This is a genomic window from Paraburkholderia sp. RL18-085-BIA-A, from assembly GCF_046027075.1.
In the GTDB taxonomy this organism is placed as follows: Bacteria; Pseudomonadota; Gammaproteobacteria; order Burkholderiales; family Burkholderiaceae; genus Paraburkholderia.
Genome location: NZ_JARESU010000071.1, coordinates 1 through 44,635, shown reverse-complemented (window position 1 = coordinate 44,635; position 44,635 = coordinate 1). Strand labels below are relative to the sequence as shown.

General features: G+C 59.8%; 40 protein-coding genes and 9 pseudogenes. 22 read left to right on the top strand and 27 right to left on the bottom strand.

Translation table 11 applies throughout. The features are described from left to right. The first annotated feature begins 909 nt into the window (after positions 1 to 909). From P0D89_RS33475 to P0D89_RS33455, 5 genes are all read left to right on the top strand, one after another. Positions 910 to 3,105 carry a TonB-dependent receptor gene (locus tag P0D89_RS33475; protein WP_408377759.1) on the top strand — a complete coding sequence of 732 codons (2,196 nt, stop codon included), beginning with the start codon at positions 910 to 912 and terminating at the stop codon, positions 3,103 to 3,105. 183 nt (positions 3,106 to 3,288) lie between these two features. Then, positions 3,289 to 4,050, top strand: coding sequence for a tonB-system energizer ExbB (exbB, locus tag P0D89_RS33470; RefSeq protein ID WP_408364744.1), 762 nt, complete (start codon positions 3,289 to 3,291; stop codon positions 4,048 to 4,050). Between the two features lies 1 nt (position 4,051). After that, positions 4,052 to 4,480: a TonB system transport protein ExbD gene (exbD, locus tag P0D89_RS33465; RefSeq protein ID WP_408364742.1), complete on the top strand. Its 429-nt coding sequence runs from the start codon at positions 4,052 to 4,054 to the stop codon at positions 4,478 to 4,480. Between the two features lie 428 nt (positions 4,481 to 4,908). Then, positions 4,909 to 5,190, top strand: coding sequence for an energy transducer TonB family protein (locus P0D89_RS33460; RefSeq protein WP_408364740.1), 282 nt, complete (start codon positions 4,909 to 4,911; stop codon positions 5,188 to 5,190). Positions 5,191 to 5,327: 137 nt separating this feature from the next. Further along, entirely contained in the window at positions 5,328 to 5,534 is a 207-nt protein-coding gene (locus tag P0D89_RS33455; protein WP_408364738.1) for a DUF6494 family protein, read from the top strand. A 660-nt stretch (positions 5,535 to 6,194) separates the two neighbouring features. Here P0D89_RS33455 and P0D89_RS33450 read toward each other — a convergent pair. Both P0D89_RS33450 and P0D89_RS33445 read right to left on the bottom strand, forming a co-directional pair. Further along, positions 6,195 to 7,445 (bottom strand): MFS transporter, encoded by a 1,251-nt coding sequence (locus P0D89_RS33450; protein ID WP_408364736.1) that lies wholly within the window; start codon positions 7,443 to 7,445, stop codon positions 6,195 to 6,197. A 10-nt stretch (positions 7,446 to 7,455) separates the two neighbouring features. Then, a complete protein-coding gene (locus P0D89_RS33445; protein ID WP_408364734.1) occupies positions 7,456 to 8,028 on the bottom strand; it encodes a hydrolase in 573 nt (190 codons plus the stop codon). A gap of 82 nt (positions 8,029 to 8,110) precedes the next feature. Here P0D89_RS33445 and P0D89_RS33440 point away from each other — a divergent pair, with 82 nt between their 5' ends. After that, on the top strand, positions 8,111 to 8,764 hold the full coding sequence (locus P0D89_RS33440) for a TetR/AcrR family transcriptional regulator (protein ID WP_408364732.1): 654 nt from the start codon (positions 8,111 to 8,113) through the stop codon (positions 8,762 to 8,764). A gap of 195 nt (positions 8,765 to 8,959) precedes the next feature. Here the strand turns inward: P0D89_RS33440 and P0D89_RS33435 are convergent, their stop codons facing one another. Next, positions 8,960 to 9,409, bottom strand: a complete 450-nt coding sequence (locus tag P0D89_RS33435) for a hypothetical protein (RefSeq protein ID WP_408364730.1) — start codon at positions 9,407 to 9,409, stop codon at positions 8,960 to 8,962. A gap of 539 nt (positions 9,410 to 9,948) precedes the next feature. Here P0D89_RS33435 and P0D89_RS33430 point away from each other — a divergent pair. Continuing rightward, positions 9,949 to 10,335 (top strand): annotated as a pseudogene (locus P0D89_RS33430) (transposase); the annotation flags it as partial. Positions 10,336 to 10,403: 68 nt separating this feature from the next. Here P0D89_RS33430 and P0D89_RS33425 read toward each other — a convergent pair. The 4 genes from P0D89_RS33425 to P0D89_RS33410 form a co-directional block, all read right to left on the bottom strand. Beyond that, on the bottom strand, positions 10,404 to 10,964 hold the full coding sequence (locus P0D89_RS33425; protein ID WP_408364728.1) for a DsrE family protein: 561 nt from the start codon (positions 10,962 to 10,964) through the stop codon (positions 10,404 to 10,406). Between the two features lie 211 nt (positions 10,965 to 11,175). Then, positions 11,176 to 11,982 (bottom strand): sulfite exporter TauE/SafE family protein, encoded by an 807-nt coding sequence (locus P0D89_RS33420; protein ID WP_408364726.1) that lies wholly within the window; start codon positions 11,980 to 11,982, stop codon positions 11,176 to 11,178. Between the two features lie 32 nt (positions 11,983 to 12,014). Next, positions 12,015 to 13,682 (bottom strand): bifunctional protein tyrosine phosphatase family protein/NAD(P)/FAD-dependent oxidoreductase, encoded by a 1,668-nt coding sequence (locus tag P0D89_RS33415; RefSeq protein WP_408364724.1) that lies wholly within the window; start codon positions 13,680 to 13,682, stop codon positions 12,015 to 12,017. Positions 13,683 to 13,722: 40 nt separating this feature from the next. Further along, positions 13,723 to 14,589, bottom strand: coding sequence for an MBL fold metallo-hydrolase (locus tag P0D89_RS33410; RefSeq protein WP_408364722.1), 867 nt, complete (start codon positions 14,587 to 14,589; stop codon positions 13,723 to 13,725). Between the two features lie 387 nt (positions 14,590 to 14,976). Here P0D89_RS33410 and P0D89_RS33405 point away from each other — a divergent pair, with 387 nt between their 5' ends. Then, positions 14,977 to 16,275, top strand: a complete 1,299-nt coding sequence (locus tag P0D89_RS33405) for a sigma-54 interaction domain-containing protein (RefSeq protein ID WP_408364720.1) — start codon at positions 14,977 to 14,979, stop codon at positions 16,273 to 16,275. Between the two features lie 756 nt (positions 16,276 to 17,031). Here the strand turns inward: P0D89_RS33405 and P0D89_RS33400 are convergent. The 3 genes from P0D89_RS33400 to P0D89_RS33390 all read right to left on the bottom strand — a co-directional run bounded on the left by P0D89_RS33400 (position 17,032) and on the right by P0D89_RS33390 (position 20,604). After that, positions 17,032 to 19,107 carry an ATP-binding response regulator gene (locus P0D89_RS33400; protein WP_408364718.1) on the bottom strand — a complete coding sequence of 692 codons (2,076 nt, stop codon included), beginning with the start codon at positions 19,105 to 19,107 and terminating at the stop codon, positions 17,032 to 17,034. A 171-nt stretch (positions 19,108 to 19,278) separates the two neighbouring features. Then, positions 19,279 to 19,935: an iron-containing redox enzyme family protein gene (locus P0D89_RS33395; protein ID WP_408364716.1), complete on the bottom strand. Its 657-nt coding sequence runs from the start codon at positions 19,933 to 19,935 to the stop codon at positions 19,279 to 19,281. Between the two features lie 465 nt (positions 19,936 to 20,400). Then, positions 20,401 to 20,604, bottom strand: a complete 204-nt coding sequence (locus P0D89_RS33390; RefSeq protein WP_408364714.1) for a hypothetical protein — start codon at positions 20,602 to 20,604, stop codon at positions 20,401 to 20,403. Positions 20,605 to 21,177: 573 nt separating this feature from the next. Between P0D89_RS33390 and P0D89_RS33385 the strand changes: the two are divergent. The 4 genes and pseudogenes from P0D89_RS33385 to P0D89_RS33370 all read left to right on the top strand — a co-directional run. Next, a pseudogene (locus tag P0D89_RS33385) lies at positions 21,178 to 21,402 on the top strand (IS110 family RNA-guided transposase); the annotation flags it as partial. A 412-nt stretch (positions 21,403 to 21,814) separates the two neighbouring features. After that, positions 21,815 to 22,234, top strand: a pseudogene (locus P0D89_RS33380) (IS6 family transposase); the annotation flags it as partial. A gap of 58 nt (positions 22,235 to 22,292) precedes the next feature. Further along, a pseudogene (locus P0D89_RS33375) lies at positions 22,293 to 22,970 on the top strand (SDR family NAD(P)-dependent oxidoreductase); the annotation flags it as partial. Positions 22,971 to 23,040: 70 nt separating this feature from the next. Further along, the gene (locus P0D89_RS33370; protein WP_408364712.1) at positions 23,041 to 23,889 is read left to right on the top strand and encodes an SDR family oxidoreductase; all 849 of its coding nucleotides are present in this window, start codon (positions 23,041 to 23,043) and stop codon (positions 23,887 to 23,889) included. Between the two features lie 391 nt (positions 23,890 to 24,280). On the opposite strand, the pseudogene tssB reads toward P0D89_RS33370, so the two are convergent. The 6 genes and pseudogenes from tssB to P0D89_RS33340 form a co-directional block, all read right to left on the bottom strand. After that, a pseudogene (gene tssB / locus P0D89_RS33365) lies at positions 24,281 to 24,658 on the bottom strand (type VI secretion system contractile sheath small subunit); the annotation flags it as partial. A gap of 81 nt (positions 24,659 to 24,739) precedes the next feature. Continuing rightward, positions 24,740 to 24,829, bottom strand: coding sequence for a hypothetical protein (locus P0D89_RS33360; RefSeq protein WP_408364750.1), 90 nt, complete (start codon positions 24,827 to 24,829; stop codon positions 24,740 to 24,742). A 137-nt stretch (positions 24,830 to 24,966) separates the two neighbouring features. Continuing rightward, positions 24,967 to 25,410 (bottom strand): annotated as a pseudogene (locus tag P0D89_RS33355) (SDR family oxidoreductase); the annotation flags it as partial. 308 nt (positions 25,411 to 25,718) lie between these two features. Further along, positions 25,719 to 26,519, bottom strand: a complete 801-nt coding sequence (locus P0D89_RS33350; RefSeq protein WP_408364710.1) for a molybdopterin-dependent oxidoreductase — start codon at positions 26,517 to 26,519, stop codon at positions 25,719 to 25,721. Between the two features lie 2 nt (positions 26,520 to 26,521). Continuing rightward, complete coding sequence (locus tag P0D89_RS33345; RefSeq protein ID WP_408364708.1) at positions 26,522 to 27,115, bottom strand: cytochrome b/b6 domain-containing protein; 594 nt, start codon at positions 27,113 to 27,115, stop codon at positions 26,522 to 26,524. Between the two features lie 237 nt (positions 27,116 to 27,352). Beyond that, positions 27,353 to 27,476, bottom strand: a pseudogene (locus P0D89_RS33340) (AraC family transcriptional regulator); the annotation flags it as partial. 299 nt (positions 27,477 to 27,775) lie between these two features. Between P0D89_RS33340 and P0D89_RS33335 the strand changes: the two are divergent. The 3 genes from P0D89_RS33335 (at position 27,776) to P0D89_RS33325 (ending at position 29,644) form a co-directional block, all read left to right on the top strand. Further along, complete coding sequence (locus P0D89_RS33335; protein WP_408364706.1) at positions 27,776 to 28,162, top strand: aldehyde dehydrogenase family protein; 387 nt, start codon at positions 27,776 to 27,778, stop codon at positions 28,160 to 28,162. Between the two features lie 112 nt (positions 28,163 to 28,274). Next, positions 28,275 to 28,850, top strand: coding sequence for a DUF308 domain-containing protein (locus P0D89_RS33330; protein ID WP_408364704.1), 576 nt, complete (start codon positions 28,275 to 28,277; stop codon positions 28,848 to 28,850). A gap of 209 nt (positions 28,851 to 29,059) precedes the next feature. After that, entirely contained in the window at positions 29,060 to 29,644 is a 585-nt protein-coding gene (locus tag P0D89_RS33325) for a chorismate mutase (protein WP_408364702.1), read from the top strand. Positions 29,645 to 29,747: 103 nt separating this feature from the next. Here P0D89_RS33325 and P0D89_RS33320 read toward each other — a convergent pair whose 3' ends face one another. Continuing rightward, positions 29,748 to 30,092, bottom strand: coding sequence for a hypothetical protein (locus P0D89_RS33320; RefSeq protein ID WP_408364700.1), 345 nt, complete (start codon positions 30,090 to 30,092; stop codon positions 29,748 to 29,750). A gap of 63 nt (positions 30,093 to 30,155) precedes the next feature. On the opposite strand from P0D89_RS33320, the gene P0D89_RS33315 reads away from it, so the two are divergent. From P0D89_RS33315 to P0D89_RS33305, 3 genes are read left to right on the top strand one after another with little or no spacing between them, the layout of a single operon-like run. Further along, positions 30,156 to 30,719, top strand: coding sequence for an RNA polymerase sigma factor (locus P0D89_RS33315; protein WP_408364698.1), 564 nt, complete (start codon positions 30,156 to 30,158; stop codon positions 30,717 to 30,719). Positions 30,720 to 30,758: 39 nt separating this feature from the next. Next, positions 30,759 to 31,001 carry a hypothetical protein gene (locus P0D89_RS33310; RefSeq protein ID WP_408364696.1) on the top strand — a complete coding sequence of 81 codons (243 nt, stop codon included), beginning with the start codon at positions 30,759 to 30,761 and terminating at the stop codon, positions 30,999 to 31,001. 38 nt (positions 31,002 to 31,039) lie between these two features. Continuing rightward, positions 31,040 to 32,512, top strand: coding sequence for an HD domain-containing phosphohydrolase (locus P0D89_RS33305; protein ID WP_408364694.1), 1,473 nt, complete (start codon positions 31,040 to 31,042; stop codon positions 32,510 to 32,512). A gap of 19 nt (positions 32,513 to 32,531) precedes the next feature. Here P0D89_RS33305 and P0D89_RS33300 read toward each other — a convergent pair whose 3' ends face one another. The 4 genes from P0D89_RS33300 to P0D89_RS33285 all read right to left on the bottom strand — a co-directional run bounded on the left by P0D89_RS33300 (position 32,532) and on the right by P0D89_RS33285 (position 36,106). Further along, positions 32,532 to 32,873, bottom strand: coding sequence for a cupin domain-containing protein (locus tag P0D89_RS33300; protein ID WP_408364692.1), 342 nt, complete (start codon positions 32,871 to 32,873; stop codon positions 32,532 to 32,534). 110 nt (positions 32,874 to 32,983) lie between these two features. After that, positions 32,984 to 33,259, bottom strand: a complete 276-nt coding sequence (locus P0D89_RS33295; RefSeq protein WP_408364690.1) for a DUF308 domain-containing protein — start codon at positions 33,257 to 33,259, stop codon at positions 32,984 to 32,986. Positions 33,260 to 33,449: 190 nt separating this feature from the next. Continuing rightward, positions 33,450 to 33,602 carry a hypothetical protein gene (locus P0D89_RS33290; RefSeq protein WP_408364688.1) on the bottom strand — a complete coding sequence of 51 codons (153 nt, stop codon included), beginning with the start codon at positions 33,600 to 33,602 and terminating at the stop codon, positions 33,450 to 33,452. Positions 33,603 to 33,805: 203 nt separating this feature from the next. After that, entirely contained in the window at positions 33,806 to 36,106 is a 2,301-nt protein-coding gene (locus tag P0D89_RS33285; protein ID WP_408364686.1) for an NADP-dependent malic enzyme, read from the bottom strand. 136 nt (positions 36,107 to 36,242) lie between these two features. Here P0D89_RS33285 and P0D89_RS33280 point away from each other — a divergent pair, with 136 nt between their 5' ends. Further along, complete coding sequence (locus P0D89_RS33280) at positions 36,243 to 37,214, top strand: LysR family transcriptional regulator (RefSeq protein ID WP_408364684.1); 972 nt, start codon at positions 36,243 to 36,245, stop codon at positions 37,212 to 37,214. Positions 37,215 to 37,302: 88 nt separating this feature from the next. Here P0D89_RS33280 and P0D89_RS33275 read toward each other — a convergent pair. Beyond that, positions 37,303 to 37,539: pseudogene (locus P0D89_RS33275) on the bottom strand (transposase); the annotation flags it as partial. A 240-nt stretch (positions 37,540 to 37,779) separates the two neighbouring features. On the opposite strand from P0D89_RS33275, the gene P0D89_RS33270 reads away from it, so the two are divergent. Then, a complete protein-coding gene (locus P0D89_RS33270; protein ID WP_408364682.1) occupies positions 37,780 to 38,028 on the top strand; it encodes a hypothetical protein in 249 nt (82 codons plus the stop codon). A 156-nt stretch (positions 38,029 to 38,184) separates the two neighbouring features. On the opposite strand, the gene P0D89_RS33265 is transcribed toward P0D89_RS33270, so the two are convergent. Continuing rightward, positions 38,185 to 38,853, bottom strand: coding sequence for a GntR family transcriptional regulator (locus P0D89_RS33265; protein ID WP_408180539.1), 669 nt, complete (start codon positions 38,851 to 38,853; stop codon positions 38,185 to 38,187). A 16-nt stretch (positions 38,854 to 38,869) separates the two neighbouring features. Beyond that, the gene (locus P0D89_RS33260) at positions 38,870 to 39,871 is read right to left on the bottom strand and encodes an asparaginase (RefSeq protein WP_408364680.1); all 1,002 of its coding nucleotides are present in this window, start codon (positions 39,869 to 39,871) and stop codon (positions 38,870 to 38,872) included. Between the two features lie 175 nt (positions 39,872 to 40,046). Between P0D89_RS33260 and P0D89_RS33255 the strand changes: the two genes are divergently transcribed. Further along, positions 40,047 to 41,396, top strand: a complete 1,350-nt coding sequence (locus P0D89_RS33255; RefSeq protein WP_408364678.1) for an MFS transporter — start codon at positions 40,047 to 40,049, stop codon at positions 41,394 to 41,396. A gap of 301 nt (positions 41,397 to 41,697) precedes the next feature. Continuing rightward, positions 41,698 to 43,419 (top strand): carboxylesterase/lipase family protein, encoded by a 1,722-nt coding sequence (locus P0D89_RS33250; RefSeq protein ID WP_408364676.1) that lies wholly within the window; start codon positions 41,698 to 41,700, stop codon positions 43,417 to 43,419. 113 nt (positions 43,420 to 43,532) lie between these two features. Here P0D89_RS33250 and P0D89_RS33245 read toward each other — a convergent pair. The 3 genes and pseudogenes from P0D89_RS33245 to P0D89_RS33235 form a co-directional block, all read right to left on the bottom strand. Next, a pseudogene (locus tag P0D89_RS33245) lies at positions 43,533 to 43,761 on the bottom strand (hypothetical protein); the annotation flags it as partial. A 363-nt stretch (positions 43,762 to 44,124) separates the two neighbouring features. Next, positions 44,125 to 44,436 (bottom strand): hypothetical protein, encoded by a 312-nt coding sequence (locus tag P0D89_RS33240; RefSeq protein ID WP_408364674.1) that lies wholly within the window; start codon positions 44,434 to 44,436, stop codon positions 44,125 to 44,127. Then, positions 44,414 to 44,635 (bottom strand): DDE-type integrase/transposase/recombinase (locus tag P0D89_RS33235; RefSeq protein ID WP_408377757.1); only part of this gene is annotated, 222 nt, incomplete at its 5' end. The genes P0D89_RS33235 and P0D89_RS33240, both read right to left, overlap by 23 nt.

Genomic DNA, 44,635 nt, shown 5'->3' with positions numbered 1-44,635 from the left:
GCCGGCCAACTACGGCCGCTCGACCGCGCTCTCAGCCGGACATTCGAACGTCGGTTTCGCCTTGGTAACGGACCTTCTCCCCGACGCGCATACCCGTGCGTCCTCGGCCTTACCGGCCAGACAACGGGCGTTGAGAGCGAATGGTCAACGACCACGAGCGGACGGTCTGTTAGCAGGATCCGCTGGCCCAGCATCAAGCCTGATCGGCCGCACGCCGCGCTGGCAAATATCGCCACGTCGTCCTCGACACCTCGATCCCGCGCCATCTATCTGATGGTCTTTGCTCGATCGTGATATCAAGAATCAGTCGCAGCAAGCGTGATCGCGACAAATTGCCGCGTGCACATGCGTGTTGCTGCCATGACGCTTCCGCCGGCGCCCAGCCGTGCTGCGGGCCGAATGCCAACGCTCCACTTGCCGCGCTGCGGCGCGAGCGTCAGCCGCTGCGAAGGCACTCCGGATACCTTCCCTGAAAGAGCGCATCGGGCGTCGCCATGTTGAACACCCGCGCTTCGTCGCGCGTCCATTCAGGCGTCGCACGAACATTGCGCGGCCGTAGCGAACTCACGCGAAGCACCTATGCAACGGCCTGGAACGCACGAGCGGCAAGGCAACGCCTCGCTATATATGCTGATATATTGCGATTGCAGTGAATCGCGCGAAGATCTCTTTTCAACTCGATATCAAACCGCCATTACCCTTTCAACTCACATGATGTCGATTTCGTAAATCGATCTGGCAGGCCGCGACGGCCATCCGACGAACGCATTACTCAAGTGCCCTGAACTCCCATCAGCGGCACCGACGGTGCTCGTCTGGCGGAATGGCCGAAGTACGACGCCCGCGGCATTTAAGCGGGAATATCACGCGCCAGTCGATTTCGAAGTATGAAAGACGTTATTCCTGTTTATGAAATTCAATTGCCTGTTTCTAGCCTCTCTCACGCTGTTTTCCAGGGTCGTGCCCGTCTACGCGCAGCAGGCCCCCACGACGCCGGTCGCACCGATACAGTTGCCCGCGGTGACGGTCACCGCGCCGGAGCTCGGCGGCTATGCGGCAACGCCCGTCTACGGCACGACGCACGCCTATTTCGGCCCGCTCGGCAACCAGTCTATTAAGGACACGCCGTTTTCCATGACGGTGATTCCCGAAGACATGATGGTCAATGCGGGGGTCACAGGGGTGAACCAGGCGCTCCGCTACCTGCCGTCGGTCGAGGTTCGCGACCAGCAGGGCGATGAGGTGTCGCGTCCGCAGTCGCGCGGTTTCCAGGGCGGCATCTTTCAGAATACGCGGCTCGACGGGATGAACATCATCGGCACGACCGCGATACCCACTGAAAACTTGTCCGGAATCGAGGTGCTCAATGGCCTCGGGAGTTCGCTGTACGGTCCGGAAACGGCTGCCGGCGTATTCAACTACATCCTGAAGCGCCCGACCGACACGCCGCTCTATCGTTTCACTGAAAGCTACGATTCGAAAGGCTTGTGGACCGAGGCGGCTGACATTAGCGGCCGGGTCGGACCGGACGGAATCAGCCCGGACGGCGCGATCGGCTACCGTTTCAACCTCGTGCACGGCGAGGGCGAAGACTATACGACGGACAGCAACGTGAACCGCACGCTGATCTCCGGTGACTTCGATTTTCACATCGATCCGAAGACCGTCGTCGAACTGGACCTGAGCCACTACGAGACCGACACCACCGGCCTGCCCGGCGGCATCATCTATGGTTCCAAGGGCACGAGCACCATGCTGCCGGCCGCGGTCAACCCGGACACGCCCGGCTTGGGCCAACCCTTCGCCGGCTCAGACCTCACAACCGACACTGCGGCGTTGAAGCTCAAGCACCAGTTTAACGACAACTGGAGCGGCGAAGTGGGCGGGCTCTATCAGAACGCCATTCGCGGTCTCTATGGCATTGAGGATGAGATGACCAACAATACCGGGGAGTACACTGCCGTCCAAAACTGGTCCGCGGTTCCGCACTTCACGATCGCCAGCTGGACGGCCTCCCTAAACGGTCATTTCAATGTTCTCGGCATGAAGAATGACCTCTCGATCGGCGCTAATGGTTTCTCAGCTGGAGAGGATTCCTATCGGAACCCGAATGCCTTCCTGGTGACACTTGGTACGTCAAATCTGGCGAATCCCACTGTATTCGGAGCGCCGGCCACCCCGAACGCGGGCGGGGAATACGAGTCCGCTACCATCTCGCAGGATTCGCTGATCGTCGGCGATACGCTGCACTTCAACAGCAAGTGGGCGTTGCAGGGCGTGCTCTCGGCATCGTTCATCAACGCGAAGAGCTTCGGTACGACTGGCCAGACGACAAATTCGGATGAGGACAACGGAGCATTAAGCCCGACCGTCTCGCTGATCTACAAGCCTACGTCGGCCGTGACCACGTACGCGACCTTCTCCAACAGCGTCGAGGAAGGCGATCAGGCGCCGGCGGGCACCGCGAACGTAAACCAGTTCATGGCGCCGTATCATGACCGCGAGTACGAGGCTGGCGTGAAATACGCGCCGACCGACTCGTTGCTCGTCACCGCCGACGGCTTCGACATGACGCGACCGCTCGCGGAGACCAATGCAACGGCGAACGTCTTCGGGGTGGTCGGCACGCAGCGCAACATCGGCGCAGAATTGTTCGTGCAGGGCGAAATACTGCCGTCGCTCAGTGTGCTCGGCGGCCTCACCTATGTCGACGCGCAACTGATCGATTCCGCCAGCTCGTCGGGGAACGGCGGGCGCGTCGTCGGTGTGCCCGCGTTCAAGGGCGACCTTGCGCTCGACTACCATCCAGGTTTCGCGGAAGGTTTTGCGTTCACAGGTGCCGTGCACTACGAGAGCAGTCGGGCGGCGAGCGACACGAACCTCTCGTACGCGCCGTCCTACGTGACGCTCGACCTCGGCGTGCGCTACTCCACCGCGCTCCTGTTCAGGCATCACGTGACTGCGCGGCTGCAGCTGCTCAACGTGACGAACCGCTACTACTATGTGTCGATCGCGGATGGCAATGACGTCGGCGTCGCGGGGTCGAACACGGCGTTTCTCGGGGCGCCCCGAACACTCATGGGCAGCGTGGAACTGGATTTTTGACGGAACTGGCAATCACACAAACATCGTCGGCGGGACGGAAGCGCCAACAGCCCGCCCAGGTTGTCGGCGCTTCCGTCCCGCGGTTTTGAGCAATCGAAGGGACAAGCAATGCAGATTCGGTTCGAACGTTGGATGATAGTTGGTGCACGCATGCAGGCGTGCGCGGCCACGCTGCTGGTGGGCATGCCGGCTATCGCGCGCGCCGCAGCCGCTACGCCCGTGGCTGCTGCTCCGGCAGCGCTTGCCGGTAGCCTGCTGCCCACGGATTTCTCGCTGAGCTCAATGGTCAGCAATTCGGACATTGTCGTGCAGGTGGTTCTGGCCGGGCTGATGGTCGCGTCGATCGTCACCTGGACGATCCTGCTCGCAAAGGGATTCAGCTTTCTGGTAGCGCAGCGGTGCGTGAAACAGGCGGTGGCCGATGCGGAGAATGAACGGACGCTGGCCAGTCTGCAGACGCGGCTGACGGGTGAAACGACCGACCACGTCCTGCTTGCAATGGTCACCGCTGCGGCCAGGGAAATGCAACTTTCGGCCGGGCAGGATGCGGGCGGCATCAACGAGCGGGTCGCGTCGCGGCTGCATCGGCTCGAAGCATCAGCGGGGCGAAAAATGGCGCGGGGCATCGGACCGCTAGCAACGATCGGGGCGACGGCGCCGTTCGTCGGGCTGTTCGGCACCGTGTGGGGCATCATGAACAGCTTCATCAGTATTTCCCAGGCGCACGCTACCAACCTTGCCGTGGTGGCGCCTGGTATTGCGGAAGCGCTTTTGGCTACAGCCACTGGCCTGGTGGTGGCGATCCCCTCTGTGGTGATCTACAACGTCTTTGCTCGCGGCATCGGCGGTTATCGAGCGACGCTGGCGGACTTGTCGGCGGCGATGCTGCGACTGGTGTCGCGCGAACTGGACCAGCGGCATGGCATAAGCGCGGTGGTCGAATAAGATGGCGATAAATCTCGAAGGCGACCAAAGTGACGATCTTGCCGAAACGCACGAGATAAATGTCACACCGTTCATCGACGTGATGCTGGTGCTGTTAATCATTTTCATGGTTGCTGCTCCGCTGGCGACGGTGGATATCCCCGTGAACTTGCCGAGCGCATCGGCACAAGCGCTGCCTGCGCCAGACAAACCGATTTTCCTGACATTGAAGGGCGACCGTACGCTCACGCTCGGCGATGCCCCGGTGACGCTGGGCAATTTACGGGCGGCACTGGATACAGCAAGCGGCGGTGACAGGAGCAAGCGCGTGTTCGTGCGCGGCGATAAGGTTGTGCCGTATGAGGCGGTGATGCAGACACTGGATGCGTTGCGCAGCGCTGGCTATCTTGAGGTTGCACTGGTCGGCCTGGCGGCCCCGACCAAACCATGAGCGCAACGTCGCTGCAAACGTCAGGCGGCGGTGTTCGGCGCAGCGGCTTCTGGCTGCGCTGGACGATCAGCCTGGGGCTGGTGCTTGTGGTGGAGGGCAGTGCCATATTGCTACTGTACCGCCCGGTGCAAGCCACCCACCCTGCGCAACCACAGGTGATCATGATGGATCTCGGGGCGCAGCCAGGGCCACCTCCTGCTCCTGCTCCTGCTCCGCGCGTCCCCCCGGCGCCCATGGCACAGCCGCGACGGTTGGCGTCCAAGGCGCCTGCAGCACAGCGACCGGCTATCCCGGACGTTCCGCCGTCGGTATCGCGGCCCGAGTTACCTCTACCCCACCCTCCGCAGAGCCCTCCGGCCGCTATCGCACAGCCTGTGCGGCCAGTACCTCAAACCTCGCCTTCCGCTCCGCCAACCGGGCAGGTCTTGATGACATGGCAGGGCCGGCTCATCGCACATCTGGCCCGTTACCAGCGGTTTCCTGCGCAAGCGCAGCGTCGCGGCGAGCAGGGCGACGTGATGATGAATGTCACGCTAAGCCGCACCGGCCAGGTGCTGTCGATGGCAATCGCAACCACCTCCGGTCACGCAGACCTGGATGCGGAAGCGCAGGCGTGGATCACGCGTGCCGAACCACTGCCGGCCTTTCCACCCGAGATCACTGTTCAGCAGATGGAACTGCTGATCCCGCTGCGCTTCACCTTGCAGTAATGCAGGCTAGTCGGTCCTGCTCTCGCTCGTTGACCCCCGGAGTGCCGATGACGACAACCACGCCCGGTTAGGATAGACTGCCCGCGGGAAGGCCGACGAACCTTGATTTCAGATTTCCTGTAAGGGGGAGGTGCCCAATGAACGACGACGTGCTCAACCTGAGCATTCGCACGCTGTTAAAGACGGTTGGCATCCATGCGCAGCGCGCGATTGAACAGGCCGTTACCAAGGCCCTTGCCGACGGCACCATTGCCGGCACGGAATCATTTCCAGCGAAAATAACGTTGGACGTTGCTGGGCTTAAGTTGAACGTTGAGTTTTCTGGGGAAGTCAAGCTTCAGTAACTTCGGCTGACACCTTGCGGACGCACCCGCGACAATGAAGTTTTGCTTAACCGGCCGGCACAAGTCGGCCACCTCTCCTTCGTGGTTTTGAGTCAGCCTCGATACCTCAATAGGACGCGCCATCAACGATGACTGCTTCACAGTCCGTCGAACTCCACGCTAAGCTAGTGCATATGCAATATCAATGGCCACTCCCGCCGGATACTCATAGAGGTCTCGATGGGAAAACCATAAGAGGCTGACGCGAGCTAATTGAGGGCGTCGCCCTTGCGTCAATTCCGGAAGCCGACTTTCGTAAGGTTGACCAAACGTGTCGCTCGAATGACTGTTCTGGCCGACGGGACGACGGCCACCGATACAGACCAAGCGGCCGTACACTTGAAAGCTGCCGTTGAGCTCACGTCGGGCCGAAGGGCCGAAGTGGGTCGTCAAGAGCTCTTCACTTTCACAGAATGATGCTTAAGCGGCCGCATCGGCAGGTAGGCGCTCCGCCCGCTGCCGTTCACACCGCGGCGATTCGCGGAATCGTGCGATCGAATATCGTGGCGACAAACAGGCAGGCGCTCAACACACTCATAACGATGGCCAAGCTGTGCAGGCCGTGATCGCTCGCAGTTTTGCCATATAAGGCGCCAAGGAGGCTGGTCGCCGCGATTGCACCTAGATTCCAGCGGTGCGCTGGAGTCCCGCTGCAGTGCCGATCTCGTCGGCCGGCGCCTGCAGATAGACGGCGGCCTGGGTGGCTGTGGAAAACATGCCCTGCGGCACACCGAAGCACACAACCGCGGCAGCGATGATCCATGCGGACTTGTTGCTGTCGATAAAAAACAGGCAGATGCATCCGGCCAGCGCTGCGCCAATGCTGACGATAAACGGCCCTCGAATGCCTTTTGTGCGCCCGCCTGTCACAGAGGAGACGGCGGCGAGCAGCGACATCGGCATGGTGATCAGGCCCGCTTGGCTAGTGGAAAAGCCGGCGCCGCTTTCGAGCCACTGAGCGAATCCGTAGAGGATGCAATACACGATCATCAGGACCGCCCCTGCGCGCAGATAGGTTACCGTCAACGGTCGGTTGCGGGCCAACATCCGCACATCGATAAACGGCTGCTTGCGTCGCGCCGAGTGAAGCACGAGTGCTACACCGAGAACGGCGGCGATAGGCAGCATGCTCCAGACTGGGCGGTCGAGATTCATCAGGAAAATCATCAGGCCGAGCAAGAAGCCGGTGAACAGCAGGATGCCCACCACGTCGAGCTCTGCCATCAGACGCGCAAAGCTGCCGTCGCGCGGCTGATCCTTTGGCACCCACAAAAGAACCAGCAGCGCAGCGAGCAGCGCGAGCGGCGTGTTCACGGCAAAGATCGAGTGCCAGCCGAAAGCGCCTGTCAGTACGCCACCCAGCAAGGGTCCGATGGCCAGGGTGGAGACCCCCGCCAGCGAGAGAACGCTCATGGCGACGCGTGGCGGCGCCGCACCGAGCCGATCTGCCTGGACGCGGAAGATGCGCATGGCCGACGGATAGGCGCCGGCGGTGCCGATTCCCAGTGCCACCCGCACCGCGATCAAGACGCCGAGCGTGGGAGCAAACCGGCCGACCAGCGCGGATATCGCGACGATGAAGAGGGAGATCAGGTAAATCCGGCGTGGGCCGAATAGATCCGCCAGTCGCCCCATGGTCGGCTGGGCCACGGCGCTTGCCAGGTAGAGCCCGGCAATAAGCCATCCAGCCTCCGCGACGCTTGCATGGAAGTCGGTCGCAATTGGCACCAGCGCGGTAGAGATCATGGTCGAATTGATCGGATTCAGTACGGCGCCGAGCGCTAGCGGCGCGACGAAACGGAAGCCGAAACCCGCATGTTGTTCGTTCGGGCGACCGGGATCGCCACCGGTTGTCGGCGGATTGCTTTGCATTTTGCGTGGCTCAGTTCTTCAGATCGATGTCATCGGACTTCACCACGCGTGCGAGTAGCGGAAAGATGTTGTCGACTGCAAACGCGTGCATGTCATGAGACAGCCCCGTGGTCGCATCTTCGGCGATCACGACGTCGTAGCCATGCTCGTAGGCCTGGCGCGCGGTGGATTCGACGCCCATATTGGTGGCGATGCCAGCGAGCACCACCGTTTTGACGTTCCGGCGCCGCAACTGCACATCGAGATCGGTGCCGTAGAACGCGCCCCATTGATGTTTCGTCACGAGAATGTCGGACGCGTGAGCGAGTTTTTCGACGAGCTGGCTGAAGTTCGCTGGAAAGCCCCCTTCCGGACGCGCAAAAGGCCGGTCCACTGGCTGTTTCAGCACATCACCGAAGTCCTCCGCGAAGGCGACGTTGACCAGTACGACCGGTGCCCCGGCAGTCCGGAAACGCGCTGCTAGCCGGCCACCGGTTACCGCCACCTTAGCGCCGGGGCGGGGTGCCAGAGCGGGCATCGACACGATGCCTTGCTGGAGATCGACGAGAATGAGTGCTGTTGCAGTCGCGGGAAGAGCGAGCATGATGGGAGCCTTGCGGTGGATTCGAGGAGGTAGCTGACGCCCAAGCATAACTCTATTTGAGTATTTGCTCAAATAGAGTTATGTGGCCGAGGGCCGCCGCAACTGGCAAACTGACGGCATGTCTCCGACTCCCGCCAAAACTAAAGCTCTATCTGCTGCTCCGCGGCCCAATCGTCAACGGCCGGCGCTTGCGCCGCGGCGTGGTGTCGGCCGTGAGCGCGTCGCCACGTTGATGGCCGCTGCGTCGAAGGTCATTCAGGAGCGTGGTTTTGATGCCGCAACCATGGCCGAGATAGCGGCGCGCGCGGACACAAAAATCGGTTCGCTCTATCGTTTCTTTCCGAACAAGGAAGTGCTGGCCGATGCACTGATGCAGCGCTACAGCGAGTTGCGTGATGCCCAATGCGACGAAATCGATGCCCGTGCCCGCGTGGTGTCGATAGACGAGTTGGCCGATTTGCTGGTCGACTCCATTGCGGAGATCCACGACGAGACCAAGGCGCTCGTCGCTTTGCTGGATGCCCGTTCGGAATGGTCGGGCAAGCGACTCGAGTATCGCGAGAAGACGCTCAAGCGGATTGTTGGCACGCTGCGGCTCAGGGCGCCGACGTTGCCGGGAGAGACCGCCAAAGACATGGCGGTGGTATTGCTCAACAACATGAAGACGATGGTGGCGATGACGCTCGACAAGTCGCGGCTCCGACCAGCCCGGGTGGCCCCGCCGAGTTGCGTCTAATGAACCGGCTATATCTCGCCAGCAAGCTCGCTGGCCACGAACTGCCCGCGGCTCAAGCCGGGGCGCCACCATCAGGTGGTGCTTCCGAGTAGCATGTGTGACTCAGGCGGCGCCCCGACACCAGGCCGGCGGCGCCGCTTTTTATGTCCCCGGCCTTCCGGCTACGGCGTTGCAAGGCGCGCTTACGTGAACAATTCAGCGTGGGCGCGGCGCATGCGGCATTTCATCTGGATGGAATTTCGTCCGGAATGCCGCTCGGGATGCCGGTGTCTCGTGCTGCATACCATCGACGCTGCCGTCGCGCTCGCAGATCCATGCAAACGCCCATTGCTGGGCAACTTCGATCGCCTCATCCTCCGTGTCGAAATAGGAAAGATCACGCTCGATGTGCATTTCACCATCAACGTCATCGTCAGCCGAAACGCGAACCAGTCGCGCGTGCGCAAAGAATTTCCCAAGGGAGAAGTCGGGCGTCGCGTCGATGATCCACCCGCGGTACCCGCATTGCATGATTACCTCCGATATCAAAGCTAATCGGGATTCGAAAAGGCAAAGCATGGGGTCGTCGGTCGTAATCGCTAAACCTCCTTCCCCGGTCAAAAGCTCGCGGGCTTCCGCGCTCGCGGTAGTTGGGTAGACATTCACCCTGGACTGCCGATTCAGTTATAGACCTTCGGCGACCCGGCAGTGATTCCAACTTGCGATAACAGCAATGAAAATGCCCATTCAAAACAGACTGCCGAATCGAGCGTTCCGAGGGCTCCTTCCCTCCCTGCAGTGGACATTCGAGCCTAGCTTGCGGAAGGCCGAACTGGGGCCAGGAAGCGTCGTTCGCCTGCATCGTCATTTGGACATTCGGGCGTCCCCTCCGCCCCTGGCAAACGGCCGTTCGATTGACGATGATGCAAGTTGCATCATCGGCCATAACGGTCGTTTGCTCCCCCGCTGCCAGGACGACCTAACAACTACGTATTCCAGCAGCGTGCTGGAAGTCGAGCTGACCGTCGTCAAGGGACGCTATGGTGTGCGTAGCCCTCAGCAGCGCGCAAGCGGCTCGGAACGCGTCAGCGCCGCAGTGGACGGGAGAGTTGTATCGTCTCTGCCTGACGATGTTTTCTGGAAATGATTTTAGACTCGGCGGCCTCAAATCTGAAGTCCAATACCGTTTCGTATAAGGTGTTGCGATGCACGAAAGAACTCAGTACCAGTAACTCCAACCTGAAGAGCGCCTCATTATTGCAAGCCTGCATCTACAGGGTTCGAGTATCCGGGCCATGGCCCGGATACTCGGGCGCTCGCCGGGCACCGTTAGCCGTGAACTGACGCGAAACAGCTCTCCTGCAGGTTACGCATCGATGCCGGCTGAAGCGCTCAGCGCCGCACGCCGCAGTGCGGGCCACCGCCCCACAAAGCTTTGCCTGCAAAGCGTCTGCTGGCATATCGTTCTCACCCTGCTCGAGTGGAAATTGTCACCCCAGCAGATATCGGGCACAGTGAAGCGTTATCCGACTGACCCGACCCAGCAGGTTTCGCACGAAACCCTTCGACGCAGGATTCGCGGGGAGTCCAGGATGTTGGATTCAGGGAACAGCGACATCGAACGATGTGCTGCCCCCGGTGCATCCCGCGCGGTGTGTGGTTAGAGTGGCATTAGCGCATAACCTGCCTGCTGCAGGGTTGTCACGGTAGTCAGTGCGGACAATGACAGCGTCACTCTGGGGTCAATCCAGTCATATTCGAAGTGGTGCTCCGCCATCGCCTGGCCACACACCGCGATCGTGATGCCGTCCTTCCTGAGTTCCGCAATCAACGGCATATTGGGGTTGGGCACTCCGAACTGTGCACGGTAGTGCGCGTCGTCGAGCACCAGCGATGTGGCCGAGCCAGAAGCAACCGCGACGAACTTAAGCCTGCTCAACGGCACGCCCGACGCCACGTAGAGATTCACCGCGCGCGCCACGTGATCAAGCGCTGGACTCACCTCATTGGGGTTCTTGGCCCCCTGCGTCAACGAGAAGACCACCTTGTAGGTGTGACCCGGTTGTGGCTTGAAAGCACCGTTCGGAAGAAAGTGCATCTTGCCGTAGTCGTGAACGGTCGGCGTCGTCCAGAAGTCGGGTGAATCCATCGTGCCTGCATGGACGGACAATGAAGCGGCAGCGAGCGCTGCGGTAGCTACGAAAGTTTTGACTTTGTACATGGTTGATTGCGATTTCACTACGGGTGCAAAAGAGTTGGAATCAGGGGTGGTAAAGCCCCCGTGCGACGCGCCTGAGTAAGCCCGAATCGAAGCGCAGACCGGCGAGGATGGCCGTACGCTATCGAACCCGCTTATCTTCGGCTCTCAATTGATTTAACTGGATTGAGCGCATTCGTCTATGCCGGTTGCGCCAAAATGTGGCCAACGAGAGTCATCCGCCTAGCCCGGCCTTCACCATCATCCCGAGCGCCACGCAGATCAAGACCCCCGCGAAGCCCACCTGCACGTGCTGCGCGGAGAGACGATGCGAGAGCAGCCGCCCGGTCACCATGCCGGCGGCCGTCGCCACGCTGAACCACAGCGTCAGGTCGAGCGGCAACGGCGCGCCGTGCAGGACCGTCGCGACGACACCGCCGCTGCCGACCAGCGCGATCACCATCAGCGACGTGGCGACGATCCCATGCATCGACACGTTGGTCAGCTTGCGCAGCATGGGCACGATGATGAAGCCGCCGCCCACCCCCAGCAGTCCCGTCATGAGCCCGGTCAATGCGCCGGTCGCCGCGAGTGCGGCTCCAGTCGTCCACGACCAGATCAGCCGCCCGGTGTCCGGGTTGATATGGCCGACGCAAAACCGCGAGTCCGCGCTGTCCGGGCGCCCGCGCCGCAAAGCCTGTGATAACAGCCTTCCGGCCACCACCAGCATGACGGTCGCAAACAGCGCCAATAGCACGCGCTGCGGCAACGCGTGGGCAACGCGCACGCCGAGCGAGGTCAGCGGCACACCCGCTGCGGCCATGAACAGCGCGGCGCGGTAACGGACGAGCCGCTGCCGGAATGCTTCAAGCGCGCCGATCGCAGCACTGCCCGCCACGGCGACCAGCGCAACCGGCGTCGCCTGCTGCATCGGCCAGCCCATGCCGGCTACCAGTGCCGGAACTGCGAGAATGCCGCCGCCCGCGCCGGTCAGGCCGAGCACCGCGCCAACGATGGCGCCGAGGATAAGTGAAGTGAGCATGAGAAATCCGACAGGTTGTTGGCGACGCTGCGTTAGCCCACGAGTTCAGGTTGCGCCAGCCACTCGCGCCCCTTGAGCATCCCGTGCCAGTAGAGCGGCGGCAGGATGCGCTCCTTCAGCAACCACGCGAGTCGCGACGGGCGCTTGCCGTCGATCAGCCAGGTCGGCATAGACGGCGCGACCTTCCCGCCATAGAGGAATTCCGCGAGCACGATCTTGCCGCGTTCGACGGTCAGCGGGCATGAGCCGTAGCCGTCATATGCCGCCACGCCCCTGACTTTCCCGAGTGCGGCAAGCACGTTGTGGGCGACGACGGGTGCCTGCTTGCGTGCGGCGGCGGCGGTCTTCGCATTGGTTGTGTTCGCGACATCGCCAAGCGCGAAGACGTTTGAGTAGGTTTTGTGGCGCAACGTCGCCGGGTCGACGTCGACCCAACCCGCCTTATCGGCCAGAGAACTGGCGCGAATGAAGTCAGGTGCTTTCTGCGGCGGCACCACATGGATCATGTCGAACTCGCGGCTGACCGATTCCACGCTGCCGTTCTCGAGCGTGCGCCTGAAAATAGCGCGCTTGCCGGGGCCGTCTATCGCACTCAGGTTGAAGCCGAAGTTCAGCGCGATGTCGTAACGCTTGACGTACTCCATCAACGCCGGGACATAGTCGGCCACGCCGAACAACACCGCGCCGGCGTTGAAGAACTGAACATCGATCTGTTCGAGCCGGCCTGTACGCCGCCAGTGATCCGACGACAGATACATCGCCTTTTGCGGCGCCCCGGCGCATTTGATCGGCATCGGTGGCTGGGTGAACAACGCGCGGCCGCCCTTGAGTTCGCGCACGAGCTGCCAGGTGTAGGGAGCAAGATCGTAGCGATAGTTGGACGTCACGCCATTCTGGCCGAGTGTTTCGGACAACCCATCGATGGCATGCCAGTCGAGCTTTAGCCCCGGACAGACGATGAGCTGCCTGTAGCTCACCACCCGGCATCCTTCGAGTACGACCGCATTCTTTTCCGGCTCGAACGCAGCCACTGCGGCCTTGATCCAGTGCACCTGGCGCGGCAGCACGGCGGCCATATCGCGGGCGGTCGTCTCGGGATCGAACACACCGGCTCCGACCATGGTCCAGCCTGGCTGATAATAGTGGACGCCGGCCGGGTCGATGATGGCGATGTCGAGGTTGCGGTCGCGCGCGAGCAGGCTTGAGGCTGCCGCCACGCCGGCGGCGCCGGCGCCGATGATCACAATGTCGTGACTGGCCACGGCTACATCGACGGGCACCTTGCCGCCATTGGCAATACGCCGCGCCAGCGCGGACAGGTCATAACCTGCTGCCCTGGCGGCGGCGATGATATCCGGCAGCGTCCCGCGGGGCGCTTCGGACAGCGCCCACAGCGTCGCGGCACGCATCCCGGTACGGCAATAGGCGAGCACCGGCTTCGGCAGCGCGCGCATCAATTCGCCGAATCGCGCAGCATCGGCGTCGCCGACCTTGCCGGACTCGATGGGCAGGTAAAGGGCCTCGATGCCCTGTTCACGGGCCGCCGCCTCGATCTCGCTAAAGTTGGGCTGGTCGGCGCCTTCGCCGTCCGGGCGATTGCAGATGACGGCGCGAAAGCCAGCGGCCTTGATTGCCTGCAGGTCGGATGCCGCAATCTGCTGCGATACGGCCAGTTCGGCCGTCAGTTTCTTGATGTCCATTTACTTCTCCTGTTGCTTCCAAGAAATCACGTGCACCGCCTCAGATTGCGTTGAGGGGAATCTTGAGATACAGCACTCCGTTATCTTCCGGATCGGGCATATGTCCGGCGCGCATGTTGACCTGCACTGACGGCAGCATCAGCACGGGCATGTTGAGTGTCGCGTCGCGCGTGGTGCGCATCGCCACGAAAGCTTCCTCGCCGATACCGTTGCGGATATGGACGTTGTGTTCGCGTTCCTCGGCTACCGTGCTGACAAACTGCAAAGGCCGCCCGCCGGGCTGGTAGTCGTGGCACATGTAGAGCTTCGTGTCCGCCGGCAGGCTCAACACCTTGTTGATTGACCGGTACAGCGTACGGGCGTCGCCGCCGGGAAAGTCGCAGCGCGCGGTGCCATAGTCGGGCATGAACAGGGTGTCGCCGACAAAGGCCGCGGTCTGCGCGCCGTCGCTGACCACATAGGTCATGCAGGCCGGCGTATGGCCCGGGGTATGGATGGCGCGCGCCTGCAACGCTCCGACGGCGAATGTTTCGCCGTCGGAGAGCAGGTGATCGAACTGGCTGCCATCGTGCGTGAATTTCAAACCGGCGTTGAACAGCTTGCCGAACTCGTCTTGCACGCGGGTCACCTGCGCGCCAATCGCAATCTTTCCGCCGAGTCTTTCCTTGAGGTACGGCGCGGCGGACAGATGGTCGGCGTGCACGTGGGTTTCGAGAAGCCACTGGACCTTCACGCCAAGCTCGTGGACGCGAGAGATGAGCTTGTCGGCTGTCGTCGTGGAGGTGCGGCCTGACTTCGGGTCATAGTCGAGGACACTGTCGATCAGTGCACAGTCGCCGGTGCGGACATCCAGCAACAGGTAGCTGACCGTGCAGGTACCGGGGTCGAAGAAACCTTCGACCAGCATGGGGCTCGTGGTATTCAACTTCCTCTCCTCAAACGAATGGATTTTGCGAAACTGGCCGGCCAATTAAAACAAGAACCGTGCCACGTCGCTCGCAATTGATAAAAATTGGCTAACGCTTTGATTTTTATCAATGTTTCTATTCCATCGGGCGTCGCCACAGCGCGTGGAGCGGTCGTCTGGGGTTAAAGGCTGCCATTTGAGGCAGTCAGGTGGCAGGGATGGCAGCTTTGGCAGCGTCGACGTATAGTGACGTCTACTGGAGCCGCCGCCATGAAATCCCCTAAGCCGTTGATACCCATCACACCCCTCGTAAAGACCTCCGCCGGGTCGCCTCAAGCGCTGCATGTCGACGCCCTCGTGTCGTACCTGGAGCACGACGCTCAACCCATGATCGTGCTCGATCCCGAGTACCGCATCCTTGCTGCCAATACCGCTTATCAACGTCAGTTCGGCGTCGCCAGCCAGCCTCATGTGGGCCGCAAGTGCTATCAGGTCTCGCATCACTACGACGTGCCCTGCGACCAGGCGGGTGAGCACTGTCCAATGAAGCGGGCGTTTGAGCTCCGCGGCCCCGACCGCGTGCTCCACATTCATCACACGCCTCGCGGGCCTGAGCATGTCGATGTCGAGTTGCGGCCGATATTCAATTCGCAGCGGGAGGTGGTTGCGTATGTCGAGAGGCTCTCCACGGTACGCGGCGCATCCGCCAGGCCGAGCGCGGAAGGGCTGGTCGGTCGATCAGCGGCGTTCAACGAGGCGATCTCGGCGTTGCATCGCGTCGCGCCTTCGACGCTGCCGGTCCTGTTGCTCGGGGAATCCGGAACCGGCAAGGAACTGTTCGCGCGTGCCCTTCATGAGGCAAGCGAGCGCGCGCAACACGCTTTTGTCGTCGTCGATTGCTCCGGCATCACGGAGACCCTGTTCGAGAGCGAACTCTTCGGCTATGAAAAAGGCGCGTTCACCGGCGCCGCCACGCGCAAACCCGGTCTGGTCGAGACCGCGCAAGGGGGAACGCTGTTTCTCGACGAGATAGGCGATGTGCCGCTGTCGATGCAGGTCAAGCTGCTACGCCTCATCGAATCCGGCACGTTCCGGCGGGTCGGCGGCATCGAGACCCTACGCGCGGATTTCCGACTGGTGGCGGCGACGCACCAACCCGTGCGGGAAATGATCAACGACGGTCGATTCCGCCAGGACCTCTACTACCGCATCAGCGCCTTTCCGATTCACCTGCCAGCGGTGCGCGAGCGGCCGGACGACATCGCCCTGCTCGTCGATTCGATACTGCAGCGTATTGGTAGCGCGCAAGGTGCGGCAGGCGCTATTGCCGGCCGCAAGTTCAGCGTCGAGCCAGACGCTCTCGGGAAACTCCATGCCTGGTCATGGCCAGGCAATATCCGGGAACTGCGTAACGTGCTCGACCGGGCGTGCCTGCTGGCCGGCGATGGGGTGATCCGGATCGAGCACCTGCCGCATGACATAGTGGCGGGAATGCCGGCGCATTGGGAGAGCGACGCGGGCCCGACGTCGCTGTCGGCGCGCGGCGAGCTCACGGATCGTGAACTCGTACGGCTGGTGGAGGGTTTTTCAGGTACACGCGGCGCCCTTGCCGCCTACCTCGGGATGAGCGAGCGCACGCTGTATCGTCGATTGAAGACGCTAAGGCGAGTAGGAGGTGGGGGGTAGCCCGGGTTTACATAGCCGGTGACAGGGGACGGGAAATGTTGGCGACAAGCATTTCGGTGAGGATCTTTGCGGTGCACCCTGGCTATCTGAATGTCAGCGTGCTTACCACCCCGTTTCGATGCACGCTCGGCGGCACATCGACGAAGGTCCTCGACTTGAGGGTGAGGGCCCCGGCAGCGCCGAGGTGACAACTTGGGGACTCACACGTGGTGGGCCGTTTCAGGCGTCCGCTTCAGAGCGAGATTGGAGGGTTGCTCATCGGCCAGTCTGTGCCCGCAAACGATTGGCGACGCGCCCCCTTCGGGTCTTCGATCAGCCGTGACGCCAACGGCATCTTTCTTGCGCTAATGCGTCTTGTGGATGAGCGCGCACGATTTTTCGAATACCGCCCAATTCAACCAGGTTGGCTCGCCTCAATTACCTCGTGACCTGTGGCAGTCAATACCGCGCAACCTCTTGCCACACGGCCTTCCTGCACATGCTGGCAGATCCACCAGCAAGAGTGGAACCGTGAAAATGCTAATCGTTTCTTTACCTGGAATCATCTGATCCCATCAGCCATATAGCGAACTACAGTCGCTGCTCACCTAAAATCAGGCGGCATTAGCAGAATTAGCGTACCCGGTAGCGGAATTAACGAACCTCAACAGGAGGACCGCAACCAGCCCTACTGCGCACTCCAACTCGCGGCGTAGCCGTCGTATGTCCGCTACCCTTCACGACGTCTCCAGTCCGGGATGGCCCCGCCAAGGATCGCTATTCCGACATGGCCGAAGAGGGGCACCCGTCGCCTCCGCCCGGTACAGCGGTCGTTGCAGCCCAACGCGCGCCGTTTGTGCCGGGATGCATATGCTGGATCAATGTTTTGACAAGCGCCGGTCCACGAACTGGTTTGGTTGCGACATCGTTCATGCCCGCATTTACTGCGGACTCGATAGTTCCTGCGTCTGAATAGCCAGTCAAAGCGATGATCGGTATCTGAGCGATCGTTCCAGTGCGTGCGCGTATCGCACGTGTCGTTTCTATCCCATTGAGGCCGGGCATTTGCAGGTCCAGCATGATGACATCGCATCGTTCGCCCTCCGCGAGCATGTCGAGTACCGCCTGCCCGTGACAGGCTTCGCGGACTTCCAGGCCATATCTCTCCAGCCACGTTCGCACGATACGCCGCCCATATTCATCGTCATCGGCGAGGATCGCTGTCTTGCCTGCCAGCGGCTCGCAATGGACTCCATGATGGTCCAGACACGATTGCACCGCTCTGAGAAGCTCAGCGCGACTGCACGGTTTGGAGACGATCGCAGACATGCCCGCTCTCTCGGTCTTCACATGCACGAGATGCTGCGGATCACTGGAGCAGCCGAGTATCGGCACGAACTGCGATTCCGGAACGAGCCCGCCACGGATCATTCCCGTCGCGGCATAGCCATCCAGCACGGGCATGTGCAGATCCATCATCACGAGGTCATAGTGCGCCCGCTTGATCCGCTCAATGGCGAGCAGGCCGTTTTCCGCCTCGTCGATCTCCACGCCGAGACCGCCCAGTTGTTGGCGTATCGTGCTTCGCTGCACGGCGTCGTCGTCGACGACCAGAATTCGCTTACCCGCGAAAACTGCGACTGAATCCTCCCGGATCGCTCGGCTTCCCCCGTCGGACACCGCTTGCGCCGCGCGCGGGAATCGGAGCTTGAAGCGCGTGCCTTCGCCTTCGATCGAATCGCAGAAAATATCGCCACCGAAGGCGACCATGGCCCGCTTGCAGTATGCGAGACCCAGGCCCGTGCCCCCCACCTTGCCCGACGTCTGGAACGACTCGAACAGGCGTGACTGCAACGATTTCGCGATCCCGGGCCCGGTATCGGTCACCAGGACATGCGGCTCATCCACTGTCACCGTGAGCTTCATGTCCGGATAGCGCTTGACGTAGTAGAGCGCATTCTTGAAGAGATTGAACAGGACGAACATGAACAGCGTTTCGTCACCGTCGAAAGCGAAATCCTTAACGACCGACAGCGTCGCTACGCTGCGCTCTCCTTTGGTTTCGTACGCGTATTCATCGAGCGCTTTCTGTACGACTTCGGCTGCGTGAATGCGTGTGACTTTGCTCGTATCGACGGTTTTGACGTTGACCTCTTCGAGCGTCATTGCGATAACCTGTAAGCCCCGCCGGACAGCGAGCTGCCCCTGTGACAGTTGGGCATACACTTCTTCGATCTGTTTTCCCGAAAGGATCTGCGTGACGTCGCCCGTTGTTGGCTCCGGCAATGCCTGGCTCGCCATGTCCAGACTGTACTGGATACGTCCCAGCGGGTTGCGCATTTCGTGAGCGATCGAACCTGCAAGCGCCATCGCGCCTCGCAGCTTCGCATCCTGCAACTGCCGTTCCGAAAACTTGAACAGACTTCCGCCGACTACTACGAGAATAAAGGTCGGCAATCTCGCGATATAGTCAGGCGGAAACAAGGGGTGAACCGTTGTGGCCATATAAAGCGCCATCCCGAGGCCCGTACCCAAACACAGCATTGCAATCGTGTTGCGCCAGTCTGTCAGCAGCACGAGAAAAAACACCGCCATGAAGCTGTCGGCAATGAAAACGATGTTTCCATGATTCTTCAGCGACATGAAGACATGAAAAAACGGCAGACAATAAAGCACCACGACGTATGAACAGCCGATGTAATACTTTTTCAGCCGCGACGGCCAGTAATTCGGCAGTGCCATCACCGCGCAGGAAGCCGATGCGATCAGCCTCATCGTCAGATTCTCGTACGGCTGTGGAAGGACGCGCGTATAGATGAAATAGAAAAGAAGGAATCCGATTGTGCCCACCATGCTGGCGTATCTGAGAATTCCTTTTCTGTGGCTGCAATAGTCTTCGTAACAGGCAAACAGCTTGCGTAGGTATTTCATCGGGAGCGCAACCACTGGATTGCAGAGAAAACAAAACCGCCAGACCGAGGAAATCAGGAAGCAGCCACGCTCGGCGGGCGCTTCCCGTTAGGCTCACGCGTGTCGCAGCGCCACTTGTTCGAGCATTTGCCCCGTCAGGAACAACGTGGTCTCCGCAGTCGATCGAACGAGCGCCTGATCCGCAGGCGTTTGCGCATACCGTTCGAGACAATCTTCCACCTGGGCACTGTGTTTTTTGTCGATCACTGCATGGGCAACGAAGAACGACATGTTCTTGTCGGCCAGCGATAGATCGCTCTTGACCTTCGCGAGGGGTTCCCCGATATGCTCGTACACGCTTTCCGCCCAGAAGCTGTATCCAAGGCGCGCAACGGGTCCATATTTGAGCGCTACGAAATAAAGATAGCCGATCAGCGCCTCAGTAGCCGGCAACGGAGCGCGTGCAAGCGCATCCCTGTTGAGCAGTCCAACACTCTCGAGATCGTGGACCACCATGCGCTCGTGTCCGATCTCCTCCGCAGCATGGTGATAGGCAAACTTCAGCAGCCCTTCCGGCGCGCTAACGAAGGCCGCGACCGCCTGGTTCATCGAGTTGTGCTTCGTGTAGTGGTGAACTTCAACCATCAGGTCGTGATAGAAATCCCTCGATACCTTGTTGTTCATCACGTGATGCCAGAATCGGCCAGTCTTGATCTGTGCCCAATGCTGATTGACTGTTTCCCGCAGAGAATGAACAAAATTATTTTGCATGGTCTTTTCCTTTAATATGCTTTTTGCATTGATATTTTTATTTAACCGACGTCCCGACAGCGTCGACCCCCATTAAGGCTCTCGATACATTCGCTACAGTGCCATGAATAAGCGTGTATGTCTTGTCAGTTCCAGCAAGAGGTATGTCGCTCGCCAGGATCGAAAAGCCGAATCTTCGGTAAAGCCGGCTCAGCACATGCGAACAGGACGCGTGAAAATTTCTTCCGTTGGACTTTTCGGCGACGAACCAAAGCGCCAGTAACAGACATTTTCGGAGTAGATCCTGGCCTTGTCTGACCGCGGGATCGAGTACGAGACGTCCAACCTCCCAGCTGTCCACCAGCAAGGACGGATCAAGCCGTATCTCTTTCTGAAGTTTTTCAGTGAGGGTCAACTCGTACTTCATCGGCACGAATCGCATGGTCCCGATCAGCTGGCTGTCCAGCTCGAAGGCAACGGAAATGCCTATTTCGTCTCTTTTTTTTCCTCCGCATGGAAATACGGATTCAGCCGCTCGTGCACGGCGAGATCGATCTCCTGGCGCAGGCGTTGAACCTCGCTGGTACCCGAGGGGCCTTCAAGGTGGCGCAAGACGACCTCCCGTGCCACCGGCGGCGGCACGGGTATGGCCGGCAAATACGACTGTGGCTGGAACGTGTCCACGATCATGATGTTTCCTGCCTCCTGTAAGAACGGTGGGAAAGCCAAGCAATCCCCGGTTAGAAGAAAAGCACGGTTACGCACTCCATTTGTTCAATGAAGAATACAAGGATGCGTCGTTCCGCTTGAGATAGTCCGCTTACTACGATACCAAGGGCGCAAGTCCCCACTGCCCATACAACAGAGAATTTCGACCGCTATGCGGCTTGAATTGCCACAATTAAAACGATAGCGCGGACGCACGTAAATCGCACCCGTTTGCATTAAAAATTTAAATGCGATTCGCATAATTTTCAGTGCGATGCGCCTGATTTCGGTGACATCCCGTCGAATATGCAGGCGGCAATTGTCTCGGAGACGAACAGTGCTGCCACTTTAGAGTGATCGCATTGAATCATCTCATGAGCGGTATTTCCGAATGCAATGGATTGGAAGGAACGTCTGAAAGCCTCGGAGATCGGTCTCACAGGAGATCGTGACAGGTGTCTCGAGATGGTCGAAGTACGCGTTCAGCCCCTTCACCCTGAACCGCCGGTGACGGCCGGCGCGAGAAGCCGGCCGTGCACACGGTCGCACAGCCGCAGGCCGCGGCGCGCCCTGCTGATCGAAATCGCATGGACCTGGCTGCGCTATCAGCCTGGCAGTGCATTAGCGAAATGGTTTGACCAGCGCACACAGGGCACGGGACCGAACCGACGCGCGCGACGCATCGCCATCGTCGTGGTAGCGCGACGTCTCGCCATTGCGCTGTGGCGCTATCTGAAAGACGGAGTTATTCCCGAAGGCGCGCACTTTAAGTCAGCTTAAGTCCCATCAGGATTCGCAGGAAGGAGGTAAAGGTCTGGCCAGGCAGTTACGTAGCAAACACGGTTGGAGTGAACATGCCCGTGATCACGCTGGGTTGCTGAAGCAACCGAATATTTTCAGATGGGGCATGTTCCCGGAAGAGATTCCGGCCTAACGCGCATGCAGGATCAGGCTGGTGACACGCCAGCGGATAGAAGGTGGTGAGATGCTGGTTCTTCTCACGAGCGCCACGACGACTTCAGACCAAACAAACGGAGACATGTTATGAAAATTCTGGCATAGGGGATCTTGACAGAGTTTTGCTCATAGAAGTGTGATCCACCGTCGAGACTTACTGCTGCGCCGCCCTCAGGAAATTCATGCGTCGATGTAACAACCTGAAAACCAATGTCGCGATTGACACGCAAAGTCATATCAGTACCTGTATCGCGCTGTGGACAAGGCCGGCAAGACCGTCGATTTCCTGCTTCGGGCCCATCGTGACAAGGGTGCGGCCCGCCGTTACTTTGAGAAAGCCATTGATCGGAACGGCACGCCTGAGACCGTAACCATGGATAAAAGCGGGGCTAATCTGGCCGCCCTCCAGACCATCAACGCTGAACGCGAAATGCCCATCAAGATCCGGCAGGTCAAGTATCTGAACAACATCGTGGAGCAGGATCATCGGGCTATCAAACGCCGAACCAGGCCCATGATGGGCTTCAAGGATTTCCGGTGCGCCCACATCATCCTGTCGGGCATCGAAACGATGCATATGATCAGGAAAGGGCAAATGAAGGACAACGGCGTCCCCCAAACCGCTGCCGCCCAGTTCTATTCGCTGGTGGCGTAAGGATTCCTTATCATCATGCGATTTTCTCGCCTTGCCGACCTTATCGCGACACAACCCCACCACCGAGCTACTCCACGCGCAAGGCGCGAGCGTGATTGCCGTCGGGCGCGGCGCCAACGTCGAAGCGTTGGCGCGTCCGGGAATCGTCCCGCTCGTCGCCGATGTCGCGCATGAGGAAAGCGCGGTGCGCGCCGTGGCCACCGCGCTGGAACACTTCGGCAAGCTGGACATTCTGGTCAACAACGCCGCGATCATCATTAACAAGCCGGTCGTCGAAATGACGCTCGACGACTGGAACGGTATTCAATCGGTCAATTCCACCGGTGCGTTCCTGTTCTCGCGCGAGGCCATGCGCGCGATGATGCCGGCGAAGAGCGGCGCAATCGTCAACGTCGGCTCATACGCGTGCTATCAGGCGTTTCCGCTGGTCGCCGCCTATGCGGCCTCGAAAGGTGCGCTCGCCTAGTTGACGCGCGCCATGTCGCTCGAGGCAATCGATCACGGCATTCGCGTCAACGCGGTGGGGTCTGGCGACGCGGTGACGAACATCACGAACCACCTCCACGAGGATGGCCCGGCCTTCCTCGCCGAGCACGGCAAGAACGCGCCGATCAAGCGGGCGGCCGATCCGCGGGAAATTGCCGAAATGACCGCGTTTCTGGCGTCCGAGAAAGCCAGCTATATCATCGGCGCGGTCGTGATGGCGGACGGTGGAATGAGCGTGGCGCTCAAGTAAGGCCTAGCCGCATTCTTTAAAAACACGCTTCAAGTTAAATTTGTACTACTAATTTATCAAGGGAATTACCGTGAACACATCCACGAAAATCTGGTTCGTCACCGGCGCATCGAAAGGCGTCGGCCAACGACTCGTAGGGCAACTCCTCGCGCGTGGCGATTGCGTCGCCGCGACCTCGCGAACCGTAGCGTCGCTGACGAAAGCGATCGGCCCCGCCGCGGAGCGGTTTCTTCCTCTGCAAGTGGATCTGACCAGCGACCAGAACGTGCGCACCGGTATCGCGCAAACCATCGAGATGTTCGGCAGGATTGACGTGGTCGTCAATAACGCCGGCTACGCGCAACAGGGAACCGTCGAAGCCTTATCGGACGAGGAACTTCGGCAAAATTTCAACGTCAACCTGTTCGCGCCGCTGATGGTACTCCGGCACGCGCTCCCGCATCTGCGCGAGCAGCGCGGCGGACATGTCATCAACATCGCCTCGATCGTCGGTTATCAGGCCGGCTACGTGGGCTGGGGAAGCTATGTGGCGAGCAAGTTCGCGCTCGCGGGCCTGACCGAGTCGCTAGCGGCCGAGGTGGCCGAGTTCGGCATCAAGGCGACGGTGGTGTATCCTGGGCCGGTACGTACAGAGTTTTTGTCGAGCGGCGCGCTGGCGGTAGCCAAACGACAGATCGACGAATACACCGAGGCCAAGGCGTCGCTCGATCTGCACCTGGGCACGCTGCACAGTCGTCAGGCCGGCGATCCAGACAAGCTGGCCATGTTGATCATGCAGGCCGTGGATGTTGCCGAACCACCGTTACACCTGTTCGCCGGCAAGATCGCCAACGAACTGGCGGCGCAAAAAGCCGCGGCCGTCCAACTTGATCTCGATGCGTGGAAAGGCTCATCCGAAGCAACGGACTTCGCCGAGTAACTTCAAGACCGCGCGGCGAACAGCAATGGGCCCTGCTTTGCCGGAGAAATCCAATGTTCAAGGAAATGGCAATCAAAAGTCCTACCGGCTGCTCGAATCTGGCCCTATCGTCATGGTACGACGCGCGCAGGTGACGGCACGCCTAACGTGATGACGATGGGCCTTCACATGATGATGCAACATGAGCCGGCTCTGATCGGCGTGGTGCTCGGGCCATGAGATCACACCTTTAGCGCCCTGCAGGAATCCGGTGAGTGCGTGATCGCTGTGCCGACGATCGACCTCGCGCAGACGGTGGTCGATGTCGGCAATTGCTCAGGCGCGCAACTCGACAAGGTCGAGACGTTCGGTCTCACCGCGATGCTCTCCAGACATGTGCGCGCACCGTCGGTTAGGGAGTGCGATCGTGCGCAGGTCGCCGCGCGCGAGCGCCGGCTTCAGCAGATTCGGCGGGTTCAGTGCCGGCAGCTTTGGGCGCCGCGCTCAGCGATTGCAGCAGCGCCGGGTCTTTGAGCGCCGGTGCAATCAGCTTTTCGGCGCTCACCTTGCCGTCGAGATAGGTGCCGAGATTCGCGAGTTGCGTGCGCGCTTCGAGAAGTTTCGCGAGAGAATCAACATTGCGCGCCACCGCTGCGGGCGAAAAGTCGTCCATGCTTTCGAAGGTGATATCCACTTCGAGACTGCCCTCGCCCGTTAGCATATTGGGGACCTGGAAAGACACGCACGGCTTCATCGACTGCATGCGGCCGTCGAAGTTGTCGACGTCGATTTCCAGCAGGAAGGTCTGAACATGGCACTCAGACGTGACTGAATCGCTACGTCGTTGACGACCGCGCGGTTGCCCGGCAGGTCAGACGTGCTGCCCTCCGTTGATGTGAATCTCGGCGCCATTGATATAGGACGCCGCTGGCCCGCAAAGGAAATGGATTGTCTCCGCCACCTCGCGAGGGTTACCCAATCGATGAAGTGGAATCTCATGGTTGACGATCTCTTCGGTGCCTGGCGACAGGATCGAAGTATCAATCTCTCGGGGGCAATCGCATTGACACGTACGCCCTCCGGTCCAAACTCATGAGCCATCTCTCGCGTCAGGGCGAAAAGTGCCGCCTTGGACACCGCATAAGCAGCGCCCGCGAAGGGATGGACTTTGAAACCGGCAATCGAGGTGACATTGACAATTGCGCCCGTGGCGCGTCCCAGTTCAGGAAAGAGAGCCCGGGCGAGCAAGGCATTGGAGATCAGATTGACGTTGAGAACGGTCGACCACGTGCGAGTGTCGCTTTTGAGTACGCCAAGTCGCGTTCGATCTTCGCCTTTGGGCGAGATCCCAGCATTGTTCACGAGCGTGTGCAGTTTTCCGTCTGGAAGCCGACGACTTACTTCTTCTGCAATCTTCTCGACAGAATTCAGATCCGCGAGGTCCGCCTGAATATGCGACTCGCGCGCGGCTGGCCACTTGCAGTCTTCGGAAAACGGCTGTCGCGACACAGTGAAAACCTTCCAGTTGTGTTCCTGGAACAGTTTTACAGTTGCGTGCCCGATCCCACGACTCGCACCGGGTAAGTAGCGTGTAGCGGGTTGAATCGTCTGCGTGCGGCATTTCGGAAAGTCGACTAATTGATGCAGTTGCCATGTTCATTGCGTAGCCCGCGATAGCGCCGTCCTTTCGACGTTGGGGTCGCTTTCACAACCACGCGAGAGAGACGGCACCGGGAATTCAAACCAGAACACGAACTGGAAGAAGCAACGGCGAGAACGAGTGGCCGTCTGGATGCCAGATCGGACGCAACGATACTCCTCGGCTGGCCCATCGTCTGTACCCTGCCCGTTCAAGCTGACGCCGCAACCGATTCGCCTTCATTTGCCCCGATCCGGGCCTGCCTTGATTCTGTCGAGGCGATAAAAGGAGCGAACGGAAGGAGTAAGGCGCTGCTGTAGCACGATGTGAGGTGAAAGCACGCCCTACTCCTTGTAGGTTTACATCGGCGGGAGCCGTACTTCGCGGGCAGGATGTCGCCGTCATAGGTCAGCGTGAGCAGCGTCTGGGGATGCAACGCCGTCGGCATGTCGATGCTAGTCCAGTAGTTGTCGGCACAATGTAGTGCGACGTATTTTGCGGTCGTATCGGCGCCGGCCCGCAAGAGAAAGTCGGAGAATCGCACCCCACCCCACTTGCCGATTGCGCTCCAACCGTCAATGCAAATGTGCCGCGTCACCTGGCTCTGCTGCGGCAACGCATGCAGTTCGTCGAGCGTCCAGATACGCTTGCCTTTGACGAGACCACTGAGTTCAAGGTGGTAAGCGCGTGCGTCGACGTCGGGTACCTGGTCAATGTCATAGAAGGCATTGAACGGAAATGGGCGCGCGATCATCGATTCCGGATAGACCGGCGCCAGTTTGCGCGGATCGAACAGCAGGGCCTGCGCGCTATCGTTGAATGAAGACATTTTGCGCAGCATGGCGTCGACCGATTTATCGTTGGTCAAATCGCAGCCCGACAGTAGTGCGAGTCCGCCAAAGGTCAGGATTCGCTTGCCAAGCAGGCGTCGTGCGGGTGATTTCAGTTCCTTCTGTGCATCCTTGATGATCGATGCAGCATCAAGGGGGCGTACGGATTTTCGGGAAGTCACGGTTAACACCCTCGGATCATGGTGAGTAATGATCGCGGCACCAGCGCAATCATCACGACATGTATTGAGAAAAAGCCGACGATCACGCCCATCGCAACAAAGTGGACGATGCGTGCGTTGTCGAAACCACCCATTAACGTGTGCAGGATCGGCAATTGAACCGGTTTCCAGATAGCCAAGCCCGATAACACCACGAGCACGATGTCAGCGATCACGACGAGATACGCAAACTTCTGTACGGCGTTGTATCGGCCTGGATCGTCATGATCGAGCTTGCCCCGTAGCGCGGCAACGAGGTCGAAGGCAATCGCGCGAATGCCGATGGGAAAGAATTTTTCGCGCAAGCGTCCTTTAAAAGTGCCCAGAACCAGGTATGTGACAAAGTTTGCGACCAGTATCCACATGACCGTGAAATGCCAAAGCAGCGCACCGCCTAGCCAGCCACCCAGTGTGATGGAGTTCGGAAACCAGATAGCCTTGAAGATGGGCGACGCGTTATACACTTGCCAGCCACTCAGGCACATGACTATGACAGCGGCTGCGTTGATCCAGTGGATGACGCGGACCCATACGGGATGTATCGTTGTATGAGCCAAGGCGGCCTCCCTGTCGACGGCATTGAAAGTTAAAAGCGTGTTCAGCGGCTGTCAGCGGCGAGCGAAAAGCAACTGTGCGTCGCGCCTTTCCTTGCAGACTCAACTCGAAATCTGGCTCGTGAAAGACTGTCGCGTTGCACGGTCGTCGTTTGGATACTCGTGCCTTAGCACGCGACAAGAATCGCATCCGGGGTCGCGCAATGCTATCGGTCAAATGACCGACCAAGGCGAGTCACCCTGCGAAGGACTTTCGTAGCCAACCTGCGCTCGCTGAGGCTGCGGTCATGTCCTGCCTCGCCATCAGGAGACGTGCCTGATGCAGTGGTGTCGACTTGATGTATTGCAACGGCGAAGTATTGGTCGCCTCCCCTCTTGTGTCTCCAGTTCCAGAAGCAGTCCCACCATGTCGGCGCGCACACGCGCCAGTGCCTGCGTTTCGCTTTCCATTGCAGATCACCCGTTCAGCGTCATTTCTATCGACGGCGATCGGTGTGCCACATTGAATTAGTTATAGCGATCGCCTCATAGGATCAGGCAAGGAATTCAGACAATTTCACGTTCGCGGATCTTCTTGCCTCTCAGAGGATTCGATCATGCGGCCGCGTCATGCCGCAACGTGTGCCGCTGCGGAACCCTGAATCATTCTAAAGAGAAAACTGCATGATCGACGTTCTTAATCCCGTAGACGGCAGTGTCGTCGGACAAGTAGAACATCATTCCGAATCCCGGGTACGCGCGGCGATTGATCGTACCTGTGCCGCATTTCCTGCGTGGTCGCGCCTGCTTGCCAAACAACGCAGCGATATCCTGCGCATGATGATTACGCGGAAGTCGGCTATCGCATTGGCCGCTGGCTGCACGATCATCATGAAGCCGGTGGCAGAAACCCCGCAGACCGCTTACGAAAATTCAATCTCATCGGACACACCGGCCTGCAGCCGTCTACCTGATCTTCCACCCACCCCTGCGATAGATGAAGTTGATTACAGAGGCAAGTCGAGCTATGCCGAATGGTATCGGTCATTCGACCGATGCCATTCGGCATAGCTCGACGTCATTCTATTGCCTGACTTATCCGCATCGTAAGCGGCGATATGTCAGGTATCGATCCGATAAATGCCGCGCGCCGACTTCGGATGCTAGCCTCTGAGGAGTTTGAATGTTTGAACGTCACATTAAATCGAGTAGGGCCCGCGAAGAGCGGTGGCTCAAGTCATATTATTTCGTCCGGACAATATTTTCCGCCATCTGGGTCGCATTAGCATTTGCCATCGGTAAGCAGGCCGCAGCCGGCGTCGCGGCTCTGCTTGTCATTTACCCCGCTTGGGATGCATTGGCCAATTTCATCGACATGTCGCGCAGCGGTAGAACCGGTAAGAACCGGACACAGGCTATCAATATCGTTGTCAGCGCCGCCACAACGGTCGCGGTGCTCCTGGAATTGAGCATTGGGGCGCCTCCGATACTCGTGATCTTTGGTGTTTGGGCGATCGTCTCCGGGCTACTTCAACTCGCTACCGCGGTCCGCCGTTGGTCGGACCTTGGGGCACAGTGGGCAATGATTCTAAGCGGAGCGCAATCCGCGCTCGCGGGGATATTCTTCATTCTCCAAAGCGGCGCATCAATGCCTCCCGCTATTTTCAAAATAGCGGGCTACGCAGCGGTAGGTGCAGTTTACTTCCTGATATCCGCTGTGTGGTTACACGTGAAGCATGCGCGACTTAACGCTATTTGAAAGCTCTCAAAAAACGTAGTCGCAGTCATCTCACACGAGTCCTCGATGCAGACGAACCCTTCCATCATATATTTACGGTCCTCTACGTTGACGATTACGAATCCATTTGGATCTGATGATTTTGTCAATTTTCACTATCGGAAAGCACAGGATTGTCGGCGACTGAAAAGCCGACATCTTTGGTGCACCGTTCAATATGAGTTCATTTAATGACAATCCAATCTCTTAGCATTCGATCTCTACTCGTTCCTCTCTCCGCTTCACTCTTCTTCGCAGCACCTCATTCCATGGGAGCAGTTCGTGATGCGAAAACGTTCAGGCCATTGATTGAATTGACGGTAACGAGACTCGGCATTGCAAAGCAGGTCGCATTGGTGAAGTGGGACTCGGGGTTCGCAATCGAAGATTTACCGCGAGAGGAGGAGGTCCTGGCAGCCGCCAGGATGGAAGCTCGCGCTGCGGGCATATCTGACCAGGAGGCAACGCACTTTTTTTCGGATCAGATAGAAGCGAATAAGCTCGTCCAATACGGTCTTCATGCGCAATGGCGGCGAATCGGAGGAGCGCCCGATGAACCAAGGGCCAATCTGGCAAGCGACATCCGTCCCAGGCTTGATGGATTGCAGAAGGAGTTCCTGCAGGTTCTGATTTCGACAAGAGAATTGCGCACAGAACAGGGGTGCGGTGAGAGACTCGCTCGAGAAATGCAGTTATACATTACTAGTCAGGCTCTGGAACCGCTCTACGGATTAGCCGTAGAGCGCGCGCTTGCGAGAGTTTGTGTAGAAGGTTGAAGTGTTGGCGACCGTAATGGCGCGTCAGGCAGTCATCTCCCGGCAGTTTCGCTGCCGGCACGAATCCCGGGCAGACGTCGGCATCCCGGCTAGTTGCCGTGCTTCATCGGTGCGATGGGACTCGCCGCGAAACAGCTGAAAGTCCCGCAAAAACTGGCGAACAGGGCTCATCAAACGTGCCCCCCATTCGAAAGCGACGCGCGGCAATATCGACGTCGTCATTACCGTTGTCGAAGCCGCGCTGCTTCGCGCTATTGCCTGATGCCGACTGGATGGTCACGCACCCGGCGCAATAGCGCTTGATCTTCGCAAGCCAGGCCGGCGCAACCTGATAAGGTGCGCCGGCTTTTTTCGCCGGACTGTCATCATCGCCGCCAAACTTGACGAGTGCGCGCCGATGCGGATGACGGATAGCTTTATCTTCCCGACCGGATTCGACCGGCGTCATACACACCGATCTTTGTCGCCCCCGGACAAGCCAGCTATACGACATCAAACAAGGAACACGTCGATGACTGGAGCAGACTTAGCCAGCACGCTTCCAGGCATGCTGCCGCGATTATGGACATTTGCGTTGCGCATCTCCGGCAATCGGCGCGACGCGGAAGACTTCGTGCAGCGCGCCTGCGTGCGCGCACTGGAACGCACGCATCAATTACGACCGGGCACCGCGCCGCTTAGCTGGAGGTTCTCGATCGTGCAATCCATCTGGATCAACGAGCAGCGCGCGCGCAACGCGCGCAGCCGCCGCAGCGTGGATTGGGACCACGAACTCCTGGAGACTGTCACCGACCCGCTGGCGGCCACGCCGGACCGGCATGCGATGGACAGCCGGATGGTCAGGGCCGTGCAGGCATTGCCCGAAGCGCAACGTGTGGTCATGCTGCTGGTCGGCGTCGAAGGACTAAGTTACAACGAAGCAGCCGACGCTCTCGGCGTGCCGATCGGCACGATCATGAGCCGGCTCTCACGGGCTCGCCGGGCAGTCGGCGCCTTTTCAAAGACTAGATCAAGAAACGGGCGAGCAACGACCCTGCTCCACGCTTTCGCCATCGTGACATTGCCGTCGGCCTGAGCCACACTTCGTGTTCTCACGTGTCGCGCGAAATCGCAGATGGACGCCGCACAGCGACGCACAGAAACGAGCCTGCGCATCGATCCCGGCTTTTTCAAACTGCTGTCACAAAGCGACGCGCGTCTGCTCGGCAAGCCGCTTGCCCCCGAGCACGTCCTGATCGAAAACGCGCCACGTTGGCTTTACGATAGCGCGCCGTTCGGCCTGCTCAAGCACAACCCGCCGATATCCCCGGACTGCACTGTCGCACTGCCGTGCAGCACCTCGCATCGTCGCGTATGATTGTTAGCCCTCTCTCATGACGTTCCATAACCAATCCGATGTTCGACCTTGAACCCAGCCACGCCGCGCTGCGTATATTCGATGCCGTGAGAACACTCGCTTTCGTCGGCGATCTGAGCATGGGACAGCCAACCGACCATTCGTTGCGCACCGGATGGCTGGCAGCACGGCTCACACACGCGGCTAGACTCGAGGCCTCGGCTTGCGACACAGTCCGCGAGGTGTCGCTGCTACGTTGGTCGGGTTGCACGGCAAACGCGGCAGGGTTCGCAACAGTGTTCGGCGACGACATCGCGATCCGGACCGCGATGCTTGAGAGCAAGCCCGGCATCGCCGAGACGATTGGCGGAGTCGGCGCCGCGCTGATGCCACTCGCGCAAACTCACTGCGAAGTATCCGGCGAGGTCGCGCGAATAATGGGTCTTTCGAAGGCGACAGAAACGGCGCTGCGCCACATTTTCGAAACCTGGGACGGCAGAGGCTTGCCCGCGCAACTCGCACGCGAAGCGGTGCCGATATCCGTACTGGTCGTTGCGCTTGCCGGCGACCTGGAGGTGTTCAGCCGCACGTATGGCGTCGAAGCGGCGCTTGCGCTGATCGAACAACGCTCCGGCTCGCGGTATCCGGCGAACCTCGTCGCGGCAGCGACACGCCACGCAGGAAGTTGGCTGACGGAACTGGAGCGCCAATCGCTGGATGATTTTGAAGTCGTGCTGGCGACATCCGATATGCAACGGACGACGTCGGCGGAATTGATCGCCGACATCATCGATCTGAAATTGCCGTGGATGACAGGCTTTTCACGTGAGGTCGCAAGGACGGCTGCCGAATGTTACGCTCGATTCACGTCGGATGATGCCGCACGCGCGCTCGTGTATCGGGCTGGATTGATTCATGGCATCGGCAGGGCCGCCGTGCCCAACCATGTGTGGAACCTACCCACGCCTTTGTCGCCGAGCACCTGGGAAAAGGTGCGGCTGGTGCCGTACTGGACAGAGCGCGCAGGCAAGCAAACCGGCGCGCTGGGCGACGCCACCGTGCTTGCGTCGTATGCGTACGAGCGGCAAGACGGCTCGGGGTATTTTCGCGGCGCGCGCGATCCCGCGCTGACGTTGGAGGCTCGTGTGCTAGCGGCGTCGGTGGCGTGGGTTGCGTTGCGCTCCACGCGCCCTTGGCGCGCCGCACTGACCGACGAGGCTGCCGCACACGTGTTGCAAGATGAGGCTGCCAATGGCCGGCTATGCCGCGAGGTGGTGGACACGCTGGTGACGGAACGCGTCCCCGTCGCCAGGCGCGCGGCAAGGAGTGCGCCGAATGGTCCACGACTCTCTGCGAGAGAGATCGACGTCCTGCGTGCGATCTCGCGAGGAGCGAGCAACAAGGAAGCCGCGCAGGACTTGACGATGAGTCCGAGCACGGTGCGCACCCACGTCGAGAGCGTGTTTCGCAAGCTCGAGTGTTCGACACGCGCAGCGGCAACGCTCAAAGCGTTGACAATGGGCTTGATCTAGATGCATGGCGTTGCGCGCGTCAGCGAGACAATCCTGCCAGCACAATGTCCGGGACGCCGCCCGCCTGGACCGTGAGATAGACGACATCCTCATTCGTTTCGTTCTTGACGTGGTGAACGGTGCCCGGATCAACCGAGTAGAATTCACGCACCTTGGTGCTTTGAACATGGCCGTCGATATTCAACTCGACGGTCAAGACGCCACGGATCACGAGAAACCGGTCACTAACATTCGTGTGGTGATGCCATTGCGTCTCACCGCCGGCTTGAACCGTCGTTTGGAGGATCGAGCAGCCTTCCTCGCGCAATAGCGTCTTGTACTGCACTTTGCCGTTGGCAAGTGGAATATCGTTATCATCCATCTCATTCTCCGATGCGAGTCGATAGCGTGTTGCTCGCAGTTCTGGTTGTCAAACCTTGGCGGAATGCTCGACGAACCGGTCGCAAACCACCCGTCAGGTTCTTTGGTTGTTCATGACGTCCTGATACATTTGCGACGCAATCCGCCCACCGTCCACCACAACCCTGCGATCAGGAAGTAGACAGCGCCCATTGCCTCGCTGAAAAGCAGCACCCCGGCCAGCGCCGATCTTGCGCCGTTCGAGATCATTCCCCATTGCGCGCCGGAGCGCTTCCAGCGACAGACGGCATGGCAAAGCTGGAGAGCTCCTGAAAGAGCGGCCCAAACGCCAAATGCTCGGGGTAGCCAGTTCACGCCGATGAGAACAACGAAATGATGAACCGACATTGCACTCATCCTCCAGGAATTCCTGTGAGCTTGCCCTGAGGAAGCCGACTTTCGTCACCGCGAGTATCATCGCAACTCCAACGGTATCATGGCATTCGGCTGATCGCTGGCGTATCGGTCAAATGACCGACACGCGCGAACAAGCTCTCCGACGGAGCAGCAATCGCCAGGGACTCGGCAACGCGTGTCTCTAAAGGACGTTTCCGTTCCAGTCGAAAAAAGCCGGAAAGCCAAAAAACGACGCCGCTATCGGCATGGCGTAATTCATCATGTTCTTTCCATGGTGAACCTTGAGTCCACGCGCGTGCGAAGCTTCAGGCAGCGCGGTCGTGTGCGGATCCATGATTACATCGGCGACGAGTGCATGGGACGGCAGTGCGTCGACAGGTGGCTTTCCATGCCTGCTCACACCGACTCTACATTTACATCTCAGCCAAAAGCCGCAACCGTCGAAAATGTCCTAATGAACACATATGCGCGTGATGCCGCTTTGGGCCTGCCAGACCGCCAGTCCGACCTATACCATACTCGCCCACCGACGATTGGTTACATTGACTTAACGCGATTAGCTTCGATCACTGTCAACGCCGCCATGTTGATAATTCTCCGGACTGTGGAACTAGACGTGAGGATATTCACCGGTGCGTTGACGCCCAGCAGGAATGGACCTACCGCCACGTTGCTGCCTGCTTCGGTTTTGAGCAGGTTGTAGGCAATGTTGCCCGCATCCACGTTTGGACAGACCAAAAGATTGGCGACACCCTTGAGCGGCGAAGTTGGAAGGATGCGTGATCTCAGCGCTTCGTCAAGCGCACAGTCGCCGTGCATCTCGCCGTCTACCTCAAGGTCGGGGGCTTGTTCTCTGACGATCTGCAACGCCCTGCGCATCTTCACGCCTGAGGCCGCGCTGCCTGAACCGAAGTTTGAACGTGAGAGCAACGCTGCCTTGGGCGACAGGTTCAGCCATTCCATCTGCCTTGCCGCGGCAATCGTGTATTCGGCTATCTGCTCTGCGCTTGGGTTATCGTTGATGTGGGTATCCACCAGCGCCACCGTGCGCTGATCGAGCAACAGGATGTTCATGGCCGCATAGGTGTTCGCGCCACGTTTCTTGCCGATCACTTCGTCAACGAAACGCAGGTGATCGTGATAGGCACCCACGGTCCCGCAAATCATGCCGTCGGCATCGCCTAACCGCACCATCATCGCACCGATCAAGGTCAGACGGCGGCGCATTTCAACCCGCGCCATCTCCTTCGAGATGCCGTCCCGGCACATGAGTTCCCAGTACGTCGTCCAGTATTGCGGGAAACGTTCGTCATACTCAGGATTGGTCACTTCGACGTCCTGTCCGAGTCGCAGACGCAAACCAAATCGCTCAATACGTGCAAGCAGTACCTCCGGACGCCCAACCAGAATCGGACGTGCCAACTTCTCGTCCACGACCACCTGCACAGCTCGTAGCACGCGCTCGTCTTCCCCCTCGGTGAACACGATGCGCCCATTACCTCCATCCCGCACAAGCTGGCGAGCGGTTGCAAACAGCGGCTTCATGAAGGCGCCGGAGTGGTAAACGAATTGCTGCAATCGCTCGACATAGGCGTCGAGGTCCGGCATCGGGCGCGTCGCTACACCGCCCGCCATGGCGGCCTTGGCCACCGCCGGCGCGATGCGGACGATCAGACGTGGGTCGAATGGCTTTGGAATCAGGTATTCGGGACCAAAGGCCACATCATAGGTGCCGTACGCGGCAGCCACGACTTCGTTCTGCTCTTCTTCCGCCAGACCAGCGATGGCATGAACCGCGGCAATTTCCATTTCGCGTGTGATGGTAGTGGCCCCGACGTCCAGTGCGCCGCGGAAGATGTATGGAAAGCAGAGGACATTGTTGACCTGGTTCGGGTAGTCCGAGCGGCCAGTCGCGATAACCACATCGTCGCGCGTGGCATGCGCGAGCTCCGGGAAAATTTCCGGCGTAGGATTGGCTAGCGCAAGAACCAGCGGGCGCGGCGCCATCGTCATCAGCATCTCGGCACTCAGGATGCCCCCCACCGAGAGACCCAGGAATACATCCGCACCGCCGATAACTTCGGCCAACGTGCGGGCGCTGGTGTCCTGCGCAAAGCATGCCTTGGCCGGGTCCATCAGCGCGGTACGCCCGCGGTAAACGACGCCTTCGATATCTGTCACCCATATGTTTTCTATCGGAAGCCCGAGGTCAACCAGTAGTTCGAGACATGCCAGTGCCGCTGCACCGGCGCCCGACGTCACCACCTTCACTTCCGAAATGGATTTGCCCACCACCTTCAGCCCGTTGATAAAAGCAGCGGATACGGTGATGGCCGTGCCGTGCTGATCGTCATGGAAAACGGGGATCTTCATGCGTTCGCGCAACTGGCGCTCCACGGCGAAGCACTCCGGCGCCTTGATGTCCTCGAGGTTGATACCGCCAAAGGTGGCTTCAAGACTGGCGATAATGTCGACGAGCTTGTCCGGATCAGTCTCGCTGATCTCAATGTCGAAGACGTCGATCCCTGCGAATTTCTTGAAGAGCACGGCTTTGCCTTCCATGACCGGCTTGGACGCCAGCGCGCCAATGTTTCCAAGGCCCAACACGGCGGTGCCGTTGGTTATCACGCCAACCAGGTTCCCCCGACCCGTAAAGCGATGTGCCAGATGAGGATCAGCCGCGATTTCCTCACACACCGCAGCCACGCCGGGGGTATAGGCGAGCGCCAGGTCACGCTGCGTCACGAGCGGTTTGGTGGCCATCACCGCCGTTTTCCCCGGGGTGGGAAACTCGTGATAGTCGAATGCCGCCTGCCGATCTGTATCTTTCTGATCCATATTCCTTGCCTCCAAGAGTGTGCTGGGCCAGCCCCGGCGCGATCTGTGGAGACGATTCTAAAGATCCGCCATAAGCAGATTATTTTGATTTAATATCGGTCCATCATCTTTCCGTGATGGGTGTGCCCGCTGTCAAATGAAATTCGAGTCGAACGATGTAGTCAGGCGGCTGAGCGCGCGTCTGAAGATGAGGCATCTGGTCCTGTTGCTGCAAATCCAGCAGCACGGTTCGCTTACCCGCGTCGCCGAGCACATGGCCAGCAGTCAGCCAGCCGTGACCAATGCTCTCTCCGAGTTGGAAAGCATGTTCGGCACCCCGCTCTTCGAGCGCTCCCCGCGCGGCATGCTGCCCACTGCAATGGGTGCAGTGGTATTGGAGCGGGCCAAGACGATGATCAACGACCTCGATCATCTCGCTCGCGAGATGGAGGCAGTTGCCTTAGGGCACGCAGCGCACCTGCACATCGGAGTAATTCCGTTTATCTCCGGCCAGATGCTCTCGGCAGCACTCAAGCGGCTCCAATCCCGTATGGAGCGACGCCTGACCGTGACGATTCACGAAGGAACCAGCGATCAACTGTTGCTGCAACTACAGGACCACACCGTGGACATCGTCATCGGACGTGCGTCGGCGGTGACAGATTTGAACCACATCTCCCTGGAAGTCCTGTTCCGGCAGCAGCCGCGGATGATCGCGAACCGACGTCTTGCGGCAAAATTGTCTCGTACGAAGCTCGACTGGAACAAGCTGATAACGCTGGACTGGATTCTCGGCGCTCCTCATACGCCGATGAGAGAACAGGTGACCGACCTGTTTCTCACTGCAGGAACCGCACCTCCAGTTCCGGTCGTTGAGAGTTACTCCTCCAAACTCATTGGTGAAATGATTGCTTCAAGCGAAGAGGCCGTGTCGATCGTACCATCCGATATCGCAGAGGAACTGGTGCGAATTGCCGGCGTCGCAATCGTTCCCTACTCGCTTGATTGGACACTTCCGCCTATCGCGTTGTTCACGCGCTCGGTAGGCTCGCACTCAGCGGCGCAGGATTTGTTCGTCGAGGCATTGCGCCAGATTTGCAAAGAGATGTATGCAGAAGCGCAAGGTTAGGATCGACGCGCCTTTAACGTCGGCGCCGAAGAGCGCGCCAGTTTTCGGATACCTGAACGAATGGAATCGATTGATGGCCACGACACGTTTGTGTGAACAGCTTCATGTCACGGCATATCATTACGAAGCACCGGCATACGTTGCGAATGCCCTCACCTTTGTTTCGCCTGAACTCGGCAATCGTCTTGAAGTCTGGCGCAAGCCGGCCGGTCAGCCACATAAGTCCGACGTTGCGCTGGCACTCCCACTCCAGACGACGGCTAGACTGCACGCGATCAAGATAACCGCAGATATAGATCTTGAGCAGTACTGCGGGGTGGTAAGAAAAAGTCGCTGACCGCCGTTCTCGCCAGGTTTTCAGGGATCTGTCTACCCTTGACCGACGTTCGCGAGGAGTTTGTGGGTCGATCTGAACAGTCGATTTTTTCGGTAGCTGATTGCAAAAGCCAGGAAGCGACTTTTTCAAATGTGAGGGACTTCCCCAACCTGAGGCGACATTGAAGTCGCACGGCATCGAGTGCCAGGATTGAGGTGTCAGCCATCAATCTGAACAGGAGGGGAAGTCATGGACCAGCTTACTACCGTCGGAATCGACCTGGCAAAGGCGACCCCTTGGCGTCATTCGGGTCGCCGCGAAACCAACGGCCGTTTCCAAAGCCCAACGGGCATTCGCTCGCACGGGTCGGCTGCCGCTTATCGGCCTTTGCCGACATTTGTCAGCATGAGCAATCGGGAAGAAGTCGTTTCCAATCCTTCACCGAAAATGTTCTCGCAATATCTGCCCGCGGGACTGAAACGTGCCAAGCTTGACTGAGTTGCACGCCGCACAAGAAGTACAACGATGGTCGCCTTCATTTGCAGCGTCAGACGACCCTGTCAGAGGGACATGCACATGGGGAGCAAGGGGCCGTATAGACCCCAGAGAGGAGCTAGGTCAAGCCCCTTGGGTTTCGCGAGCACCACGTCAAAATCACCCGGCGTCGACACGGATGGCGCGCTCGATAATGCGGAGCGTCATCTCGAGATGTGAGTGATTCAGCCGCACCGCCGACGCCAGATCACGGGCGCGAAAGTGACTGAGGATCTGCTCATGCTCTTCGTTGCTTTGTTCAATGGCCTGGTTGCTGTATAGCAGCGAGAGGGCAATATACGGCATGGCGGCGGCACGCAATCCTTCAAGGATGTGGGCGAGCCGGCTGCTCGCCTGCGGGGCCCAGAACACTGAATGGAACTCCTGGTTCAGGCGTGTCCACTCGTCGACCTCCGTGGTCGCGCACATGCGCGCGTGCACGCTGGCCGCATGCTCGAGTGGAGCATCGTCCAGCAGCGCTAGCGTGCGCTCAATCAGCAGCGGCTCGAGCACCATGCGCAGGCGATAGATTTCCCGCGCATCGTCAAGGGTGAGGCCGCGCACCACGGCGCCACGGTGGGCGTCGAAAACAATCAGCCCTTCCGTGACGAGGTCGCGCAGTGCTTCACGCACCGGTGTCGTGCTGACGCCCAGCCAACTGGCAATTTCCTCCTGGCGCAGACGTTTGCCCTCGCTCATGCGTCCCATGAGAATCTCCGCGCGCAAGGCTTCGAGAACGTACTGGTGGGCGGTACGTGGTCGTTTCTTTTCTTGCGGACTGGGCGTCATCACGTTTCTCGGCGGGCTAGAGGTTGCGCATTCTACCGAAACTGGCGAATGCCTTACGAATCTCCTCGGGGGTGGTGCTGGCCGCCAGCAGTGCCCACAACAATAGGCGGGCCTTGCGCGGGCCGAGCCAGCCGGCAAGGATCGCGCCGCGTCGGCGCAGGTCGATCTCGGACCCTTCGAAACCGTAGGTGCGCTCAGTGGTGCTGCCCGCACCGGTGCGGCTGGCAATGACCACCGGATACGCGGGCGCCAGCGTGCCGATGCGTTTTGCCATCGCAAACGAAACGTGGCCGACGCCGAACGCGGCGATGACACTGCCCTGATATCCGGCCTTCACGGCGAGATCCAGCAACTCACCGTCGTCGCCGAGGCAGCTTTCCAGCAACGCGACGCGCATGCCCGCATCGCGCGGTTGGGCGAGTGTCGTGCGCTGGCCGGGCGCATGAAAATAATGCGGACTGCCCTCGACCATCGCCCCGGCCGGGCCGGCACCGGGCGAAGTAAAGGCATCGACCGCCAGCGCGTGGGTCTTTTGCACCCATCGGGCAGCATGGATCGTGTCGTTCATCACCACCAGCACACCGCGTGCGCGGCTTCCGGCGTCCGCCGCGATCGTCACCGCCGCGCGCAGATTGGCCGGGCCGTCGGCACTGACGGCCTCCGCAGCGCGCATGGCGCCGGTCAGTACCAGCGGCTGCGGGTGAGGCCAGTACAAATCCAGTAGAAAGGCGCTTTCTTCGAGAGTGTCGGTGCCTTGGGTCACGACGACCCCTGCCGCGCCTTGGGCGACCTGCTCGTCAGCCCATCGCAAAACTTCGAGCAGATCGTCGAACGACAGCGACGGACTGGGCAATTGCCGCAACGTCTGAGCTTCGAGCTGGGCGACGGCACCCAGGTTGGGAATGGCATCGAGCAACTGCTGTGCGGAAAGCTTGGGCATGACGCCGTCCGACTGGACGTCAGGCGCCATGCAAATGGTTCCGCCTAGGGCGGCAACGGCAACGCGGGGAAGTGCCATGGATACTCCTTTGTCAAAGAATGCTTAATTGTTCACTGTGCATTTTATAAAATATACAATAATATTATTCCGCCCGGAGATGCTGAATTCCCCCACGGTCGTAGGCGCGTGGCAGCCAAGCCGACCCCAGCCCGGTCGAATGCGTCCGACAACCCGAATGCTGACTGGAGACCTTATGCTTATGCCGCAATCCGTTGGGCACACGCGCTTTCGCTACACGATCTTTGCGCTCATGGTGTTGATCACAATAATCAACTACATCGACCGTGGGGCGCTGTCTTATGCTGCCAGCTTTGTCACACGCGAATATGGGCTCGACAAGCAGTCGTGGGGCGCGGTGCTCGGGTACTTTGGCTACGGCTACATGTTTGGGGCATTGGTGGGCGGCGTGCTGGCCGACCGCCTGGGCCCGCGCCGCGTTTGGATCGTCGCCGGGGTCGCGTGGTCGATTTTCGAGATGGCCACCGCTTACGCCGGCGACCTTGGACTTGCGCTCATGGGCGGCTCGGCACTGGCCGGCTTCGCCTTCATGCGCGTGTTGTTCGGCTTTGCCGAAGGGCCTGTGTATTCCACGATCAACAAGACTATGTCCGCCTGGGCCACCCGGAAAGAGCGGGGCTTTGCGATTTCCATCGGCTTGCTAAGTACGCCTCTGGGCGCGCTGCTGACTGCACCGGTTTCCGTGGGGTTGCTGATGCTGACAGGCAGCTGGCGCACGATGTTCATCGTCCTCGGTGTGGCTTGCCTGATTGCGCTTGTGGTGTTCATGCGGGTGTTTACCGATCGCCCGGACAACAATCCACGGGTTGGCGCCGCAGAACTTGCCGCCATCCATGAGGGCCGGTCGGTGGAAGCGACCGCGGCCGATACGAATGCCGCGTACCCATGGTGGGCCTTTTTCACCAGCCGGACGCTGGTCCTGAATAGCGTGGGTTACTTCGCGTTTCAATATGTCAATTTCATGCTGTTGACGTGGACGCCGAAATATTTGCAGGACGAGTTCCATTTCAACCTCTCGTCGCTGTGGTATCTCGGCATGATTCCCTGGGTCGGCGCCTGCTTTACCGTGCTGATGGGCGGTCGCCTGTCCGACTGGCTGCTCAAGCGCACCGGCAAGCTGACGATTGCCCGGAGCCGTTTCGCCGCGACCTCGCTGCTGTTGACCACGCTTTGTTTCCTGCTGATTTCGCGGGCGAGCAACCCGGTGACCGTCATCGCCCTGATGGCGTTGGGCAACGCGCTGAATTCACTGCCCAACTCCGTGTTCTGGGCTGTGATCATCGATACCTCGCCGCAGCAGCGTACCGGCACGTATAGCGGTATTACAGCCTTTCTTGTCAACACCGGTGCGGTGCTGGCACCCACGTTGTCAGGCTATCTGTCGGCCCGCTACGGTTACGCTTCGATGTTCCTGGCCACGGGAGCAGTGACAGCCACCGGCATGCTCGCGATGCTGCTGGTGCGTCCCGGCGTCGGACCCAAGCCGCGCGTCACGGTTTCGATCCCGAGCCAAACGGCGGTCTGATCACGAAAGGCGGCATCGCCCGTGGCGATGCCGCTAGGAAGGCCAGGCAGGTGCATCCATATCGGACACCTGCTCCATCATTGACCAGCGTACAGGGTAGCCAAAGGCAATGTGATCATCGAGGTTGCTGGTTGGTGCACTATCGGTATGTTGCATGCAAAATTCTAACTTCGATCGTCATCGGTGCATTGCACCGTGTAGACGCAGAGAGCGGCGCGTTGCTCCACGGTCGCCGCAGGTGCGGGGCGGCGCGAATGAGCCGCTGTGCGCTCGAACCCACTCCACTTCAGGAAACAAGAGCATGAGGCGAACAACCCACCTCGACAAGGCTTCCGTCAATGAAAACGCGATATCAATGACAGACGCGGGCTGCGCGCAGCCGGCGCGTCGAACGCTGATCAAAGGCGTCGCCGCCATTGCCGGCACCGGCATGTTGCCCACGTTCGCCATCCGTGGTGCCTATGCGGCAACGGGAGCAACGGGCACCACTGCAGAGCCAATCGTCGAAACCACGAGCGGCAAGGTGAGCGGTGCGCGCGAAGGAAAGGGTTGCAGCTTCAAAGGTATTCCGTACGCCGCATCGACGGGGGGCGCCAACCGATTCCTGCCGCCTCAACCGGTGAAGCCTTGGGGCGGTCTCCGCTCTGCGCTGGCGTACGGCAACTCAGCGCCGCAAAACGGTGAGGAGCCCACGCCATTGACCGGCTGGTACGTATCGCTCGAGCCAACGAGCGAAGACTGTCTGTCGCTCAACGTCTTCACGCCACAATTGAAGGACGGCACGCTGCGTCCGGTAATGGTATGGCTGCACGGTGGCGGTTGGGTCACTTGCGCGGGCAGTGCGCCCGGTTTCAACGGCAGCGAGCTGGCAAGCGCCGGTGATGTGGTGGTCGTGACCGTGAACCACAGGCTCAATGTGTTCGGCTATCTCTCGCTAGCGGGTAGCGATGAGCGGTTTGCCGACGCGGGCAACGCGGGCGCGCTGGACATGGTCGCGGCATTGCGGTGGGTCCGCGACAACGTGGCAGCATTCGGTGGCGACCCGAACAACGTCACGATCTTCGGGCAGTCGGGCGGCGCGGCGAAAGTGGCCGCGCTCTTGCAAATGCCGGCCGCCAAAGGCCTCTTCCACAAGGCAATCGCGCAAAGCTGCTCGGGCGGACTACGCCTTACCGGCCCCGATGAAGCCGCCGGGCAAGCCGCTCAGCTCGCGAGCAAGCTCGGTCTCGCGCGGGCCGAGGGGGAAGCTTTGCAGCGGGTGCCGGCCGCCCGGCTGCTCGCGGCAATGAAAGAAATCAGCGACCCTTTCCGGCCCGTGCTCGACGGCCGCTCCTTTACGCGCAACCCCTACGATCCCGACGCGGGCGCGCTTGCGCATGGCATCCCGCTCCTGATCGGCAATGCGGCGACCGAGACGACCTTGATGCTCGCGCGCGACCCGAACAATTTTTTGCTGGGGATGCCCGAAGTCGAGCGGCGGGTCGCTCGCTATCTGCGCGTCGCGCCGGCCGCCGCGCGCACCGTGGTCGAGGCTTACCGTTCGACGTTGCCAGGCGCCTCGCCGACTGACGCGCTGGCGCAAATCACCACCGACTATATGTTCCGCCGCAACACTGTCGAAATCGCGGTACGCCAAGCGACCCGTGCGAGCGCGCCGGTCTATGCCTACGTGTTCGACTGGCGCACACCGGTGATGGGGGGCGTGCTCCATTCGCCGCACACCGCCGAGGTGCCGTTCGTGTTCGGCACCGCCACGACGGCCGCGGGGCTCGTCGGCACCGGCGAGGACATTGCGCCGCTCACGCGCCAGATGATGGCGACCTGGGCGGCGTTCGCGCACACCGGAGACCCGAACAACGCGCTGCTGCCCCACTGGCCGCGCTTCGATCAGGAGCATCGCACGACGATGCTGCTCAATCGCGACAGTCGTGTCGCGAGCAACCCGGGCGGCGAGGCGCGGGCCGCACTGGCGGGCCTGCCTTACTATCAGTACAGCATGCCATTGAATTTCGCTCGCGCATAGGCGGGGGCATGCCGGGCGGGCGAGTCAGCTTGTCCGGCGCAAGCAAACTGCGGCGTGAGTCATCCGTAAACCGCGGGAAAAGTGACACCGAGTCGATCTCGGTGCGAGAAGGCGAGGTCCTTGCCGATCTCCCTGGCCAGCTCGTCAAACAGGATCCCGTGCTCCTCGAGTTCGCCGACAATCGCCTGCTTTTTTGTCGGCGTCGCTCCAGGCCTGCAGGAATGCGTCGAGCGAGACAGAACGCTTGCCGATCTGGATGCGTGTGAAATCGCGCAGCGACCCGGTGATCAGCTTGCCGTCCGGCCCCAGGTACTGCACGCGTTCGTTGGCCACGTACACGGGGGGTCTCGGCGTCGACGTAATCGTCGAGATACTCAGGTAGCAACGCGACTTGCTCTCGCGCCGCGCTTTCGATGAATCGCTTCATGGGCCACCATCGGAAAACGTGTTGACTAACTATAGGCAATCAACGCGTTTTTACACAACCTTGACCCAAAGGTGCCATTTGGACTCTACACATGAACGACGGCTTTCCGCCCATCATGTGCCCGGGATAACCAGACCTCGATGGATCTCTGATCGCAGCAGGTGTGCGAAAGGCATAACCCGACCCACGACGGTCCTTCGGCTCCCCATCTGAGAACGGTCGAATCGCCGCCATTTGCGGACGTTCGCAAGCCCAATATTGAAGCGCGGGCGGCAAGTTCAAATGACATCTTGTTCGAAATTACCAAAGGCGGCTCGCTCAAGCGGCTCCCATTTGAAGGCCTGCCCAACCGTGACGTACGCCCCCTTCGAGAAGGACGACAGAAACAAGGCGTGTCCCTCCAGTACGCAGTCATCTGCAAGCTGTCTGAGCGGATCCACGTACTCGAACTGATGCACGTTCCATTCCACTTGCTCGCGGGAAAAATCTGTCTTGTGCAGGGCGCAGAGATGTGCAAGCAATAACCGGTGATAGCCAAACTCGACGTCTGCAATACATAAGGATGCCTTATTTATTGAATAGGACACCATTCCAGACGGCGGGCACAGTAGTATCCTTGAGTCCGAGAGCGCGGAGATTGAACTGACTCTTGCGGATGCGGTGCATCAACTCGATGCCTGAAATCGTGGTCTTCGCACACCTGAATCGCTTGAATCCGAGCATCATGTTCGTTCTGGACTTAATGTTTCGATGATCCAGGTCGGGTAGCAGCAGCGCATTGCTGCGCTG

What these genes read in the sequence shown, in the direction of transcription:
- P0D89_RS33445 (WP_408364734.1), bottom strand. Translation starts at nt 8,028, where the DNA reads ATGCTCGCTCTTCCCGCGACTGCAACAGCACTCATTCTCGTCGATCTC.
- P0D89_RS33255 (WP_408364678.1), top strand. Translation starts at nt 40,047, where the DNA reads ATGCTTATGCCGCAATCCGTTGGGCACACGCGCTTTCGCTACACGATC.
- P0D89_RS33305 (WP_408364694.1), top strand. Translation starts at nt 31,040, where the DNA reads ATGTTCGACCTTGAACCCAGCCACGCCGCGCTGCGTATATTCGATGCC.
- P0D89_RS33390 (WP_408364714.1), bottom strand. Translation starts at nt 20,604, where the DNA reads ATGATCGTGGACACGTTCCAGCCACAGTCGTATTTGCCGGCCATACCC.
- P0D89_RS33395 (WP_408364716.1), bottom strand. Translation starts at nt 19,935, where the DNA reads ATGCAAAATAATTTTGTTCATTCTCTGCGGGAAACAGTCAATCAGCAT.
- P0D89_RS33240 (WP_408364674.1), bottom strand. Translation starts at nt 44,436, where the DNA reads ATGGTGTCCTATTCAATAAATAAGGCATCCTTATGTATTGCAGACGTC.
- P0D89_RS33450 (WP_408364736.1), bottom strand. Translation starts at nt 7,445, where the DNA reads ATGCAAAGCAATCCGCCGACAACCGGTGGCGATCCCGGTCGCCCGAAC.
- P0D89_RS33295 (WP_408364690.1), bottom strand. Translation starts at nt 33,259, where the DNA reads ATGTCGGTTCATCATTTCGTTGTTCTCATCGGCGTGAACTGGCTACCC.
- P0D89_RS33455 (WP_408364738.1), top strand. Translation starts at nt 5,328, where the DNA reads ATGAACGACGACGTGCTCAACCTGAGCATTCGCACGCTGTTAAAGACG.
- P0D89_RS33330 (WP_408364704.1), top strand. Translation starts at nt 28,275, where the DNA reads ATGTTTGAACGTCACATTAAATCGAGTAGGGCCCGCGAAGAGCGGTGG.
- P0D89_RS33335 (WP_408364706.1), top strand. Translation starts at nt 27,776, where the DNA reads ATGATCGACGTTCTTAATCCCGTAGACGGCAGTGTCGTCGGACAAGTA.
- P0D89_RS33425 (WP_408364728.1), bottom strand. Translation starts at nt 10,964, where the DNA reads ATGTACAAAGTCAAAACTTTCGTAGCTACCGCAGCGCTCGCTGCCGCT.
- exbD (WP_408364742.1), top strand. Translation starts at nt 4,052, where the DNA reads ATGGCGATAAATCTCGAAGGCGACCAAAGTGACGATCTTGCCGAAACG.
- P0D89_RS33285 (WP_408364686.1), bottom strand. Translation starts at nt 36,106, where the DNA reads ATGGATCAGAAAGATACAGATCGGCAGGCGGCATTCGACTATCACGAG.
- P0D89_RS33410 (WP_408364722.1), bottom strand. Translation starts at nt 14,589, where the DNA reads ATGCTGGTCGAAGGTTTCTTCGACCCCGGTACCTGCACGGTCAGCTAC.
- P0D89_RS33260 (WP_408364680.1), bottom strand. Translation starts at nt 39,871, where the DNA reads ATGGCACTTCCCCGCGTTGCCGTTGCCGCCCTAGGCGGAACCATTTGC.
- P0D89_RS33315 (WP_408364698.1), top strand. Translation starts at nt 30,156, where the DNA reads ATGACTGGAGCAGACTTAGCCAGCACGCTTCCAGGCATGCTGCCGCGA.
- P0D89_RS33300 (WP_408364692.1), bottom strand. Translation starts at nt 32,873, where the DNA reads ATGGATGATAACGATATTCCACTTGCCAACGGCAAAGTGCAGTACAAG.
- P0D89_RS33325 (WP_408364702.1), top strand. Translation starts at nt 29,060, where the DNA reads ATGACAATCCAATCTCTTAGCATTCGATCTCTACTCGTTCCTCTCTCC.
- P0D89_RS33475 (WP_408377759.1), top strand. Translation starts at nt 910, where the DNA reads ATGAAATTCAATTGCCTGTTTCTAGCCTCTCTCACGCTGTTTTCCAGG.
- P0D89_RS33415 (WP_408364724.1), bottom strand. Translation starts at nt 13,682, where the DNA reads ATGGACATCAAGAAACTGACGGCCGAACTGGCCGTATCGCAGCAGATT.
- P0D89_RS33405 (WP_408364720.1), top strand. Translation starts at nt 14,977, where the DNA reads ATGATCGTGCTCGATCCCGAGTACCGCATCCTTGCTGCCAATACCGCT.
- P0D89_RS33290 (WP_408364688.1), bottom strand. Translation starts at nt 33,602, where the DNA reads ATGGATCCGCACACGACCGCGCTGCCTGAAGCTTCGCACGCGCGTGGA.
- P0D89_RS33320 (WP_408364700.1), bottom strand. Translation starts at nt 30,092, where the DNA reads ATGACGCCGGTCGAATCCGGTCGGGAAGATAAAGCTATCCGTCATCCG.
- P0D89_RS33310 (WP_408364696.1), top strand. Translation starts at nt 30,759, where the DNA reads ATGGACGCCGCACAGCGACGCACAGAAACGAGCCTGCGCATCGATCCC.
- P0D89_RS33420 (WP_408364726.1), bottom strand. Translation starts at nt 11,982, where the DNA reads ATGCTCACTTCACTTATCCTCGGCGCCATCGTTGGCGCGGTGCTCGGC.
- P0D89_RS33270 (WP_408364682.1), top strand. Translation starts at nt 37,780, where the DNA reads ATGGACCAGCTTACTACCGTCGGAATCGACCTGGCAAAGGCGACCCCT.
- P0D89_RS33400 (WP_408364718.1), bottom strand. Translation starts at nt 19,107, where the DNA reads ATGGTGGGCACAATCGGATTCCTTCTTTTCTATTTCATCTATACGCGC.
- P0D89_RS33460 (WP_408364740.1), top strand. Translation starts at nt 4,909, where the DNA reads ATGACATGGCAGGGCCGGCTCATCGCACATCTGGCCCGTTACCAGCGG.
- P0D89_RS33265 (WP_408180539.1), bottom strand. Translation starts at nt 38,853, where the DNA reads ATGACGCCCAGTCCGCAAGAAAAGAAACGACCACGTACCGCCCACCAG.
- P0D89_RS33250 (WP_408364676.1), top strand. Translation starts at nt 41,698, where the DNA reads ATGAGGCGAACAACCCACCTCGACAAGGCTTCCGTCAATGAAAACGCG.
- P0D89_RS33280 (WP_408364684.1), top strand. Translation starts at nt 36,243, where the DNA reads ATGAAATTCGAGTCGAACGATGTAGTCAGGCGGCTGAGCGCGCGTCTG.
- exbB (WP_408364744.1), top strand. Translation starts at nt 3,289, where the DNA reads ATGCCGGCTATCGCGCGCGCCGCAGCCGCTACGCCCGTGGCTGCTGCT.